The 46018-nt window shown below is 49.9% G+C and carries 36 protein-coding genes (1 of these 36 running past the window's edge); 18 read left to right on the top strand and 18 right to left on the bottom strand.

All coding sequences use genetic code 11. The features are described 5' to 3' along the window. A partial coding sequence (locus tag D1627_RS18540) for a hypothetical protein (protein ID WP_233555614.1) occupies positions 1–318 on the bottom strand: 318 nt, incomplete at its 3' end. A gap of 189 nt (positions 319–507) precedes the next feature. Further along, a complete protein-coding gene (locus tag D1627_RS12190) occupies positions 508–1749 on the bottom strand; it encodes an NAD(P)-dependent oxidoreductase (protein ID WP_119432501.1) in 1242 nt (413 codons plus the stop codon). Between the two features lie 245 nt (positions 1750–1994). Between D1627_RS12190 and gcvP the strand changes: the two genes are divergently transcribed. The 3 genes from gcvP to D1627_RS12175 all read left to right on the top strand — a co-directional run bounded on the left by gcvP (position 1995) and on the right by D1627_RS12175 (position 6214). After that, positions 1995–4913 carry an aminomethyl-transferring glycine dehydrogenase gene (gene gcvP / locus D1627_RS12185; RefSeq protein WP_119432500.1) on the top strand — a complete coding sequence of 973 codons (2919 nt, stop codon included), beginning with the start codon at positions 1995–1997 and terminating at the stop codon, positions 4911–4913. Positions 4914–5352: 439 nt separating this feature from the next. After that, positions 5353–5544, top strand: a complete 192-nt coding sequence (locus tag D1627_RS12180) for a hypothetical protein (protein ID WP_147383291.1) — start codon at positions 5353–5355, stop codon at positions 5542–5544. Between the two features lie 76 nt (positions 5545–5620). Continuing rightward, positions 5621–6214: a DUF4136 domain-containing protein gene (locus tag D1627_RS12175; protein WP_119432498.1), complete on the top strand. Its 594-nt coding sequence runs from the start codon at positions 5621–5623 to the stop codon at positions 6212–6214. Positions 6215–6216: 2 nt separating this feature from the next. On the opposite strand, the gene D1627_RS12170 is transcribed toward D1627_RS12175, so the two are convergent. The 6 genes from D1627_RS12170 to D1627_RS12145 form a co-directional block, all read right to left on the bottom strand. Beyond that, on the bottom strand, positions 6217–8499 hold the full coding sequence (locus D1627_RS12170; RefSeq protein ID WP_119432497.1) for a TonB-dependent receptor domain-containing protein: 2283 nt from the start codon (positions 8497–8499) through the stop codon (positions 6217–6219). Positions 8500–8778: 279 nt separating this feature from the next. Beyond that, the gene (locus D1627_RS12165; protein WP_119432496.1) at positions 8779–10764 is read right to left on the bottom strand and encodes an OmpA family protein; all 1986 of its coding nucleotides are present in this window, start codon (positions 10762–10764) and stop codon (positions 8779–8781) included. Positions 10765–10784: 20 nt separating this feature from the next. Further along, a complete protein-coding gene (locus D1627_RS12160; RefSeq protein WP_119432560.1) occupies positions 10785–11717 on the bottom strand; it encodes a PorP/SprF family type IX secretion system membrane protein in 933 nt (310 codons plus the stop codon). Positions 11718–11751: 34 nt separating this feature from the next. After that, complete coding sequence (locus tag D1627_RS12155) at positions 11752–14970, bottom strand: ice-binding family protein (protein WP_119432495.1); 3219 nt, start codon at positions 14968–14970, stop codon at positions 11752–11754. A 443-nt stretch (positions 14971–15413) separates the two neighbouring features. Beyond that, positions 15414–16316, bottom strand: coding sequence for a lipoyl synthase (gene lipA, locus D1627_RS12150; RefSeq protein ID WP_233555619.1), 903 nt, complete (start codon positions 16314–16316; stop codon positions 15414–15416). 122 nt (positions 16317–16438) lie between these two features. Beyond that, a complete protein-coding gene (locus D1627_RS12145; protein WP_119432494.1) occupies positions 16439–17170 on the bottom strand; it encodes a hypothetical protein in 732 nt (243 codons plus the stop codon). Between the two features lie 71 nt (positions 17171–17241). On the opposite strand from D1627_RS12145, the gene D1627_RS12140 reads away from it, so the two are divergent. Further along, the gene (locus D1627_RS12140; RefSeq protein WP_119432493.1) at positions 17242–17649 is read left to right on the top strand and encodes an OsmC family protein; all 408 of its coding nucleotides are present in this window, start codon (positions 17242–17244) and stop codon (positions 17647–17649) included. 22 nt (positions 17650–17671) lie between these two features. Here the strand turns inward: D1627_RS12140 and ytxJ are convergent, their stop codons facing one another. The 3 genes from ytxJ to D1627_RS12120 form a co-directional block, all read right to left on the bottom strand. After that, positions 17672–18019: a bacillithiol system redox-active protein YtxJ gene (ytxJ, locus tag D1627_RS12135; RefSeq protein ID WP_119432492.1), complete on the bottom strand. Its 348-nt coding sequence runs from the start codon at positions 18017–18019 to the stop codon at positions 17672–17674. 28 nt (positions 18020–18047) lie between these two features. After that, complete coding sequence (locus D1627_RS12130) at positions 18048–18413, bottom strand: hypothetical protein (RefSeq protein ID WP_119432491.1); 366 nt, start codon at positions 18411–18413, stop codon at positions 18048–18050. 356 nt (positions 18414–18769) lie between these two features. Next, positions 18770–20749 (bottom strand): alpha-ketoacid dehydrogenase subunit alpha/beta, encoded by a 1980-nt coding sequence (locus D1627_RS12120; RefSeq protein ID WP_119432489.1) that lies wholly within the window; start codon positions 20747–20749, stop codon positions 18770–18772. Positions 20750–21014: 265 nt separating this feature from the next. Between D1627_RS12120 and D1627_RS12115 the strand changes: the two genes are divergently transcribed. The 4 genes from D1627_RS12115 to D1627_RS12100 all read left to right on the top strand — a co-directional run bounded on the left by D1627_RS12115 (position 21015) and on the right by D1627_RS12100 (position 25001). Next, the gene (locus D1627_RS12115; RefSeq protein ID WP_119432488.1) at positions 21015–22280 is read left to right on the top strand and encodes a M16 family metallopeptidase; all 1266 of its coding nucleotides are present in this window, start codon (positions 21015–21017) and stop codon (positions 22278–22280) included. Positions 22281–22508: 228 nt separating this feature from the next. After that, a complete protein-coding gene (locus D1627_RS12110) occupies positions 22509–22958 on the top strand; it encodes a MarR family winged helix-turn-helix transcriptional regulator (protein ID WP_119432487.1) in 450 nt (149 codons plus the stop codon). A 45-nt stretch (positions 22959–23003) separates the two neighbouring features. Beyond that, positions 23004–23828, top strand: a complete 825-nt coding sequence (locus tag D1627_RS12105) for an aldo/keto reductase (RefSeq protein WP_119432486.1) — start codon at positions 23004–23006, stop codon at positions 23826–23828. Positions 23829–23903: 75 nt separating this feature from the next. Next, positions 23904–25001 carry an alkene reductase gene (locus D1627_RS12100; protein ID WP_119432558.1) on the top strand — a complete coding sequence of 366 codons (1098 nt, stop codon included), beginning with the start codon at positions 23904–23906 and terminating at the stop codon, positions 24999–25001. 85 nt (positions 25002–25086) lie between these two features. Here D1627_RS12100 and D1627_RS12095 read toward each other — a convergent pair whose 3' ends face one another. Further along, the gene (locus tag D1627_RS12095; RefSeq protein WP_158607182.1) at positions 25087–26496 is read right to left on the bottom strand and encodes a T9SS type A sorting domain-containing protein; all 1410 of its coding nucleotides are present in this window, start codon (positions 26494–26496) and stop codon (positions 25087–25089) included. Between the two features lie 309 nt (positions 26497–26805). On the opposite strand from D1627_RS12095, the gene ispF reads away from it, so the two are divergent. From ispF to D1627_RS12080, 3 genes are all read left to right on the top strand, one after another. After that, positions 26806–27291: a 2-C-methyl-D-erythritol 2,4-cyclodiphosphate synthase gene (ispF, locus tag D1627_RS12090; protein WP_119432484.1), complete on the top strand. Its 486-nt coding sequence runs from the start codon at positions 26806–26808 to the stop codon at positions 27289–27291. 58 nt (positions 27292–27349) lie between these two features. Continuing rightward, complete coding sequence (locus D1627_RS12085; protein WP_119432483.1) at positions 27350–28891, top strand: M28 family peptidase; 1542 nt, start codon at positions 27350–27352, stop codon at positions 28889–28891. Positions 28892–29151: 260 nt separating this feature from the next. Further along, a complete protein-coding gene (locus D1627_RS12080; RefSeq protein WP_119432482.1) occupies positions 29152–30525 on the top strand; it encodes a LutB/LldF family L-lactate oxidation iron-sulfur protein in 1374 nt (457 codons plus the stop codon). A 327-nt stretch (positions 30526–30852) separates the two neighbouring features. Here the strand turns inward: D1627_RS12080 and D1627_RS12075 are convergent, their stop codons facing one another. Next, a complete protein-coding gene (locus D1627_RS12075; protein ID WP_119432481.1) occupies positions 30853–32058 on the bottom strand; it encodes an NADH-quinone oxidoreductase subunit D in 1206 nt (401 codons plus the stop codon). Between the two features lie 221 nt (positions 32059–32279). On the opposite strand from D1627_RS12075, the gene D1627_RS12070 reads away from it, so the two are divergent. From D1627_RS12070 to D1627_RS12060, 3 genes are all read left to right on the top strand, one after another. Further along, the gene (locus D1627_RS12070; RefSeq protein ID WP_119432480.1) at positions 32280–33188 is read left to right on the top strand and encodes an MrcB family domain-containing protein; all 909 of its coding nucleotides are present in this window, start codon (positions 32280–32282) and stop codon (positions 33186–33188) included. 189 nt (positions 33189–33377) lie between these two features. Beyond that, positions 33378–33566 (top strand): hypothetical protein, encoded by a 189-nt coding sequence (locus D1627_RS12065; RefSeq protein WP_119432479.1) that lies wholly within the window; start codon positions 33378–33380, stop codon positions 33564–33566. Continuing rightward, positions 33567–34361, top strand: coding sequence for an SPFH domain-containing protein (locus D1627_RS12060; protein WP_119432478.1), 795 nt, complete (start codon positions 33567–33569; stop codon positions 34359–34361). A gap of 556 nt (positions 34362–34917) precedes the next feature. Here the strand turns inward: D1627_RS12060 and D1627_RS12055 are convergent. Genes D1627_RS12055 through D1627_RS12045 form a run of 3 tightly spaced genes read right to left on the bottom strand, consistent with a single transcriptional unit; the run spans position 34918 to position 36638 of the window. Then, the gene (locus tag D1627_RS12055; RefSeq protein WP_119432477.1) at positions 34918–35517 is read right to left on the bottom strand and encodes an NADH-quinone oxidoreductase subunit C; all 600 of its coding nucleotides are present in this window, start codon (positions 35515–35517) and stop codon (positions 34918–34920) included. Between the two features lie 33 nt (positions 35518–35550). Further along, positions 35551–36099, bottom strand: a complete 549-nt coding sequence (gene nuoB, locus D1627_RS12050; protein WP_119432476.1) for an NADH-quinone oxidoreductase subunit NuoB — start codon at positions 36097–36099, stop codon at positions 35551–35553. A gap of 35 nt (positions 36100–36134) precedes the next feature. Further along, positions 36135–36638 (bottom strand): NADH-quinone oxidoreductase subunit A, encoded by a 504-nt coding sequence (locus D1627_RS12045; protein ID WP_119432475.1) that lies wholly within the window; start codon positions 36636–36638, stop codon positions 36135–36137. A 557-nt stretch (positions 36639–37195) separates the two neighbouring features. Between D1627_RS12045 and D1627_RS12040 the strand changes: the two genes are divergently transcribed. Next, positions 37196–38626: a thioredoxin-like domain-containing protein gene (locus D1627_RS12040; RefSeq protein WP_119432474.1), complete on the top strand. Its 1431-nt coding sequence runs from the start codon at positions 37196–37198 to the stop codon at positions 38624–38626. Between the two features lie 50 nt (positions 38627–38676). Here the strand turns inward: D1627_RS12040 and D1627_RS12035 are convergent, their stop codons facing one another. Beyond that, positions 38677–38970, bottom strand: coding sequence for an acylphosphatase (locus tag D1627_RS12035; RefSeq protein ID WP_119432473.1), 294 nt, complete (start codon positions 38968–38970; stop codon positions 38677–38679). A 209-nt stretch (positions 38971–39179) separates the two neighbouring features. Between D1627_RS12035 and sdaAA the strand changes: the two genes are divergently transcribed. The 3 genes from sdaAA (at position 39180) to D1627_RS12015 (ending at position 45392) form a co-directional block, all read left to right on the top strand. Then, entirely contained in the window at positions 39180–40085 is a 906-nt protein-coding gene (gene sdaAA, locus D1627_RS12030; protein WP_119432472.1) for an L-serine ammonia-lyase, iron-sulfur-dependent, subunit alpha, read from the top strand. A 272-nt stretch (positions 40086–40357) separates the two neighbouring features. Further along, complete coding sequence (gene hemB / locus D1627_RS12025) at positions 40358–41329, top strand: porphobilinogen synthase (RefSeq protein WP_119432471.1); 972 nt, start codon at positions 40358–40360, stop codon at positions 41327–41329. Positions 41330–41624: 295 nt separating this feature from the next. Beyond that, positions 41625–45392, top strand: coding sequence for a S8 family serine peptidase (locus D1627_RS12015; RefSeq protein WP_119432469.1), 3768 nt, complete (start codon positions 41625–41627; stop codon positions 45390–45392). Positions 45393–45550: 158 nt separating this feature from the next. Here the strand turns inward: D1627_RS12015 and D1627_RS12010 are convergent, their stop codons facing one another. Beyond that, positions 45551–46018 carry the final stretch of a DUF5916 domain-containing protein gene (locus tag D1627_RS12010; RefSeq protein WP_119432468.1) on the bottom strand. The gene runs 2043 nt beyond the window's last position, so only the last 468 of its 2511 coding nucleotides appear in the window; the start codon falls outside the window, past its right edge; its stop codon occupies positions 45551–45553.

Genomic DNA, 46018 nt, shown 5'->3' with positions numbered 1-46018 from the left:
CGGCCGAGGCGCCCCTTCCGGAGCGGGCTGCAAAGGTAGGGAAAACTCCCCGAACTTCGCAACTCTTTTTTTCAGTATTTTTTTCCCCGGCCCTTCGCCGAGGCCCCCTTCCGAAGCGGGATGCAAAGGTAGGGAATTAAAACCGAACTCCGCAACACTGAAAAGAAGTTTTTTTAATCTTTTATTTGCTTCTGATTTCTCTTTTTGCGCTTGTCCCCTGCTGGAACGCGTTGCAAAGGTAGCTCTTTCCCCTTTTAAAGCAAGCACTGCAGGTAAAACTAATTTAACATTAGAGGTAATGACTTGATTTTGAAGCACAATATTTTCAAACGTTTCAGCATCCGTAACATCAGCTATGCTTCTCTCAGGTTTTCACGCCTACTTTCAGCCCTGTATTAATAGTATAGCTACTCTATAGTATCAAACCCATCCCTTAATTAAGGTGTCTTTTAACAGAGCAGTTACCTCTTCTTATATCATACCTTATATATAAGAAGAGGCTTACGTTTATACTGCCTCATGCTTTTTGTCATTCCTGGCGCTGTCGGCATACCCTTGCAAGTAGGCATAGCGCGGGGTTAGCTTACCGGCTCGTGCAATGGTTGCCCGCTCCAGCATGTGTTCGGCATCTCCATTAAAGAAGTGCGGTACCACATTATCTATTAGGTGGCGGCCAAAATCGCGGGAGGCGTTGCGGGGCAGCTCGCATGGCAGGTTGTCTACAGCCATCACAGTGATGTTTCGATCGCTTGTGTAGGCTGGTTCTAGTTCTGCCGTGTCCGGGTTATAATCGTAAGCTGGCTCAAGGATGGTTGACGACCGCTTTGTAGTAGGTATGGAGCCGTTTACATCGCAGGTAATGTCGGCAATGGTGTCTATCTTAAAGTCAGGCTCGCGGGTTTCTTCTTCGGTAAACAGCTTTGGGGCGCGTGGGTCCCAGTATGCGCAGGCCAGCAGCAGGTCGGTGACGCGTGTGAATTTCCGGAAGGTACTCTTATATAAGTGTGGGTTGGCATAGAAATCCGGGGAGTCCCATACTTCCACATCGGGGCGGGTATTATAATCGCCGGAATGCAGTTGGGCATACACCGGCTCTGTGAACTGCTTGTACAGGTAATCGAACACGCTGACCTTTCGGATGCCCATTTTATCCAGCACTTCCATGGCACCGCCTGCCACGCGCCCGCCTCCGGTTACGGCAATCTTTATAGGAGGCAGTTTTACCTTAAAGTATTCTTCCTGCATATCCTCCAGCTCATGGCACAGGTATGCTGGCTTCAGGTTGAAAAGCTTATGCTTTCGGCCGTAAGTAAGTATACCATTATAGGCTCCTACTATACCGGCATACCTGCCAAAGGCTACTACACGCTGCCCGTCTGCGGTTTTTAATGTTTCATAGTCAATCAGCGTGATGTTTTTGTCAAGTATGGCGCGCAGCAGTTTGGCGTTGTGAGGCTGCATCTTTATAGTATGCGAGAAGAAGAAGTATGTTTTGTTGGGGATAAGCTGCTCAACCGGCACCTCCTTCACCCCCATCAGCACATCGCAATCGCTTAAATCCTGCTGTAGCGGAATGCCGAGTTCTTCATACTCCTCATCGGAAAAGCTGCGGATATCGCTGGGCTGCACAACAATTTCCATATCCGGAAACTCCTGCAAAGCCTCCACGCATTTCTTAGGCGTAAGGGGCACACGTTTATCTACCGGTATTTTCCCTTCTTTAATGATGCCGATCTTTAGTTTGCTCATACGTATGCCTCCTGAATTGTTGCCGCTGTTTTAGTGTTAGTGTCATAAACAAATCTAGCTGATGCCACTTATACTTCAGGGATTTATGCTTTCCCGAAAGGCCTTTGGCTAGCTTCTAACTATTTTGCTTTGATGCTTCAATATAATAAACTATTACTACTTTTGTAAAAAGATCGGGAGCAGGTAAAGTGCCCGCGCCCTGAGGTGCCGAAAACCCAAAAATTCCAGACCAATATATCACCGTTATGATTTTTAAAACCAAACCTGCGGATGTGTTTAAGGAGCGCCACAACGGCCCCGACAAAGAGCAAATGCAGGACATGCTGCGCACCATTGGCGTAGACACACTGGATCAACTGATTGAGGAAACCGTACCAGCCGCGATCCGACTTAAGAAACCGCTTAACCTGCCAGCTGCACTTTCTGAGAGAGACTTCCTGAACAAGTTTTCGCAGATCGCCAAGCAGAACAAAGTATACAAGTCGTACATCGGCCTTGGCTACAACGACACCATTCTGCCGCCGGTTATACTTCGTAACATCATGGAGAACCCGGGCTGGTACACGGCCTATACGCCATACCAGGCTGAGATTGCGCAGGGCCGACTGGAGGCGCTGATCAATTACCAAACCATGGTGATGGACCTGACAGGTATGGAAATCGCGAATGCCTCGCTTCTGGATGAGGGAACCGCCGCCGCTGAGGCCATGGCCATGTTCTTCTCGCAGCGCAAAGGCTCCCGCAAGAGCGCTACCCGCTTTTTTGTATCAGAGCAGGTGCTGCCGCAAACCATCGATATCCTGAACCTGCGTGCCACACCACTGGGCATAGAACTGGTGATAGGCGACCACCGCGAGGCAAACTTGGAAGACGAGACACTGTTTGGCGCTATTGTGCAGTACCCTGCTGCCGACGGTGCCATTTTTGATTATACTGATTTTATTGCCAAAGCACACGAGCAGGGCATGATGGTAGCCGTAGCTGCCGACATTCTTTCGCTTACCTTATTAACTCCTCCGGGTGAGATGGGCGCTGATGCCGTAGTGGGCACTACCCAGCGTTTTGGCGTACCGATGGGATTTGGTGGCCCGCATGCCGGATACTTTGCTACCCGCGATACCTTTAAGCGTGTTATCCCTGGCCGTATAATTGGCCTTTCTGTGGATGCCGACGGCAACAAAGCGTACCGAATGGCATTGCAAACACGCGAGCAGCACATCCGCCGCGAAAAAGCAACCTCCAATATCTGTACCGCACAGGTGCTGCTGGCAGTTATAGCAGGTATGTATGCCGTGTATCATGGTCCACGCCGCCTGAAGTATATCGGCCTGAACACGCACGCGCTGGCACAGCAACTAGAAAGTGGCTTAAAGGCACTTGGCTTTACACAGCAGAACGAGCAGTACTTCGATACACTTAATACAGTAGCAGAGAGTGCGGACATGGCGCAGGCTATCCGCCAGGAGGCTGAGGCTGCCGGCATCAACTTCCGTTATTTCGGAGAGAAGAACATTGGCATCTCGCTGCACCAAAACACTGACCTGCAGGACATAAAAGCCATACTTGCTGTTTTTGCAAAAGTGTCCGGTAAGTCTGCGGATGTTTTAAGTATAAATGAGCTTCCGGAGGAAACTGAAATCACCTGGGCAGACGGACTGATTCGTAAGAGCGAGTACCTGACGCATGAGGTGTTTAACGAGCATCACTCTGAGCATGAGATCCTGCGCTACATGAAGCGCCTTGAAAACAAGGATATTTCATTGGTGCATTCCATGATCTCGCTTGGCTCTTGCACCATGAAACTGAACGCCACTGCCGAGATGATTCCGGTAACCTGGCCAGAGATTGGGCAACTGCATCCCTTCGCCCCTGCCAGCCAAACACAGGGCTACAAGCAGATCTTCACTGACCTAGAAGCCTGGCTGTGCGAGGTAACCGGTTTTGATGGCGTATCGCTGCAGCCAAACTCCGGTGCCCAAGGCGAGTATGCCGGCCTAATGGTTATCCGCGCGTACCACGAGTCCAGAGGCGAAGGCCACAGAAATATTTCCTTGATTCCTTCTTCTGCGCACGGCACTAACCCCGCTTCTGCGGTAATGGCCGGCATGAAAGTGGTTATCGTGAAATGTGATGAGAAAGGAAACATTGATGTAGCAGACCTGCGCGCGAAGGCCGAGCAGTATAAAAATGAACTGTCTTGCCTGATGGTGACCTACCCATCTACCCACGGCGTGTATGAGGAGAGCATCATCGAGATCTGCCAGATCATCCACGACAATGGCGGACGCGTGTACATGGACGGCGCGAACATGAACGCCCAGGTAGGGCTTACGTCTCCGGCAACTATCGGAGCGGATGTTTGCCACCTGAACCTGCACAAGACCTTCTGCATCCCTCATGGCGGCGGCGGACCAGGCGTTGGCCCTATCGGTGTGGTAGCAGATCTAGTACCTTTCTTGCCAGGCCACGCTGTGGTTGACTTAGGTCGCAAGGATGCCATACCTGCGGTTTCGGCGGCGCCTTGGGGTTCTGCCTCTATCCTGCCTATCTCTTATGCATACATTGCCATGATGGGCGGTGATGGATTAACAGAGGCCACAAAAATTGCAATCCTGAACGCAAACTATATTAAAGCCCGCCTCGAGAAGCACTACCCGGTACTGTATGTTGGCAAAAATGGCCGCTGCGCACACGAGATGATCCTGGATTGCCGTGAGTTCAAGAAAGCAGGTGTTGAGGTAGAAGACATTGCCAAGCGTCTGATGGATTATGGCTTCCATGCGCCGACGGTATCGTTCCCGGTTGCCGGCACCCTGATGGTAGAGCCAACGGAGTCGGAGGCACAGGAAGAGCTGGACAGATTCTGCGAAGTAATGATCTCTATCCGTGAGGAAATCCGCGAGATTGAGGCAGGCAAGGCTGACCAGAAGAACAACGTGCTGAAGAACGCGCCGCACACAGCCAAAGTGGTGATGGTAGAAAACTGGGACCGCCCGTACACCCGCGAGAAAGCCGTGTTCCCGATGCCATACTTGCGCGACATCAAAGTATGGCCAACTGTTAGCCGCATCGACAGCGCCTACGGCGACCGTAACCTGGTTTGCTCTTGCGCCCCGATTGAGGCATATAACGAAAATGATAATGAAATGGTAGCCATAGGATAAGCTGCTTAATTATTTACGCAACAAAAAGCCTGGCCACTTGGTCAGGCTTTTTGCTTTTATACTATTCCTGAAGCGCCATACTTTCTAGTAGCAACTCGCACTTTCTATCGTCCGCATTTTTCTTTAACAAGATGAGTTTTTTTCAGCTAACTAGAATCTAATAAACTCCTTCACGGAAAGCCTTAAAACTAATATACCATAAGCATAATCCTATTTTAGACATCTACAATAGAACTATATCAACAAAAATATAAACCGAAAATCATTATCTATACTATTGCATATCATATATATACATATATTTGCAGCATTATCACGCAGTTATAGCCATTTTTACATAATTAGTATGATTAAATCATTAAACATAGCATTTTTCTCTTTTGCCTTTGCCCTTGTAGCAAATTCTGCATCAGCGCAAGCATTTTCTGCGTCATTAGCTATGCATACTGATAACGGTACTAAGGTAACTGCCACCCCAGAGAGCACCCCTAAAAAAGTAGAGATAGAGAAGGCTCAGGCTGTTTCTATTTTTACGGAGAGTGTAAGCAGTAAGAGTATGAGCGATGAGCTGACTGTATGGGTACAGCATGAGTTGGCTCAGCCAAAGCAAAAAGCGAAGCGCCGCCGCTAATACCTGTCGGTGCCTCTTCGGCCTTGGCAATATATCATCCGTATAGCTCGTTAATTGCATTAATGGATATCCCGAGATGAAAGCAGGCCTTTTTTATACTTTTCTTTTCCTGATGTTTTTGATGGCTGCTTGCACCCGCATAGTAGCCAACACATCCTACACTTACAATCCCTCCACAGATTTCGGGCAGTTAAGCACCTTTGGCTGGTATAAGGCCGAGGTACCCAAACCCATAGCCGGCAGCGCAGGCTCGCAGTTTAACCTGCTGCTGGACCAGCGCATAAAAGAGGCTGTTGCCAGCGAACTGGTGAAAACCGGCATGCAGCCAGAAGCCGAAACTCCGGATTTTCTTGTTGCCTACGATATTGCCGTGGATACCAGCCAAATGGTAAACGACAGCTATACTTTCCCCAGCGGTTTTGGCTATAGTTACAGTTACTGGTATGGCTACCGCTACCGCTATACCACCGTTGGGCTACCAAACTACCGTCCTATCCAGTCGCTGCCTTCCGGCACGGTAGTAATAGATATTATCTCCCCGGAATCAAACCAGCTTTTATGGCGCGGTTACTCCCAGGCCAACTTAAACCCTACCTCTCTAGACGAAGAGCGCATTAACTTGATCGTGGCTGATATCATGGCGCAGTTCCCGCCACAACCCGTACGTTAGTTTTACAGCGTATACTTCAGGCTGATTCCTCCATAATAATTGCGATCCGGGGCTGGTTGGAAGAAGCGCCCACCAAAGGCGTTCAGGTCGTTGCCGAGGCTATACTTTTCATCTGTCAGGTTATCTACGCCGCCAAATACGTCTAAACCAAAGTGAGCGCCCAACTGTTTTCTCAGGCCTAATTTGGCAGCGGCAACCACATAGCTCGTGGCATATACGGTGTTCTCATCGTTCAAAGGAATTCTATCTGCGTAGTTACCGGTTAGGTTAAGGTAAAGGCCAACCCGCGTGTTAAAATCCAGGCCTGCAGTTACGGCATGCGGGGCAACCCCAGTTAGTTTTTTTCCTGATAAATCCGTCTCGCCTTTTTGATATTCCCGGAACCGGAAATGGCTGTATGTATAGCTCGCCCATACTTTAAGCAAGCTAAGGGTTTGCGTTGGTTGGTTTAGTAAAGTATAGGCCATACTTGTTTCGACGCCTTTTTGCCTGGTGCTTCCCACGTTCCGGAACACGGCCACGCTGGATACGTCCTGCTGGCTCACAATTGTCTCCTTTAGGTTGAAATAAAAGCCTACCACATCAAAATTAAAACGGCTATCAGCTAACGAGCCCCGAATGCCGGCCTCGTAGTTTGTGCCTTTTTCTGCCTCCAGGTCTTCGTTCAGCTGCCCGTCCGAGGTCAGGATCTCCTCCTCGGTGGGCGGTGAAAAGCCGGAGCTCACGCTGGCATGCGCCGTGATTTTATCGGTGAGTTGCTTAAGTATAGCTACTCGCGGCGACAGCACGCCATCAAAATCCTTTTCATACTTGTAGGCACCGCTGCCTAGCCGGGTTATTTCGTAACGGGCATCGTTCAGGCTCAGGGCTGCTGTGGCTATTATGCCGGCAGGAAGTTCCAGCTCGGCCTGTGCAAATACGAAACCAGCTTTGGCCACTACCTCGTCATCCGTTCGGAGGTTACCAGGCGTTCCGCCATTGTTGTCGTAGGTTCGTGCTGCCTCAAAGCCTCGCTGAAACTCACCGCCCAGCGTATAGGTGGCAAGTATACTTCCGAGTTGCTGGGTATAGGCAAAGCTGGTGCGCCCGCCAAACTCTTGGTTGGTGTTGCGCTCATAATCGGTATTAAATGGATTGTCCTTAAACTTGTGCAACCCATAAAGCGCAGTAGTATTCCGGAAGCTGTCGTTAAAATCATACTCTTGCTTTAACCCAATGTTTATACCTTCCAGGTCGAGGGAGGCTTGCTGCGCCACGCTCCCGAACTGCCCGCCCCGTGCCTGGCGTGGATCCTGGTTGTATTGCTCCTGCGTTAGCCCACCCGGCAGCTCATAGTATAAATTGGAATACATCAGGTTTGCCGCGAGCGTTTGCCTAGCAGATAGCTTAAACTCAGAGCTAAGCAGCAGCACATCGCGGTCCATAGCCGCCTGCTCCCGATAACCACCATACTTTTGCTTAGTGTACTGTACCAATATACTGCTGTTTTCTGTGGCAACACCCGCAGTAGCGGCATAACGTCGGAGGCCATAATCGCCGATAGTTGTGCCCACTTCTAACGTATGGCTGCCTGGCACAGGGCGCTGCGGCTCTAAAAGCACGGTGCCCCCAGTGCCTGCGCCATATAAACTGGCGGTAGGGCCTTTCAGAATTTCTATACTTCCTATGTTGCCGGCATCCAGCAGATTCAGGGCCGTGGTGCCGTTAGCTTCTGTAAAAGGGATGCCGTTAAAGTATATTTTCACGTTGCGGATGCCATAAGGCGAGCGAAGCGTGCTGCCCCGGATAGATAGCCTGTAACTGGCTGGTGCTCGCTCCTCCATCCGCACCCCGGGCACTGTGTTAACCGCCCGCGTTAAGGAGCTTTCATCAAACCGCGCAATCACTTCACGGTCTATCAGGCTTACAGCGCCGGCGGTTTGCAAAAGAGGCCTGCCGGTTTCATAGCCCGTTACAACCACTTCTTGCAGGCTGGCAGCTGTGGGCTGCAGAAGCACCTGTAGCTCCTGCCCTGTTCTTGGGTTAACTATATCCTGGGATTTGTAGCCTAGAAACGTAAAAGCAATGCGCTCTATCACAGCAGGCGTTTCGAGGGTAAAGCGGCCGTTCGGTTGGCTCATGCTTTTATGCCCTGAACTGGCCTGTATGGTGACCCCTCCCAGCGGTTGTTGTGTAGCCGCATCCTTTATATAGCCTGTATAGAGTTCCTGTGCCCATAAGCCTTGTGGCACAAGCAAGATCAACAAGCAAAACAGCAATCGGGTTTTAAGTATGTATCGATTCATATGCCAGGAAATATCAACAAGTCAAAACGGTGAAACAGGTTCAAGGTCTATGGTTCGGCAAAGCCAAGCATCAAACACTACAATGCTTTATAAGCTGTGAAGTATAATTACAAGCATTTTGAGCTTTTATGAGCTGGCTGGTACCTTGCCCGGCTTTTTGAACAGTTGCCTGTTGTCTTTGTTTTCAACCACAGCCACACTGATACTCCGGACTCATTAAAAAAGGCCCCACAGAGTCTGCAGAGCCTTTCTAAACTATGAAAGCTATTTAGAACTAAATCAGTTTTTCTTGATCGTGAACTCGGTGCGGCGGTTAAGTTGATGCTCAGCCTCCGAGCACTCTACGCCCGTGGCGCACTGGTTCACTAATCTTGTTTTTCCGTAGCCCTTAGCTGTCAAGCGGTTTTTATTAATACCTTTTGACACTAAGTAATCCACAGCGGCCTGAGCACGCCTTTCGGACAGCAACTGGTTATACTGCTGGCTTTCGCGGCTATCGGTATGCGAGCTTAGCTCCATCTCCACGCGCGGGTTGTTTTTAAGCAGCGTTACAATCTTGTCCAGCTCTTTGGCTGCATCCGGTCGAATATCCCACTTGTCCAGGTCGTAATAGATGTTTTCCAGCACAATGGCTTTTTCTATCTCGTTCTTGTCAAACACCAGCGCTACCTTCATCGTGTCCGGGGCATTAGCAGGCACTGTTACGTTTGATACCATCTTTAAGTAACCAAGCTTTGAGCCTGAGAAGGTATAAGCATTGCCTGTGCGGGCATCCATGTAAAACTTAGCATCCTTATCTGTAACAACTACCGTAGAGTCTGTTGAGCTTTGGCGTGCCACCATAATTCTGGTTTCCGGTAATGGCTCCTGCACGGTTTTTTTCTGGCTGTTCTGGAAACGCCCTACCGTGGTAATGGCTAGGATAACTGGTTTTTGCAGCACGGTAAAGGCGTATATATCCTCGGTGCCGTTCTGAGAGTCGCGGTTAGACGATAGCAGACCGCGTGCGCCAGGCTCCGTAAACATGATGCCGTAGTCGTTTTGCGGGGAGTTTATCGGGTAACCTAAATTACGCACATCGCGCCAGTTGCCTTGCTCGCCCTCGGCTGAGAAGATATCCATGCCGCCCATACCTAGGTGCCCGTCAGAAGCGAAGTATAATTTGCCATTGACATCCACATACGGGAAGCTCTCGCGGCCACTTGTGTTAATGGCTGGGCCAGCATTTACAGGTTCTGCCCAGGTTCCATCAGTATTGCGCTTGCTATAGAAGATATCGGTATCGCCCAGTGTGCCCGGCATATCTGAGGCAAAGTATAAGATCTGCCCGTCCGGTGAGATGGCCGGGTGCCCAATAGAGTACTCTTCCACCTTATTATAAGCAAACGGCTGCACGTTAGACCAGCTGCCGCCCTGCTTATCCGTTGAGTAAATCTCGAGGCGGTTGATGTAATTTGGTTTCTGTGGTTTCTCTACCCAACTGGTCGGGTCTGCATTGGTGTTATCCAAGGCAGACACCATTTTGGTTCGGGTGAAGTATAGCTTTTCGCCGGTTTTTGCTGCGGAAGCCGTTGCGTTGTGGTAGCCTTCGTTTACGACCTCCTGAAGCGCCGCTGGTTGGCTCCAGCTATCCTGGCCATTTTGCTGGGCCATAAACAGCTGCAAATATGGGCGGCCAGTCCAGCCGTAAACCTTTGCCTCCTTGCCTGCTTTGCTCACGCCTCTGTCTGAGGTAAAGATCAGGCTGTTATTGCCATACAATACCGGGCTAAAATCTGAGAAGCCGGATGCGTTAAGTGCTGGCAATGGTTTTACCTCAGCCACGGCAGGTTCGTTCATCCAGCGGGTAGCTTTATCGGTGGCCTGCATCAGCGCCTGCGCACGCTCTGCCTGCTCCGGCACTTCCTCGCCCCACTGCATGTACCGCTCTTTGGCTTCTTTGTACTTGCCGTTGCTTTGCAGCGCCTCCGCATAGTAGTATAGGTTCATCGGGTCGCGGCCTTCCATATTCACTACTTTGCTGTACCAGTTTTCCGCTTCCTTGCTTTGGCGGGTCATGCGGTAGGCAGCAGCAATGCGCTCCGTGGTTTCTAGGGTAGGTTTGTGTTTTTGTATGGCTTCCTGGTATTGCTGCAGTGCCAGGGCATACTCGTAATTTTCAAAAAGTTTATCTGCTTTGCGCAGCGATGACTGTGCCTGGGCCATTGGCGCAGTGCCAAGTATGGCGGCAGCTATAAGGCAAAAGGGTGTATATGTAAACTTCATAGATTTGTAAGCGCTTGAGGTTAAAAGTACTGCGGCGTAAGCATTTTTGTGTCCTTCTTGCGGAAGAAGTAGTACCCAACCGATACTTCGTGGGTGCTTTGGTCGCTGTATCCGTTCAGCATTTTATCGTAGGAATAACCGATGCGCAGCTGCTTCAGTACCTGCAGCTCCCCGATAAAGGCAACCGCAGTGCGCTTTTCAACTTCATCTGTTTCAGGGTCATTAAAGATATTCATGCTGGTACGGTACGAACTACCCAGCCACAGGCGATCGCCCAGAAGTATAAATCCGTTCAGGTCTACACTGGTAGGTGCGTTAAAATCCTCTTTCACCAACACGCTTGGCTTCAGCTTCACAAAAGGGCTCACATCAAACACATAGCCCGAGGTAAAGTAATAATGGCGCTCCGGCTCTATCTGATTCTCATCCTCAAACTTCAGCAGGTCCGTACCTGACAGGCCTGCATAGAAACGGCGTGAGTGGAAGTATGCCCCTAGCTTTATCTCCGGCTTAATGTCTGTTTGCTTTTCTTGCGGAATAGATGGGTCGTTTATAATGCCATACTTGCCACCATCCAGCGTATGCTGCACCAACCCTGGCGCTATGCCCAGGCTAAACACACCGTTCGCGCTTACCGGCAGCTTTACCGCAAAGTTGGCATAAGCGCTTAATGTGCTTTGCGCACCTATCTCATCGTGCATCAGGTTCAGGCCAAGGCCTAGCTTCTCATTGGCTACCAAACCATCCAGCGCCAGCGACTGTGTGGTTGGCGCGCCATCCACGCCCATCCACTGAGAACGATGGAACAGGTTTAGGTTCAGCACCTTTTTGCTACCGGTATACGCCGGGTTGATAGACATGCTGTTAAAAATGTACTGCGAGTACTGCGGGTTCTGCTGGGCGCTGGCTGCTGTGGTAATCAGCAGCGCCAGCAACAGGTAATATATTTTCATTTTCATCGGAATTTCAAATTTTAAGCCTTCCTGCCTAGCGGAACAGCGTTACGTATCCAGTGAACTCTTTCTCTACGCCATCGCAAATGGTTACCCTTACCTTGTAGAAGTAAGTGCCTTGCTCCAGGCCGTTGCCGGTCCAGTTGTTCTGGTAGCCTTTGGTTTTGTATACTTCTGAGCCCCAGCGGTTAAAGATAATTACCTCGTTTACCGGGAATTTTTCCAGGTTCTTAATCTCCCAGGTATCGTTAATGCGGTCGCCGTTCGGGCTAAAGGCTTTCGGGAAGTCCAGGTTGCCATCGGCCAGCGAGGCGTCTATCGGTGCTGAGGCCTCCACGCTGCTGCATGGGCCGTTTACGGTAGACACGCTTACTGTGCCAGTTTGCGTAGCATTATCTGCGGTAACAGTGATAGTAGTTGTGCCCTGGCCCGATAGGATTGTAAAGCCACCGGTTACCGTCCAGTTGTAGCTTACCGCACCCTGAACCGGATCAATGCTAAAGGTAAGACCATCGCATGCATTGCTGTTGTCGGTTATCTGCCCAGGGGTAACTGGCGGCGCGAATACTGTAATAGGAAACGGCTGACCCATTACTACATTGTTACAGGCGTTAGAAGCCTGCACCTGCACATTCCCTCCTGTGGTACCAGCAATTGCAGTTATACTTACGCCGGTGTTAATGCCATTCGCAAAGCTCCAACCTTGTGGCAGTGTCCAGGTATAAGTGGCCCCAGCCTCAGGATTAGTTACAGTATAAACTATCCCCTGCGTGTTTTCGCATACCTCCGCATCGCCGGAGATGATTGGGTTGGCAGGTGCTGATGTAGGAGCAACTACTAGCTCTGCTGTTGCGCTGGCGCCGCAGCCGTTTTCTACGTTCACGGTAACCTTGCCATCTCCTTCACCAACTCTAACTGTAATGCTGTTTGTGTCCTCGCCGCTAACTAGAGTCCAGGTAGCAGGCACCGTCCAGTTATACTTAATGGCATCATCCACTTTAGCTATCGAATAAGTTAGCTCTGTACCTTTGCAGGCGGTAGTCTCGCCAGAAATGGTTGGCAAGGCTGGCTTGTCGTTTACAGTTACCGCGATAGATGCAGACTGCTCGCTGATGCCGCACTCGTTGCTGCCAAACACTGCAATGGTTCCGCTGCTGTTGCCAATAACTACTGTAATTTCCCGCTCGTTGGTTGGTGTGCCAGGCACTACTGACCAGCCTGTAGGAAGATCCCAGAAGTAAGTGGCTCCCGTAACTGCGCTGGCAGCATAGGTTCGCTGCGAGCCAGCGCATACTACTGTTTCTCCGGTTATAGTTACAGGAGCCGCTGGCAGTGGCTTAATATTTACCAATTTAGTAGTTGCTGCAGGCGTGAAGCAAGTGTTGCTTACTGCTAGAGTTAGCGTGCCGCCTGTAGTGCCTGCACTAACCGTTACTGTTGCCGCATTGTCTGCAGAGGTAATGGTTAAGCCTCCTGTGGCCTGCCATTTATAAATAGTACCTTCCGGATAACCAGTTACTTCATAAGTGTTACCGGTGCTGTTCTGGCACACAGCATCCGGGCCATTGATCACTGCTACTGCCAGTGCTGGTGTTACGGTAATGTTCTGGCTGGCTGTGTACGTTTTGTTGCAAAGGTCCGTAGCCGTAACGCTAATTGTTCCGTTGCTAGCTCCTGCGGTTATCGTCACCTCGTTATCAGACTGAGATATAATTTGCACACCACCAGTAGCCGTGAAAGTATAAGTTGCCCCAGCAATTGGCTTGGCAGTATAAGTGATGTTTGATACGCCCTCGCATAACGTTGCTTGTCCGGTAAGAGCAAAGCCTGTTACCTCAGGGCAGGCCACTTCGATAACTGCAGTGGCTGAGTTGTTATTCATATCAAGGTCTGGCACCTCGTTGCTTCCGGCTACTGTTGCTGTGTTTACGATCGTGCCGTTCTTGTTTATCTGGGCTGTGATGGTAACTGTTTTACTTGTACCTGCTGCCATGTCACCCAAGTTAAATGTACCGTTGGCTTGCACATATCCTCCTGTTGCAGAAACAAACTCTAGCCCTGCAGGAAGTACATCCGTTACTATAACAGCCTTGGCATCGTAAGGCCCATTGTTTGTAACCGTTAAAGTATAGGTTACCTCTCCTCCGGCACTATATGGTGCCGTGGCGGCGGTCTTGGTTATACTTAGGTCAGCATTTGTTTCCGGGACTATAATCGTCCAAGAGCTAGAATTATCATCGTTTTGTGGATCAGGGTCTCTAGACGATACGACCGCCGTATTAGTGAGAGATCCTGCTTCAGTGATCTTGAATGTCAGCTTAATCTCGGCTGTCTCCGCAAACTCCAGGCTAGGGATAGTCCACTTCAAGGTTGCGGGATCAAAAGTGCCTTTGCCGAAAGCGGCAGAGCCTGTTACGTACTGCAGGCCGGAGGCAGGCAGTTTATCTTGCATCACAACATCATAGGCTGTACCTGGGCCGCTGTTGCTCACGGCTATCGTGTAGGTTACCTCGTCGCCAATTCTGTAGGTTTTCTCCGGCGCAGACTTTACAACTTTTACGTCTGTTCTCACAATGCCCGGCAAGTATAGGTTGTTGCGTTCCAGCGTTACTGTGCCTTCTAAAGAAATAGCTCGGCCATTAACGCCTACACCGTCCTGTAAGTATACATCGCCTTTGGCAATTATAGTACCTACGAAGTTTGTGATACCGCCTAAGTCTACCCGGCCGCTCACAATCCAATACACGTTTTTGCTTTGCGCATAGATTAGACGGATAGCTGCATTGGGAGCATTAGAAATCAAATCGCCGTTAATTTCGAAGATATACAGGCCATCCGGATTGCCCTCGGCGTTCAGGGTTAGCACACTCTCGAAGCTGGCTGTGCCTGTAAGCTTGTAGTGGCCAGGCCTGATGCCTGTCGCTCCGCTGTTCAGGTTAGTAATAGTTACAGCGCCAGCCTTCTCATCAAAGCGATTATACGCAGCTAAGGCGCTGGCCTGAGCACCAGTGGCGGAAGCCCCCGTTTGGATACTACCCTCTTGTATGCTTAGCAATTCCGGGTTCTCGATATTGCTGCGGTTCTCTATGCCCACGCTGCCCGTTACGCCAGAAATACTTTTTACAGCGATTTTTTTAGAGGCTAGCACGGCAAAATTAGTCGCCTGCCCCATTATTTCCTGCTCAGTTTGCGCCAGGCTTTGAGTGATACTACCTATCAGGAGCAGAAAGGTCAGCAGTAAAGGTCGGATCATATAATCTTAAGTATAAAAGAATATTTTTTAATAAAATATGAATAGATATATATACTTATCTACCTATTTATAGTATTTACTCCTTCGTTTCGAAATGGTTTTAGCAATTAATAAAGTTCATATATCTATATATGCCAATTATCGAATAAAGGCTGTTTTTATTCTATATTCCTTGCCGCAGAGCAGCCTGCTAATGGGCAAAGCAGAAATAAAACAGTGCAATAATCTAAAGAGAGGAAAAAGGTAAAAGTTGTTTACATAGTCGTAGTAGCTGATAATCAGCAGTAAAATTACGTTTCAGGACTTTATATCCAAAAAATTGCACAAAAAATATCAAAATTCTTTATTTTATCCTACCAATTATACACCTAGAAAATAGTACAAAAAAAAGCCCCTGTTGCACATGTTTGCAACAGGGGCTTCGGCTATCTAATGTTTTAACGCTAAACGTTTACATGGCGCTCTGCGTGATAAGAAGATCTTACTAAAGGCCCTGACTCGACGTACCTCAGGCCTCGCTTAAGCCCTTCCTCACGGTAGTGGTCGAACAGGTCCGGATGTATAAACTCGGCTACCTCTAAGTGCATTTTAGTAGGCTGCAAGTACTGCCCCAAGGTCAGGATATCGCAGCCGTTGGCTGCCAGATCGTCCATGGCTTGGTATACTTGCTCGCGCGTTTCGCCTAAACCCAGCATAATACCGGTTTTAGTGCGTTGGCCATACTCTTTGGTGCGGCGTATCTGCTCCAGCGAGCGATCATATTTTGCCTGCGGGCGCACGCGGCGATACAGCTCTTTCACTGTCTCCATGTTATGCGATACAACCTCCTGCCCTGGCGAGATCATCGTGATCAGGGCATCCCAGTTAGCCTTCACGTCCGGGATTAGCGTCTCGATGGTTGTGGTTGGCGACATGAGCTTTACCTGCTTTACGGTTTCGTGCCAGATGGCGGCTCCACGGTCTTTCAGCTCATCGCGGTTTACCGAGGTAAGCACGGCATGCTTCACACCCATAAGCTTGATGGCCTCCGCTACGCGGCGCGGCTCATCTTCGTCATACTCGTTCGGGCGGCCTGTAGCCACAGCGCAGAAAGAGCAACTGCGGGTACACACATTACCTAAGATCATGAACGTAGCTGTACCAGCGCCCCAGCACTCACCCATATTCGGGCAATTGCCGCTCTCGCAAATGGTGTGCAGCTTATATTCGTCTACAATGCTTCTTACTTTGGCGTACTCCTTCCCAACCGGCAGTTTTACACGCAGCCAGTTTGGCTTGCGCGGCTGGCCCAGTGCGTTAAGCCCCTCGGGCTTGGCATTAGGCTGAATAACCGGAAGTGTCATCATTTCATCCATGGTGCAAAGATAGGAAGTTATGGGTTAAGAGTTTAGCCATTGGGCAAAAATGTGCCTATGGCATGGTTTGCCTATCTAACAAAAACAAGCTCCCAAATGTTCGGGGTGGGGGATTACTTCCGGGTACCGTAGTATAAATTAAGGTACACGCCCGTAAAGATGTTCTTGTTATCTGCCAGCGGAATGATAACTGGCTTGCTTGGGAAATACTCAACAGACACGCCTACCTCTATACCAGCTATACTTTCGCGGTAACGGCCATACTCAAAGCTAAGGCCGGCCTTTGCGTGTACGCCGGGCTTGATCTTGGCTTCGCCCAAGCCACGGAATACGGTATCGCTTCCTAAAATATAATCTAGGTTGGAGTGCTCTCGCTCATCGTAAGGTACTGTCCGGATATCTGTGCCGTTGCCGTTATAGTTGTAATCGATATAATAAGGTACTTGCAAGCCAATAGAAGGGCCTATGGCACCAATGGCGTTAACCTGCACACCAGACTCTGCCGCCTTACGGAAAAGAACCAGCTCACGCCCATAGTGCGGCCTCACCACAAAAAGGTAATTCCTTTTACCATAGATAAACGAGTCGCCGGACACCGGGCTGTAATAGCGGTTCTCTTTCGGGTGCTTTATCTCTACAATCTCGATTCCGCCAAACTGGTACATGCGCTCGTTCATGAAATACGATGAGCGCATAAACACACCTCCGATCAAGCCGCCGTTAGAGTTAAAGTTGATGCCATAGCTTAGCTCGTTACGGAAGCTCTCGTCTTCCTGCGACTGGGCGACGGCAGGGGCAGCGCTCAACAGGGCTGCTACAAGTACATATGCGAAATATCTAATCACAGAACAGGGCGTTTCAGATTGTCTAAAAGTAATTAACTTTACGCGTATTTCAAATTCAGGATTTTATACGTATGGCAACAATACAAAGTGTTTATAAAGGTGATTTGCGTACTTCCGCCAAACACCTGGCCTCTGGCAACTGCGTCATCACCGATGCCCCCGTAGACAATAACGGGAAAGGCGAGGCATTCTCCCCTACCGATTTGGTTTGCGCCGCACTCGGCTCCTGCATGATGACAATTATGGGCATTGTGGCCAACCGCAGCAACATCGACATTGAAGGCATTGAGATTGAGATTACCAAAACCATGGCCGCAGAGCCGCGCCGCATTGCCGAAGTGGAGCTGTTATTTACAATGCCTGCGGGCAAATCATACTCCGATAAAGAGAAAGCGATGCTTGAGAATGCTGCCCGCACCTGCCCGGTGGCCCTCAGCCTGCACCCGGATGTAAAGCAAACGATTACCTTCCGGTACTAACAAAAAAACGGCGAGGCAGTTATTACTGCTTCGCCGTCACTTTTTTCTTCAGGGCATCTACACTTATGCTTAGGTGCGATGCATCATAGGAGCACATGCCGTCCTGCACAAGCAGAAGCTGCGGCGACTGGTGCGTTACGTGTAATGTTTCTGCCACCTCGTTAGATACCGGGCGGTAACTCAGCAAATCCAGGTAATAGGGCTTTACGTGGTCCAGGCCTGCGCCAGCCCATTGGCGCTCCAGGCGGCTTTTGGCCGTTGAGCTGATAGAACAAGAGGTACTGTGCTTAAAAATCACTACCGGTGTGTTCTTCGACTCTTCCAGAATTTCATCTAACTGCTCTACACTGGTTAGCGGGTGCCAATTCATATATGTATTTCCTTTCTATTCGTGTGGATTAATCTTTTTTCTTGCTCCGCTGTTTATACTTCCGTTTCTTTTTGAAGAGCTTTAACTTTTTAACCGGCTCACCGCTCGTGTTAAATTGGTACTTATCACGCCCATCTTTATAGACGCGCTTACGCCCTGCCGCTCCTTTTTTAAAAGTATAAATATTGGTGTTAAGGTGTGTTTCTTTATAAGCTGCATCTACTTTAGAGGCTTCTTTCAGAGAAAGCTTCACTTCCTGGTCATGCTGTGCCTGCGACTCATGGTTCACCTGGCCGTAACCAGACACTGTGCCTATCAGGAAGAACAGCAACAGGCTGAAGCCATACTTCAGAACCTTTTGAGAACAATATGCTGCAAGACGCACCTTCATCATCGTTGTATACTGATTCCTGTTAAAGTGGTTTCTAATGCAGGATTAATTGCGCCGCTTCTTTTTAACCCGGCCATTCTTATCCATAGGCACCTGTATCGCCTCCAGGCCCTGGGTATTTGGCCCCTGAATTTTGATGCCGCGTTTGCCAGTTGGTTTTGGGCAAGGTATAACACCTTTGCGCTGACAACTAGCACCAGCAAGCAAACTCAGGCAAAGCAATCCAAATAAATAAAGGCGAAGTACACGCATGGCGCAAATCTAAATATTAAAATAACATTATAACAACTTACATTTGAAAACTGATATATAACACACCCAAAACTGAATTATATACCAGAGTTTGCAAGCACAAACCGCTAGTAATTCAGCATCAGCTCGGCTTTCTGGCGCAGGCGCTGCCTTGGTAGGAACTCTTGCTCTAATGGCGGAGCAAACGGTACGGCAGTATCCAGGCTGGCTACACGCGCCACCGGGGCATCCAGCAACTCAAAGCAGTGCTCACTGATCCAGGCAGCTATTTCACCGCCTATACCTCCAGTTAGAGTATCCTCGTGCAGAATGATTACGCGGCCTGTCTTTTCGACGGCGGTACGCACGGCATCCTTATCCCATGGCAGCAGGGAGCGCAGGTCCAAAATCTCCAGGCTCGACTCACGTAACTCCTGCTGCAGCTGCTTGGCCCAGTGCACACCCATACCATAAGTGATAATAGTCAGGTCAGAGCCCTCGGCCACAGTCTTGGCTTTGCCAATTTCAACAGTATAATAATCATCCGGGATTTCCTGCGAAATGGAGCGGTACAGCATTTTGTGCTCGAAGTACATTACTGGATTCGGGTCCTCGATGGCGGCATTCAGCAGGCCTTTGGCATCATAGGGCGAGGATGGGTAAACGATCTTGAGGCCCGGCGTATGGAAGAACCAGGCCTCGTTGCTCTGCGAGTGGAACGGACCAGCCGCCGTGCCCGCACCTGTTGGCATGCGCACCACCACATCGGCATTCTGGCCCCAGCGGTAGTGGCTCTTGGCCAGGTTATTCACGATCTGGTTAAAGCCGCAGGTCACGAAATCGGCGAACTGCATCTCCACAATGCTTTTCTTGCCCCTCACCGACATGCCCATGCCAACGCCAAGTATGGCCGACTCGCACAGCGGGGTGTTGCGGATGCGGCCTTTTCCGAATTTCTCCACCATGCCTTCCGATACTTTAAATACGCCGCCGTACTCTGCCACATCCTGGCCCATTAGTACCAGGTCTGGGTAGCGCTCCATACTTTGGTTGAGCGCATCGGAGATGGCATCCACAAAACGACGCTCGGTTTTGGACTCGGAGGCTGGCTGCACCACTTCCTGCTCAAAGGGCTGGTACATATCAGCTATCTCCTGCTCACGGTTAACTTCCGGCATCGGTTCTGAAAAAGCCTTTTGCAAGCCTTCCTCAATCTCGTTACGCAGCTCCTCTTTTATACTTTCCATTACCTTCTGCGTTAGCACAAGCTCATCCAGCAGGTAACTTTCGAAATTCTCAACAGGGTCTTTCTTCGCCCATTTCTCAAACAGCTCCTTTGGCACATACTTGGTGCCGCTGGCCTCCTCGTGCCCGCGCATCCTGAAGGTAATTGCTTCTATCAGCATCGGGCGTGGGTTTTTACGGATGCTGGCCGCTGCCTGGCGCACGGTGTCGTATACTTCCAGCACGTTATTCCCGTCTATCTGCAGGGCATCTATGCCGTAAGCCGGGCCTTTATCTATAAAGTGCCTGAATTTAAACTGCTCGTTGTTTGGCGTGGACAGCCCGTAGCCGTTGTTCTCTATCATAAAGATTACCGGCAGGCCCCACACAGCCGCCACGTTCAGCGCCTCATGGAAATCTCCTTCCGATGCGCCGCCATCTCCGCTGAACACAAGCGTTACCTTCTCTTTCTGCTCCAACAGATCGGCCAGGGCAATGCCATCTGCCACAGCCAGTTGTGGCCCGAGGTGCGAGATCATGCCTACAATGTGATGCTCGTTGGTGCCGAAGTGGAAAGAGCGGTCGCGGCCCTTGGTAAACCCGTGCAGCTTGCCCTGGAACTGCGCAAACAGCCTATCCAGCGCCACGCCACGGCTCGTGAACACACCCAGGTTGCGGTGAAGCGGCAGAATATACTCGTCCTGCTCCAGCGCCATGGCCGAGCCAACCGAGATAGCCTCCTGCCCAATGCCGGAAAACCATTTGCTTACCTTCCCCTGTCGCAGCAGCACCAGCATGCGCTCCTCGATCATGCGCGGCTTCAGGATGGCGCGGTATAGTTGTATTAACTCTTCTTCTGTATACTCTTTGCGGTTATAGTTCATCTCTTTTAATGAAACTTCGTTATAGTTCGGCAAGTTAAACTAATGGCATTCTATCTGAAACTTATGCCACTAATTTATACATTTGCTTCGTTCAACTTTGGACACAAGTATCAAGGCACACGGCTCAAGACTCATCTTGACGTGCAAAAAGTACAGAAATACCGGAAAGGTTGCAAGTTTAGGCTTCAGCGGTAAAGGCTAAAGCATCTTGCGTTACTCAAAGTATGCATCTTGATACTTGTGGCCTGTGTCGCTCAAAAAAAATATGATAGACTTTAAAGAATTTACCCTGGATAACGGTTTGCGCGTGATTGTGCACGAGGACCATACATCGCCAATGGCGGTGCTGAACGTACTGTATGACGTAGGCTCCCGAGACGAGGAGGAAGCCCACACTGGGTTTGCCCACCTTTTTGAGCACCTGATGTTCAGTGGATCCATTAACATACACAGCTACGATGAGCCGCTGCAGCGCGTAGGCGGCGAGAATAATGCCTTCACCAGCCCCGACATCACCAATTACTACCTGTCAGTGCCTGCGCAGAACATAGAAACCGGATTCTGGCTGGAATCGGACCGCATGCTGGAACTGCTCTTTAACGAGAATGGCCTTGAAGTGCAGCGCAAAGTGGTGGTGGAGGAGTTTAAGCAGAATTACCTGAACCAACCTTATGGCGATGTATGGCTTAAGCTGCGCCCGCTGGCATACAAGGAGCACTCCTATAAATGGGCAACTATTGGTAAGGAGATCGCCCACATAGAGGAGGCCACCATGGACATTGTGAAAGCCTTTTTCAAGAAACACTACTCGCCGAGCAACGCCATCCTTGTGGTGGCTGGCAACGTAACTTTCGAGCATGCCAAGGAGCTTTCCGAGAAGTGGTTTGGACCGATACCAGCCGGCAACAAGTATGAGCGCCAGCTAAAGCAGGAGCCGCGCCAAACCGAGGCCCGCACGCTAGAGGTTACAGCCGATGTGCCGCTCAGCGCCATTTACAAAGCCTACCACATGCCCGGCCGTCAGCACCCGGATTACCATGCCGTAGACCTGATCAGCGATATACTTGGCCGTGGCAAATCCAGCCGATTGTATGAGCGCCTGGTAAAGGAGCAGAAACTGTTCAACTCCATCACGGCCTCCGTATCGGGCAACATCGAGCCGGGGCTTTTGATCATACAGGGCAAGCTGAACGAGGGCGTGGACATGCAACAGGCAAACGCCGCCATCGAGGCAATTGTGCAGGAGCTGATAGACCAGCGCGTGGATGAGGAAGAGCTGAACAAGGTTAAGAACCAGGCCGAAACAAGCATTGTGTTCTCAGAGATTGAGCTACTGAACCGCGCCATGAACCTGGCCTACAGCAAGCTGCTCGGCGATGCAAACTTAATTAATCAGGAGGGTGAAAAAGTGCAGGCTGTAACGCCCGACGATATCCAGCGTTGCGCCAAAGAAGTGCTGCGCCTGACGAACTGCTCTACCCTGCTTTACAAAGCCGAGAAAAAGGAAAAGCCGGTTGAGGCCGAAGTATAAAAGTAATCCGCGCAAAAGTTATAGGAAGGCTGCCATATGTGGTGGCCTTCCTTGTTAAAAGAGTTGCTGGTTGGCTTGTATGGCGCAAGCAAGCATCTAGCGTTTGCACTTAATGGATAGAATGAAAAAGGTACAGTTACCGCTTATATGCTCTCCAGCAAAACATTACACCAACAAATTTTGTATATACAAATATCTTCCTTAACTTTGTAATCAGAAAGGAAAACTATGCGCATAGAAGACGAAATACATCAGAAGGAGTTTAAAGATGACTACCGTCGTTTACTGGCCAACCTGTTGTTCACCAACAACTGGGTAAACCAGCAGCTGATGCCGTTTTTTAAAGAGCTTGGCCTTACGCTGCAGCAACACAACGTGTTGGCTATCTTGCGTGGGCAGCACCCTGAGCCTGTGTGCTTCGGCGATATACAGGGCCGCATGGTAGACCGCAACTCCAACGTGACACGCCTTATCGACAAATTGATTGAGAAAGGCTTCGTTACCCGCGACATCTGCCAGAGCAACCGCCGCATGATTGAGGTGCGCATTACCCCTAACGGTCTGAAAAAGCTCCAGGAGGTGGATGCTAAATTCCCGGTACTGTTTGAGAGTTTTCATAACCTCACCCGCGAAGAAGCCGTTCTGGTAAGTAACTTACTCGACAAATTACGCGGGTAAGTTTTTTTTGAACTTATACTTGTATAAACAAATGATGTACATACTATGAAAACAAAGGAAATAAACATAAAAGGGGCCACCATTCCGGCTCTTGGCTTCGGGACATTCCAACTGGAAAACGACACAGCCGAGACAATGGTAAAGGCCGCGCTTGATGCCGGTTACCGCCACATCGACACAGCACAGATATATAAAAACGAGGAAGGCGTTGGCCGTGCCATTGCCGCATCAGATGTTCCACGTGAAGAAATCTTCCTGACTACCAAAGTATGGTTTGAGAAGCTGGATAAAGGCCAGTTTTTGCCATCGGTGGAGGAAAGCCTTAAAAAGCTGCAAACTGATTATGTTGACCTGCTGCTGATACACTGGCCAAACCCGGATGTGCCAGTAGAAGAATACATCGGCGAGCTGATGAAGGCGCAGGAAAAAGGCTATGCCAAGCATATCGGGGTAAGCAACCATACTACTGCCCTGCTCGACAAGGTACTAGCAACCGGCGCCAAGATCATCACAAACCAGGTAGAATACCACCCTTTCATAAATCAGGATACTCTACACAGCTACCTTGCCCAAAACGACATTACGCTGACGGCTTACAGCCCAATTGCACAAGGCAAAGTAATGGGTAACGATACGCTTAAAAGCATTGGTGAGAAGTATGGCAAGAACGAGGCACAGGTAACACTACGCTGGATGATGCAGCAGGACGGTGTACTCGCCATCCCGAGAAGCTCCAAAGAAGAGCACATGAAGGCAAACCTCAATATTTTCGATTTTGAGTTAACAGCGGACGAAATGCGGCAGGTTACTGCCCTGAAGCAGGACGATGGCCGCATCATCAGACCGCCCTTTGCCCCAGACTGGGATTAATCTGAATGAGTGAGTATCAAGTATGAGCACTCAACTCTACTTAGCAATTTAAAAATCAATAAAACAGCTATTAACATGCAACCGCTTTTAAAACCTATAAAATTACATGACCTGGAACTGAAGAACCGGGTTGTTATGGCTCCCATGACGCGCAGCCGCGCAACAGATGCCGGAAACGTGCCTAACGATATTATGGCGACATACTATCGCCAGCGCGCCAGCGCTGGCCTTATCATTTCAGAAGGATCGCAGATCTCGGAGCAGGCCGTAGGTTATATAAACACACCAGGCATTTACAGCGCCGAGCAAGTAGAAGGCTGGAAGAAGACTACCAGAGCCGTGCACGAGGAAGGGGGCAAAATTTTTCTGCAGCTATGGCACGTAGGCCGCATGTCGCACCCCGACTTCCATAACGGAGAGTTGCCAGTGGCTCCATCAGCCATTAACCCGAACGACAAGTCGTTTACGCCGCAGGGCTTTAAGGAGACTGAAACACCACGCGAGCTTACTGTTCCGGAGATCAAGCAGATTGTGCAGGACTTCAAAAACGCTGCTAAAAATGCTATGGAAGCTGGTTTTGACGGCGTAGAAGTACATTCATCTAATGGCTACCTGCTGCACCAATTCTTTTCGTCGTCTTCTAACATCCGCACCGATGAGTACGGAGGCTCGATTGAGAACAGAGCACGCATACTTTTCGAAGTGTTGGATGCAATTAAGGAGGTAATGCCGCTCGAGAAAGTGGGCATACGCCTGAACCCAAGCCTGCATGGCATTTTCGGCATGACGCTGAATGAAGACACCATCCCAACTTTCGATTACATTGTTGAGAGCGTAAACAAGTATAACCTGGCATACCTGCACCTGTCAGAGCCATTTACTGATGTAAGTAACCTGCCGCATGCAGAGCCAAACATTGCGCAGCGCTACCGCCCAATGTATAAAGGCAACCTGATTATTAACGGTGGTTTTACCCAGGAGAGCGGCAATAAGGTTATTGAAGAAGGCCATGCCGACATGGTGGCCTATGGCGTGCCGTTTATTGCAAACCCTGACCTGCCAGAGCGTTTTGAGCAAAACGCGGCACTGCAGCAACCTGATAAAGATAAATTTTATACTCCTGGCACTGAGGGCTATATCGATTACCCTTCCCTTTCGGAAGTAGAGGCCTAAGCCTGAGGTGCCTTTACATATATATGCAAAGGGCCGGCTGCACATGCAGCCGGCCCTTATTTTTTTAAACCATGCCCTTTTGTAGCTACTGTATAACCAGCTTAGTGCTTTCTCGGCTTCCGTTAGCTTGGCATACTATTAGGTAGATGCCTTTAGGTAGGTTTTGCACCGGAAGTATAGTTCTAACAGTTCCGGGCTCAGCTTTAAGTGCTAGCATCTTTTCTCCTGCCAGGTTCCATACTTCAATGTTTCCGCCTGTAGCGGCATGTTGCAGTATTACTTCTGATGCCGACCCTGACACAGGGTTCGGGTAAACGAGGTTTTCCGCTGCCCGCTCCTGTAGCGTTACGGCTATTATCTTGCTATATTCAAAAGTATCATCTAGGTCTACTTGCTTTAACCTATAGTATGTTACTTCGCTAGTGGCTGGTGTATACTTAAAAGTATAGACAAGGCTAACGTTGGAGTTACCAGCCGCATTTACTTTGCCTATAGTTGCAAACTGCCTGCCATCCGTGCTGGCCATTATCTCAAAGTGGCTGCTATTTTTTTCAGAAGCGGTGCTCCAGCTTAACTGTACTTGCTCCTGCAGCTGCTTGGCAGTAAAACTTGTTAAGGTAACTGGCAGAGGCACGATATCGCCGTAAGGGCTTTGCTCGTAAAAAGCGTTGGCATTGTACGCCACAAATGCCAGATCACTATTACCATTCAAGTGGATCACAAAAGTGCGTACCTGAGAGATATTATCTTTTGTTAAGCCGAAGTCTGCAAAGTCAGCAGCCCATAAACGCAGGTCTCGCTCTGTTTTAGTGTAGCCTGCCCCTAAGGCCATAGGAGTTTTGCTTGCCTCATAAAAGTCGGCAGTCCATTTGCCCACAGTCGAAATATTCGTAAACGCAATATTTACGCGGCCCCCCACAAGATTACCATCTTTATCCAAAAATTCGTAAGAATCTACTGAGTTAGATGGGTCAGCAATTTGTGTAACCAAAATATCCGGCACATCATCCCCGATAGCTGCTGGAAGTATGTTTTTGGCGTCATATACCAAGTCTCCTTTAGGCATATTAGCTACGCCGGTGCCCAAGTCAAGGCCATTCAGGCCATCGCTTAAATATTTTGAAATCGAATTTGTTGGTGCAGGATTGCTTGCTCCATTTGCCACACCGTCATAGCTGGCTCCGAGTGCAATTTTAGTGTTACTAGTAGCAGTTACTGCTTCATTGCTAAAAAAGTAACCCACATAATACCCTTTTGTAAAAGCAACGCCATTTTTCGTCAGCTTATCATCGTTTGCACCAGTAGAGAACGTTTTGCCCTTATAGGTAAACGCCAACAGGTTATGGCTGTTATCTGGTTTTATACTATTTAAGCTACCTTTAGCGCTTTTCCAGAGTCCACCAAAGTCTGTTATAACTTCAGATACTTCTCTAGCAGACTGGGCTTGTGCCTGAAAACCGGTTAATACTAAGGCTACTATAGTAAACCGGCGCATTTTTGATAGAAAGGGTGCTGCAATCATCATTATTGCGTTAATCGTAATTTAAGTTTGTATATTTCCAATAAATCAGCTGAATTCATATAATTTTTCTTAGATTCAACTAGATCGGCAGCAAATTTATGTAAATGAATTATAATATATAGTTACATTAATATATATTTTTTATTCCTATACTCTGCCAAGAGACAATGATTATACTTTGCCAATGCGGCTTTGAATTAGCTATGCTGTGCAAATTTATGTTATGCATTAAGCGAAGTTTCTGATACATTTACTGTATCTTGAAGTATAACCATCGATTTAATGAAACTTAAAATCAGAACCGGCTTCGGCTACGATGTGCATCAGCTCCAGGAAGGGCTGGACTTTTGGCTGGGCGGCATAAAAGTACCGCATACCCATGGTGCACTGGGCCACTCCGATGCGGATGTGCTGATACACGTTATCTGCGATGCCCTGCTTGGCGCCGCAAACATGCGCGACATCGGCTATCACTTCTCCGACAAAGACCCAAAGTATAAAGGCATAGACTCTAAGATACTTCTGAAAGAAGTAGTGCACTTGCTTGCGCGCGAAGGCTACGAGATCGGCAACATCGACTCTACCATCTGCCTGCAGGAGCCAAAGGTTAACCCACACATACCTGCTATGAAGGCTTGCCTGGCGGAGGTGATGGGCATACCCGAAGAAGACTTATCTATTAAAGCTACCACAACTGAGCACCTTGGTTTTGTTGGCAAAAAAGAGGGCGTGGCCGCTTTTGCAACGGTCCTGATCCAAAAACAGTAAACATCCTGTCTGCATTTATCAAACTAAACTTAATTTAACTAACACCATTCCAAAAACTATGAGAAATAATCTCTATGCATGCTTGCTGCTAGCTGCCATTGGCTACGGTTGCGCCCAAGGCCCAAGCGCCAGCAAACCAACCACCGATGTAGCTAAGCTCAGCGAAGCAGCACCAAAGTATGCCGAAACCATTAAAGCGGCGGACCTCTCGAAGCACCTGCACATTATCGCTTCGGATGAGTATGAAGGCCGTAACACTGGCGACAAAGGCCAGAAAATGGCAGCTGAGTATATTGCGCGTGAGTTCCGTGAGGATGGACTGATGGGCCCTGTAAAGAGCAACAGCGCCAACCCATACTACCAAACCTTTGACCTACAGAAAAGCAGCTGGGGTGAAGGCCACATAACCATTGGCAAGGAGAAATACCTGATGATGCAGGACTTCTTCCCGTACGGTTCTTCTGCTTTCTCTACGGAGCAAGCCGTAGAAGCCGTTTATGTGTCTGATGCCGCCCAGGTACCCAGTGCCAAAGCACAGGGCAAACTGATTGTAACACTGCTGGCAACGCCTGCCGAAATGCAGACGAAGATGCGTGGATTCTCTGCCGCCGCCGAGGAAGCCAAAGCCAAAGGTGTAGTCTACGTTATGGGCGCGGAGCCTTTCCGTATGATGTCGGAGCGTTTTGCACACCGCCTGAAGCAACCGTCTGTTTCTCGCCAGGGAGAAAGCACGCGCGCTGTTAACCTGATTGCCTCCCCTACCGTTGGCGCTGCCCTGCTTGGCACTACTGCCGATAAACTGATGGCCAGCGCCCAGCCAGCATCTTATACACCTGCATCTAAAGTAAGTATACTAACCGAGCGCAGGTCGGAGCCACTTTCTACTGAAAACGTGTTAGGCTACATTGAAGGCACTGATAAGAAAGATGAAGTTGTAGTAATAACTGCACACTACGACCACGTAGGCATAGATGAGTCGCTGGAAGGAGACAAGATCTTTAACGGCGCCAACGATGATGGCTCGGGCACAGTGGCTGTGCTGGAAGTGGCCGAGGCTTTTGCCCAAGCTAAAAAAGATGGCTACGGCCCGCGCCGCAGTATGCTCTTTATGACGGTAACCGGCGAGGAAAAAGGCCTGCTGGGCTCTGAGTACTACTCCGAAAACCCGATCTTCCCGCTGGAGAACACCGTGGCAGACGTTAACATCGATATGATCGGCCGCATGGACTATACGTACGAGAAGACCAACGACAGCAACTACATTTACGTGATCGGGGCTGATAAGCTATCATCTGAGCTGCACAAGATCAACGAGGAGATGAACCAGAAGTATGTCAACCTCAAGCTGGATTATACTTACAACGACGAGAACGACCCGAACCGTTTCTACTACCGCTCAGACCACTACAACTTCGCTAAGAAAGGCATTCCGATCGTATTCTACTTTAACGGCGTGCACGATGATTACCACCAGCCAAGCGACGAGGTAGATAAAATCAACTTTGAGAGCGCTGAGAAAGTAACGCGCCTAGCGTTCCACGTGGCATGGGAGCTTGCTAACCGCGAAAACCGCATTGTGGTAGACAGCAATAAAAAGTAGTTAAAACGTTTAAAAGTTAAAACGTTAGAAAGTGACAAGTATGGCTTTGCAGCTCATAAGCCTGACGGGTTATATGATCAGAGGCATAGAGCAAAAAAGTATACTTTTAGCTTATGATCACTTACAGTTTTACTTTTAACCTTCTAACATTCTAACTTTTCAACTCTAAGAAAAACACCCTACCTTTAAGGGTGTTTTTCTTTTGTAGGGCTTGTGGTAATTGCAGCCTTTGTACCGGAAACACGTAGGGGAGAAACAGCATGAGTAAACTAAGACAGTTTCTGCAAGACGCGGAAACAAAAGCATTCGACCAGGGCCACCGCGCTACCATCAAGTTTAACATCGGCAAGTATAATGCCGCTGTGCAGCGTGGCCTTACCCAATACACCGACCATGAACTAGCCCGTGAGCGCGGCTCGTATATAAAGACCAATACCATCAATAACCTGGACAAGTACCTGATGGAGTTTGAGGCCAACTTTACCGCCCGCGGCGGCAAGGTGATCTGGGCCCGCGACGCACAGGAGGCTTTAAGGGAGATTGGTGAGATCATGAAGCGCAAGCGCGCCCGCTCCGTCGTGAAATCTAAATCCATGATCACGGAGGAGATTCACCTTAACGAGTTCCTGGAGAAAAACGGCATCGAAACCGTAGAAACCGACCTGGGCGAGTACATTGTGCAGCTGGCAGAGCAGCGGCCTTACCACATCGTAACACCGGCCATGCACATGTCTAAAAAAGACATTGCCGACCTGTTTGTGCGCAAGCTGGGCATTAAGCCAACCGATAATGCGGAGGAACTGGTAGGCGTGGCCCGCAAGCTGCTGCGCGAGAAGTATACTTCAGCAGAGGTGGGCATTACTGGCGGCAACTTCCTAATAGCGGATGTAGGAGGTGTGGCTGTAACCGAGAATGAGGGCAACGCCCGACTTTCCACTACTTTCCCGAAAACGCACATCGCTATTGTGGGCATCGAAAAGATGATTCCGTCTATTATGGACCTGGAATTATTTTGGCCACTTTTGAGCACCAGCGGTACCGGCCAGAACGTAACCGTTTATAACACGATTTTTACCGGCCCGCGCCAGCCAAAAGAAAAAGATGGCCCGGAAGAGATGTATGTGGTATTGCTGGATAACGGCCGTACCGACCTACTGGCCCTTCCCGAAAAGCGCGAGGCACTGAACTGCATCCGTTGCGGTGCCTGCCTTAACATTTGCCCGGTTTACAAAAACATCGGCGGCCATACCTACGAAACAACTTACAGCGGCCCTATTGGCTCAGTTATTTCGCCGCATTATAACGGCATGGCCGAGCATAAACACTTGAGCTTTGCCAGTTCGTTGTGTGGCGCTTGTACTTCGGTATGCCCGGTAAAGATCAACATACACAATCTGCTGCTGCTTAATCGTAAACAAAGTGTAGACCAAGGCATGGCCGACGGACAGGAAACTACTGCTTTTAAATTCTGGCTGAAAGCCATGAAGAGCCGCACGTTGCTAAATCTTGCCCCATCAGCTGCGAAAAACTTTGTGCTGAAGTATGTTTTAAAAGACACTTGGAGCAAACGCCGCGAGCCGCTGCACGTCCCTAAAAAATCGTTTAACCAGCTCTGGAAAGAGCAACGCGGATAAGTATAAAGCCTGCTGATGAAGCAGGCTTTTTTTATTGGGCAGGGTTTTCTTCAGCATACTTTGTTTATTCCTGGCGCGAGTCTCCAGGCTCGTACCATACAAATGATCTGAAGTCCCCGACTTCATTGAGGCCGGAGGCATGAGGCTAAGTTCTGGAAACAGTTAGCCGCGCCTTCCACAATAGATCAGATTAACGCTGAGAAGACGCATTTAACGTTTACTGTCATTCTGCATGAAGCTTTTATAAGTGAAGGCCAAGCCTATACTTAGCTGCAAAAAGATCCTTACAGGATGGCCAAGAAGGTGAGCAAACCCTATAACTGAGCCTTATCTATCCACCTCGCCTAACACAATATCAACAGAGCCTACAATGGCAATAAGATCAGCCACCATGCAGCCACGACTAATATCTGACAGCACAGAAAGATTTACAAAGCTTGGCGCACGGCCTTTTACACGGAAAGGCACATCGCTTTTATCGGTGGTGCGGAAATAATAGCCAAGTTCGCCGCGCGGAGTCTCGCCTCTAAAGTATAACTCCTGGCTGCCGGTCATGCGTATTTTCTTGGGGCAGGCTGCCTGCGGGTCGAAATCAGGAGTGCGTTTATGGTCGCCGGTAAGCTGGTCGAGGCATTGGCTGATAATCTTGACAGACTCACGGCACTCCAGGGCACGCACGTAGTTGCGGTCCCAGCAATCGCCGGTGGTGCCGGCAAGCCCCTTCCCTATTGGCACCTCAAAATCCAGCTCGGGGTAAACGCTGTAGCCGTCCACGCGGCGCAGATCATACTTTAGCCCAGAGCCACGCAGCATGGGGCCGGAGCAGCCATAGTTAATAGCCACATCCAGTGGCAGCACACCCACGTTGGCGGTTCTATCTATAAAGATCTTATTGCTCAGAAGTATGGTATCCAGTTCGTCGAGCTTGGGTTGCAGGTAGTCTATAAACTCGCGGCAGCGCTCCTCAAAACCAATGGGCAGATCATAGTATAAACCGCCCACCCAAATATAGTTATACAGCATGCGCGCGCCGCAGACCCATTCCAGCAGGCGCTGTATGTGCTCCCTATCGCGGAGCAGCCACAGAAAAGGCGTAAAGGCCCCAATGTCGATAGCATAGGTACCAATGGCCACAAAGTGCGAGGCGATGCGATTTAACTCTGTTACCAGCACGCGTATGTACTCCACGCGCTTCGGAATCTGGTCGGTAATACCCAGCAACTTCTCCACGCCCATTGCCCACACATGCTCCGAGTTCATGGCGGCCAGGTAGTCCATGCGGTCTACATAGGGGATGGTCTGGTTATAGGCCATACTCTCGGCATGCTTCTCGAAGCAGCGGTGCAGGTAGCCGATGTGCGGCACCACCTCCTGTATTATCTCGCCATCGGTGACCACCTCCAGGCGCAGTACGCCGTGCGTGCTCGGGTGCTGCGGCCCCATGTTCACAATCATCTCGCCGGCCTTCAGCGCATCCTGGCTAAACTTGTTCGGCTCCGACTGCAGCAGGTAGTTTTTGTAGATGGTAGACACGGGCAAGTTAGAGAGTTAAAGAGTTAGAAAGTTAGAGCGTTGGCTCTTCTGCAAAGTTCGGAAAAAAGGGGGATTTGTGCAGGGGTTTGTTGAAACAAGTAGTTAGAACAATTATATGTAATTACATAATAACATGAATATATATTATATTTACATACATGATACTATTTACGTTGAATGTAAATAACGATTGGTATATACCCCTAACCCGCTAAGACATAATGGAAAAATTACTAAGAGAGCCGATCGAAAATTATCTTAAACAAAAGCGCCTAAGCTTTGCAGGCAATCCACTAGCTGACCAACTCAGACATGAATTCCCACAACTTATAAGCCAAGTTTTGTCTGACCAAACTCGGTACAAAGTTGTAGGTTCTCCTGGCAAAGGTAACTGGACAGATTGCCCTTGGATTGCAATTTTTGACACCTTAGTAACTGATACTGCACAGTCAGGATATTACCCAGTATTTTTATTTAAGGCTGACATGTCAGGAGTGTACTTATCATTAAATCAAGGTGTAACGGAAGTAAAAGACAATTACAGAAGAGAAGCAAGAAATGTCTTGAAACTTAGAGCAGAAGACTATAGAGCAAAGCTAGATATTGATACTAATGACCTTCTTGAAATAAACCTCAGCTCAAAGAATTCGAACGCAAGGCTTTATGAAGCAGGAAATATAATTGCGCGGTATTACCCAGCTGATAACTTACCTAATGAGACTGAACTAATCGGAGATATCTTGCACTTCCTCCACCTATATGAAGAACTTAATTTTAATGATACACATATTAACGAGAATATAGGATTAACAGCTATAGAAAAGAAGCAGTATCGACTTCACTTTAGAATAGAACGCAATTCTAGAATATCAAAAAAAGTGAAAGAATGTAAGGGTTATATATGTGAGGCATGCGAGTTTGACTTCACATCTAAGTATGGGATCTTAGGCTGTAACTTCATAGAAGCACACCACTTGACTCCTATTTCCAATCTAGGCATTGGACAATACCAAATTAACATCAAAATAGATTTTGCTGTACTCTGTAGCAACTGCCACAGTATGATACATAGGCTTAATGATCCAAGCAATATTGCTCAACTTAGGCAAATCATTAAAGCAACAAAATAAGAGGTGTGCTTTAAGAGGTTGTGCTAGTGCGAGTTTGTAGCTCGTACTTCCTCTTTAGCTATATAACAACAGCACGAGCTGCAAGCTCGCGCCAGCCAGCGAAGACTCCACAAATTCAGTTAGGCAATTGCTACATACAGGCTCAAAATTCCACAGAATTCATTATATTGCCTTTATAATATACTTCCTATGAAATTCGGCTACATCCTTCTGCTCGGCCTGCTGCTGCTGATCGATATACTCACTTTTACAGAAATTGCCTCGCTGGTGCGCCAGCCTTCTGACCTGAAGGTGGCTATTGGCCTGGGCCTGCTGGTAGTGCTGGTCGTAGCCAACTTCTTCGTTATCCGCTATTCCATCAACAGACTTAAAGCCTAAATGAACAGACAGATCTTTACCTGGAGCATCAGCTTTATCCTGATACTCGTTTTCTCTATTACCGCCATGAAATCCTGCACACGTATTGATGCAGGCCACGAGGGCATACTTGTAAAACTCTACGGCACCGACAAGGGCGTGCAGGACGTGAGCCTGGTTACCGGCCGCGTGTGGTACAACCCGTTTACTGAGGAGGTGTTTCAGTTCCCGACCTTTGTGCAGACGATAGATTACCCGGCTTTTACCGTGAACGCCAAAGACGGCTCGGTGTTTACCGTAGACCCAACCATGTCGTTCAGGGTGATTCCCGGCGAGAGCCCGCGTATTTTTGCCAAGTACCGCAAGGATATTGAGCTGATAACCGAGACAACGCTGTTTAACTACACCCGCGATGCCTTCCGCATTCAGTTTAACAAGTATAGCACCGACAGCATCATCTCGAACCGACAGAGCTTTGAGGATAAAGTACAGCTGGCGCTGGACGAGGCCCTGCGCCGCGAAGGCTTTGAACTGGAGCAAATGACCAGCGGCCTGCAGTATCCGGATGAAATTGTACGTGCCGTAAACCTGAAAAATCGCGCCGTGCAGCAAGCCCTGCAGGTAGAGAACGAACTGAAAGTAGCAGAAGCCCAGGCCCGCAAGAAAATAGTAGAAGCCGAGGCAGAAGCCAAAGCCAACGAATTGCGCCAGCGCACGCTCACGCCCCTGCTCATTCAGCAGCAGTTCATCGAGAAATGGGATGGCCGCACCCCGCTCTATGGCAACTCGCCCACTTTCTTCAAGAACGTACAGTAACGCTATTGCCAAGGTTAAAACGAAAAAGCCGCCGGAAGTATAACCGGCGGCTTTTTCGTTTTAGCATTCTCCCCTAAAAGCAAGCAAGAGTTTTATAGCCCAAGGTATTACAAGGACAGGTCGCGACCTGTACCTACGATGCGGCTCCGGTTGCATGAGCGGCAGCCAACTGAATGTGCGGCGCTCGAAAGGCAGCCGTAGTAGAGCAGTTTCAGTTGCATGAACAACAGCTATCTGAATGATCCCAGTTTTTCCGTGAGGGGCCGGGGCCCTCTATTCGAGAGTTTCCGGTGACGAGCGCGAGCGAGGCAGCCCGAGGCACGAGGGCAGGAAAGGAAAGCAGCCCCGAGTGGGAAAACGAGCCCCCGCGGGCTAGAGCGCACCAAAGCAAGAAGAAAAACGATAGGTAATTAAGACTGAGGGGAAACAGTAGACAGAAAGTATAGCACAAGATAAATACGCGGATTAGGAAATTCGCAGCAGACACGCTCCGGACAAAGATGTCCAGGACTCCCAATATAAATTAGCTAGCAACGAGTGCCTTAAAGTATAAACCCTACTCCGGCTTCTCCCTCATATCCGGAAACTGCTCATTCTCTCTTTTAATGATCAATTGCGGCTCGCCTTTAAAACCGTTTAACTCATTATGCTGGTCGAAGGGGACTTTGATGCCGTGGTAATAATCCTGATGCACGTAATCTTTACGGAGCGGGTGGCCCTCCCAGTCAGCAGCGCAAAGGATGCGGCGCATATCCGGGTGGTCTTTAAAGTAGATGCCATACATATCGAACACCTCGCGCTCGTGCCAATCGGCGGAGCGCCAGATGTGGCTGACGGTAGGCACCTGCGGCATGGCTTGCTCAGGGGTGTTATTGCGCGGCACCTGCACTTTCAGCGTAAGGTGGTCGTCGTAAGGAATAGAGTATAAGGTATAAACTACCTCCATCGTGCCGGCATCCGGGCCGTTATCTATACCTGTTAGGCAAGATAGGAAATCGAAGTATGTTTGCGGGTTATCGTGCAGCTCCAGGCAGATGTCCGATAGGCGCTCGGGTTGCACCAGCAGATACGGCTGCAGGCCATCGGGTTTGGCCTCAAGTATAACTTCTGCGCCAAAGGTATTAAGTATAAACTGCTGTAGCTCCGCGAAAGTCATAGTTTTGAATGAGTGAATGAGCGATTGAGTGATTTAAGCACTTTCCTGATTTGCTGCTTCTGCTGCTGCCATACGTTTGGCCATGATCTGCTGCACGGCTCTTGGGGCGCGTATACTTTCTTTCCGGATAATTTCCTGCAACTGCAAAAAACCACCGATCAGCGCTTCAGGCCTTGGCGGGCAACCTGGCACATAAACATCCACAGGTATAATGCGGTCTACGCCTTTTACCACATGGTAACCGTGCTCCCAGTACGGGCCGCCGCAGTTCGAGCAACTCCCCATCGAGATCACGTAGCGCGGCTCGGGCATTTGCTCATACAGGCGGCGCACGCGGTCGGCCATTTTAAAGGTAACCGTACCTGCCACAATCATCACATCCGATTGCCTTGGCGAGGCGCGCGGTATCACGCCAAACCTATCCAGGTCGTAACCCGAGGCATACGCCCCCATCATCTCAATGGCACAGCAGGCCAGGCCAAAACCCATCGGGAACAACGAGGTCAGTCGCGCCCAGTTAAGCAGGTCGTCCAGTTTGGTGATCACTACACCGCCTTCTCCGGTTTTATCTAGGTTGTTCAATCAGAAATAAAAATTTAAGCTGATGCGCTGTTTAACTATAGTTCCTCAGGTTTTTGCGCTGATTTATACTTACGCTCGTTTACACGCTGGTAAACGTCCATGGGTATTTTAGAGCGGCTCTGCGGAAGTATAGGTTTCGGCTTGATCCAGTCGAGGTGGCCTTTGGCCCAGGCATAAGCCAGCCCCAGCACCAGCACCCCAATAAAGATGAACATCTCTACTAAAGAGAACCAGCCCCACACGCCGTCTGTGGCCTCCACCAGTTCGCGGCGCCCAAAAACTGTAGCCCACGGAAACAGAAAAGCCAACTCCACATCAAACACGATAAAGATAAGCGCCACCACGTAAAAGCGCGGGTTAAACTGCACCCAAGCATTGCCGATGGGCTCCTCACCACTCTCGTAAGTGGCCAGTTTTTCCGGGTTCGGGTTTTTAGGCCGCAACAGCCCGCTGGTAAACAAGCCTATTACCACAAAAATTGCCCCGCCTACCAGGAAAAGCAGTATCGTTCCGAAGTCTGAAGTATAAGTTTCTGCCATTGTATTGCAGCTGTTTAGGCAAATTTACGATAAATTACCATACTTGCCTTACCTGCAACCTAGCTAAACTGCGTCTATACTTTGACTTGAAACGAGCAATAACAACGCAAGCCGAACCGAACCCGAAACCTACAGCTTCATAAAGCACTTTGCGGATATAACATTAAATGAAGTATGGTTTTATAGCTGAAGACACAGCAAGGACAGGTCGCGACCTGTCCCTACAATGCGGCTCCAGTTTCATGGACAGGAGCTATCTGAAATGATCCCAGTTTTTCCGTGAGGCGCCTTGTAGATTTTCGGTGCCGCGTCAGCGGTAGCCGTAAGGCAGGAAATGTACACCGCGCCGAATGGGAAAACGAGCCCCCGCGGGCTAGAGCGCACCAAAGCAAGAATTAAAACGATAGGCAATTAAGACTGAGGATGAAAAATAGCCCGGAGGAATAATCCCAAAGTATAACTTACATCGGTTTGCAGATCCGCAACATCACCCAAGCACCAATTAAAACATTTATACTTACACACCGGTACAATAACCGCTACTAAACCCCACCACCATGCGTACAGGCCGTACCAACGCCCCGGAAATCAACACGCCCTTCGGCTGGCTCAACACCGACCAGAGCTGGTCTATCCAGGACTTCAGGAACAAAATCGTGTTGCTGGATTTCTGGACCCTGGGTTGCATAAACTGCCAGCACATCATACCTGACCTCAAGCGGCTGGAAGAGGAGTTTACCGATGTGCTGGTTGTGGTTGGTGTGCATTCCGCCAAATTCGATGCCGAACAGCAAAGCGAAACTATACAGCAGGCCATTCAGAAATTCGGGATCGGGCACCCGGTTGTAAACGATGCCGATACGCGCATCTGGTATCAGTATGGCATACGCGCCTGGCCTACCACCGTGCTCATAGACCCGAAAGGCCGCGTAGTGGGGCAGCATGCCGGCGAGGATGTATATAACACCGTAAAGCCATACATTGAGCAGTTGCAGGAAGAGTTTGCCGACCAGCTTAACCGCGAGCCTATCCGTTTCCACGTGGATCGGCAAACTCCGCCGCTTAGCCAGCTATACTTCCCGTCTAAGTTAATTGCTGATGCCAGTGGCGCTATTTACCTGGCCGATAGCGGACACAACCGCATCCTTAAACTAAACCAGCAGGGGCAGATGTTGGAGGTAATCGGTAGCGGCGAGCAGGGTTTTCTAAATGGGAACTATGATGAGGCAACTTTCTACGAGCCGCACGGCATGGCGTTGCACCACGATTTCCTGTATGTGGCCGATGCCAAAAACAACGCCATCCGGAAGGTAGACCTGAAAAGCAAAACTGTAAGCACCGCCGCCGGCACCGGGGAGCTGGGCTACTATTTTCTGCAGGATAAGCTAAACGTGCCCGTAAACCCAAACAGCCCCTGGGATTTGCTCATACTTGGCGATTACCTCTACATTGCCAGTGCCGGCAACCACCAGATCCTGCGCATGGATTTGGAAACAGAGAAAGTATACCGCTATGCCGGCTCCGGCCGCGAAGCCCTCGGCGACGGCCCCCTGCTCGAAGCCTGCTTCAACCAACCCAGCGGACTGGCCAACAAGGGCCCGGTACTTTATGTAGCCGATGCCGAGGCAAGCGCCATCCGGACGGTAAACACCGAAACAGACATGGTACTGACTCCGCTTGGCCGTGGCCTTTTTGATTTTGGTGACGTGGATGGGCACACCGACGAGGCGCTGCTGCAACATGCCGTCGGCTTGGAGGTAATCGACAACGACATCTACATTGCTGATACTTACAATGGCAAAATAAAAGTGCTGGACCTGCAGCGCAACCGCCTGCGCACGCTATGCAGCGGCCTGCACGAGCCCAACGATGTGCTTTTCCTGAATGGCCAACTCTGGATAAGCAGCACCAACAGCCACCAACTGTTTAAAGTAGACATGCACTCCGGCGAGAAGCAAGAAGTGAAGGTTAATTTTGATAAAGTATAGATCTTCTCTCTGCTGCTATGGAGTAAGCGTCCGCTAAAAAACCACTCCTTCTACCGCCGTTGCTCAAACCCATCAAACTTTCCTAAGCCTTCTTTCTCCTCCACTTCCACCTTCTCCACCTGTGCGCGGCTGGGCCCTTGGTGCACCCATTGCTCCAGTTGTTTTAGAGTAGCAGGCTCTCCTTCAGCTTCTAAGTACACGCTGCCGTCGGGCTCATTACGCACGAAACCCAAAAGGCTTAATTCTTGTGCCTTTTCCTGCGTACTCGCCCTAAAGAACACACCTTGCACTTTGCCGTACACGCGCATAGCTACCCGTCTTCTGTTTCCCTCCTGCTTGTTCATAAGTTATTTATCAAAGTATGATGCTGTAGATAAAGCTTTAAAACGTAATAGTAATAGAGGAGTTTATACTTATAAGTAGCTGCCTCCGAACAATTAGCAGGGTAGCTTTTGTTGAGAACAGGGCACTTGTAGTTGCTTCGCGAAATTGTAGCTATATTGGCGCCCCTTGATTAAAAAACGACTTACACACTGGAGAAAGGATTAAAACTATGTCATTACTATTCACTGATTTTAAAAGCTGGGAAAAGCACTGCGCCGATACCGGAGAGCCGCTTTACCAGCCTGTATTAGCATACGAGATCGATCAGAAAGGCCGCACCGAGGAATTTATCTGGGAGAATATCGGGAACGCGTTTGAGGTGATGAAAGACGCCGTTAAAACCGGCCTGACTGAAGACATGAAGTCGCGCTCAGGCATGGTAAACAACGGTGCCAAGAAAGTAGCTCGATCACCAGTAACAGTGCTCTCGCCTGAGTTCCAGATGCTGGTATCGCGGGCGCTGGGCGCCAAGGAGGTAAACTCATGCATGGGCCGCGTGGTAGCAGCACCAACTGCCGGCGCTTCGGGCATACTTCCCGGCACACTTACCACCTTGCAGGAGCTACACGGGCTGGATGACAGAAAAATACATGAAGGATTGTTGGTTGCCGCTGGCGTGGCTCTCATTATCGAGCAAAATGCCTCCCTGGCCGGTGCCGTGGGCGGTTGCCAGGCCGAAACAGGCAGCGCCGCCGCTATGGCCGCCGGGGCTATTGTGTATTGTCTGGGTGGCAACGTGCAAGAGGTATTTAATGCTGTAGCCATTACGATCCAATGTATGCTTGGCCTTGTTTGCGACCCTGTTGCCGGCCTGGTTGAGGTGCCTTGCATTGTGCGCAACGCCAGTGCCGCCGCCATCGCTTTCTCCTCGGCGCAGCTGGCCATTGCCGGCGTAGACCCGGTTATCCCTGTAGACCAGTGCGTAGCCGCCCTCGGTGAGGTAGGCGAAAGTATGGAGCGCAAGTATAAAGAGACTGCCGAAGGCGGCTTGGCCAACACGCCGCGCGCCCGCGAAATAGAGAACTTTGTGCTGGTGCAGGATGTAGAGATCCTGCCGGATGAAGACGAAGATTAACTGTTAAGCAAAGCATTCTAGAGTTAATATTGAGATTTCAACTACTAAAAAATGCTGCCACAGAACCGTGTCAGCATTTTTTATGGCCGCATACTTCTAGCCGCGTGCCGATTTATACTTTGCAGCCAACGCATTGCCGGCTTATACTTTCCGAACTCTCTCTGCCCGACAAACACCACGGTTGGCACCACAAACGATCAGCAATTCTGTAATTTAAGCCGTACCTTTGCAGCAACTTGAATCAGAATGTTTTTCTGTAAAACCATACATCTATGATCAGAAGACCGAGACGTAACCGCCAAACCGAGGTAATTCGCAACCTGGTGCAGGAAACTACACTTGGCGTAAACGATTTTATACAGCCCCTTTTCGTCATCGAAGGCCAAAACCAGCGCGTAGAGGTTGCCTCTATGCCAGGCATCAGCCGCTTTTCCATCGATACCTTGCAGGAGGAGATTGCCACCTGCGTGGACTTAGGCATCACAGCCTTCGCCCCTTTCCCGAGCATTCCGGAGCAGCTTAAGGATAAGTATGCTACCGAAAGCTATAATGCAAACGGCCTTTACACCAAAGCCATCTGCGAGATTAAGAAGAACTTCCCGCAGGTAGCGCTTTTCACTGATGTAGCCATGGACCCTTACAGCTCCGACGGCCACGATGGTATAGTGGAGAACGGTGAGATACTGAACGATGAAACGCTGGAAGTGCTGGGCAAAATGGCGCTGGCGCAAGCCGAGGCCGGTGCCGACGTGATCGCCCCTTCCGACATGATGGATGGCCGCGTGGCGCATATCCGCCACGTGCTGGATGAAAATGGCTTCCAGAAGGTTGGTATTATGAGCTACACGGCAAAGTATGCCAGCGCATTTTACGGCCCGTTCCGCGACGCCCTTTCATCAGCTCCCAAAAAAGGCGATAAGAAAACCTACCAGATGAACCCGGCCAACAGCCGCGAAGCCCTGCTGGAAGCTGAGCTGGACATTTTGGAAGGAGCTGATTACCTGATGGTGAAACCTGCGCTGGCTTACCTGGATATTATTAAGCTGCTGCGCGAGCACTCGCAGTTGCCTATTGCCGCCTACAACGTAAGCGGGGAGTATGCCATGGTGAAGGCCGCCGCCGAGCGTGGCTGGCTGGATGGCGAGAAAGCCATGCTGGAAAGCCTAATGAGCATCAAGCGCGCCGGTGCCGACATCATACTTTCATACTTTGCCAAGGACTTTGCCAAGTACCTGAAAAGGTAATTTGTACTTGAAATCCATACTTTACTGAAGCGCTCCGGTTAAAGCCGGAGCGCTTTTTTTATGATCACTCGTAATTTACCGGTACCAAAAGACACCGTCGCTAGGCAGCCAACTTTAAGTAAACTTCCCCAGGCAGGTAGTATAGTCGGCTGCATACTTTGGCATTCTACCTCCAACTGATCCCACAAAAAGGCATATAACAGTGCAATTTTATCCTTCATAAAGGAACATCTTTGGCTTTATCGTGCTTTAATAGTATCTTAAGAGATAGAAAAAACTCTACCCAACTATTTTTATGAGAAGATTGAGCCTTTGGCTTGTTGCGCTAAGTCTTGCAACGGGCACTACGGCACTTGCACAGCGCGGCTCCACCCCTATGCGGGCCAATACCAAAGCTTTGCAACGTATTGCCACCTCTGCTGAAAAGGATTATAAAACCAACCGTGCCAAGGCACTGGAACTGGCACGTGCGCGTGGTTGGGTAATTGAGCGATCATATAAAGACGGTACGCATGTCTCGTTGCAAGGCCTCGACGCCACTGGGCTCCCCATCTACTATATCACTTATAACAACTCTAACTCGGCGGCAACCACTAAAACGGACCAGCTTTGGGCTGGCGGCTCGTTGGGCCTTAGCCTGAACGGCAGCAGCAGCAGCGTGGCCAACAAACTGGCCATCTGGGACGGTGGCCGCGTGCGCGCCACGCACCAGGAGCTAAAAGGGCGTGTTACCCAGAAAGACAACACCCGCACCGATAACGACCATGCCACACACGTGGCAGGCACCATGATGGCCAGCGGCCTGAACCCACTGGCTAAAGGAATGGCCTTTGGGTATAAATCGTTGCAGGCCTATGATTTTAACGGCGACGAGGCCGAGATGGCCGCCGCTGCCAAAGACCTGCTGGTATCGAACCACTCGTATGGCAGCATTAGCGGCTGGCGCTATAACTCGGATCGTAAAGGCACCGCCGAAGACCCTTACTGGGAGTGGTGGGGCAATACCGATGTAAGCCCGAACGAAGATTACAAGTTCGGCTATTACGATGATGGCGCGGCCGCCTGGGATGAGATTGCCTATAACGCCCCTTACTACCTGATTGTGAAGTCTTCTGGCAACAACCGTAGCGAAACCGGCCCTGCTGTGGGGCAGCCATACTATCAGCGTAACAGCACCGGCTCCTTCAAACTCATCGAATCGCGGCCGGCTTCCCTTAGCCCTAACAACAGTTATGATATTATCTCTACCACTGGCACGGCTAAAAACATACTTACCGTTGGTGCCATAGCTCCTATCTCTGATGGGTATAACCAGGCTTCTGATGCCAAGATATCCTCCTTCAGTTCGTGGGGGCCTACGGATGATGGCCGCATTAAACCGGATGTGGTAGGAAGCGGCGTAACCGTGCTATCGACGGTAGCCACTAACGACAGAAGCTACCAGGTTTTGAGCGGTACGTCTATGTCATCGCCGAACGTGGCTGGCACCATGCTACTGCTGCAGGAGCATTATGCCAACCTCAACAACGGCAGTTTTATGCGCGCGGCCACGCTTAAGGGTCTTGCCATCCATACTACGGATGAGGCGGGTACGCAACCTGGCCCAGACTATATGTATGGCTGGGGCGTAGTAAACGCAGAGCTTGCCGCACAGGTTATCAGCAACACCCGCAACAACCACCTGCTGCAGGAGCGCACATTGGTGCAAGGCCAGACGCAGACGTTAGAAGTAACCGCTTCGGGTGCAGGACCGCTAAAGGTGACCATTTCCTGGACCGATCCGCAGGCAGTCGTTACGGCTATAGGCTCTAACGTGCTGAACAACCGTGCCCCTAAACTGATTAATGACCTGGATGTACGCGTAAGCGGGAACAGCAAAAACTACACTCCCTGGACGCTGGACCCCGCCGCACCTGCCAACCCAGCCGTACCCGGCGATAATGTGTTGGATAATGTGGAGCAAGTGCTCGTAGCCGATGCCGTTCCGGGGAAAACCTACACCATCACTATCCGCCACAAAGGCACGTTGCAACAAGGGCCGCAGGCCTACGCGCTGCTAGTGAGCGGCGTGGGAGGCACAGCAGTATGCGCCAGTGCTCCGGCCACCAACCAGGGCGCTAAGATCACGAAGGTTACTTTAGGAAGTGAGTCGTTGGATATATCCGGTAACTGCACTACCTACCGCGACCTGACCAATACCGTTTTCAGTTTTGAGCCAAGCCAGACCAAGCAGCTGCAGGTGCAGCTAGGCTCCTGCGGGGCCGATGCCGCCAAAATAACCAAGGTGTTTATAGACTGGAACGGCAACGGCAGCTTTGCCGATGCCAGCGAGGAGGCCGCAACATCCGAGATTATTAACGGTGACGGCACATTTACGGCCAGCATCACGGCGCCGGGCTCGGTGCGCCAAGGCGAGAAAGTGCGTATGCGTGTGGTGGCCCAAAATGCCAGCAACGCCAGCGCAGTTAGCGCCTGCGGCAGCGGCAACCTCGGCGAAACGCAGGACTACTTAGTTCAATTTGTACAGCCAGCTAAGGATGTGGCTATTACCAGTATCTTGCCAACAGGCGTTACCTCGCTCTGTGCCTCTGCTTCGCAAAAGGTATTGGTAACCCTCCGAAATGCAGGAGCAAGTTCGCAATCGAATATCCCGGTAAGTATAGAAGTACGCAAAAACGGCACTACACTAAAAACGCTTACCGGCACATTTAAGGGCACGCTTCCACCTTATGGCCGGGCAGAACTGCTTTTAGAAGACAGTTTCAGTACAGAAGCTGGCGCTACGTATGAACTTTTAGCGACAGCCACACTACAAGCCGATGCCGTGGAAAGCAACAACCAGCGAGGCTACACCTTTACAGTAGCCGCCAATTCCGAAGCACCGATAGACCCTTCTGCCTTCCGTTGCGGCTCCGACCCGCAGTATACTTTATCTGCAGAAGGCAGTGGCACCCCTTATTGGTATACTTCACTAACTAGCACTACGCCTGTGGCTGCTGGCAACCAGGTACAAGCTCCAGTATCTACTATAGGGACTACCCTGTTTGCCGCCTTCGATGACTTTGCTGGTACCGTGGGTGTGGCTAACAAGAGCACATTTGCAGGAGGAAACTATAACCAGTTTAGCCCGGATGTTTTGGTGCAAGCTAAAGCACCGTTGCTGCTGGAGCAGGCCCGCCTCTACATTGGCAACAGCGGCAAAATCACCTTTACGGTATACGATAGCAATGGTGCACCGGTATCGGCCCGCACGCTCAGCGTAACTGCCACTTCGTCCACGCCAGCCGCAGGAGTCAGCAACAACGACCCTGCCGACCAGGGCCAGGTATACTACCTGGGGCTGGAGCTACCAAAGGCCGGAGAGTATAGCATCGCGATCTCTTATGAGGATGGGGCCACCATTTTCAGGAACAATAGCGGGGTATCCGGGTATCCGTTTCAGGTGAGCAATGTATTTGCCATTACGGGCAACACGGCCACCACCACGCCAGAGGCCTACTACTACTATTTTTACGACCTAAAAGTACGCTCGCTGGGTTGCCCGAGTCCGCGCACCGCTGTTACCATCAAAACCGGCACCCCACTTAGCCAGCCAAGCGTAGCGCGCAGCGGCCAGGAATTGGTATCTAGCGCGGCAGAAGGCAACCAATGGTATTTAGATGGCGAGGCAGTGAAAAATGCTACCGGCAAAAACTTTAGCCCAACTGAAAGCGGCAAGTATAGCGTGATGGTCTTTAAAGACGGCTGCGTTTCCGAGATGTCGTTGGCATACAGCTATGAGTTGGAGAGCGCCGAGAACAATGCTGGCCCCGAGCTAATTGTGTTCCCGAACCCGAGCAACGATGGGTACTTTAACTACTCCGTGGAAACCGGTGCGCCTGAAAACCTAACACTTACTGTAACCGACATGCTGGGCAAGCAACTCTATGCTGCCTCAGTAAAAAGCATAAACGGCCAGTACAGAGGCTCTTTCGATATTTCGGAAGGTGCTAACGGGCTTTACATCGTGCGCCTGCAACACGGGGATAAGGTATATACCCGTAAAGTAATGATTAGCAGATAAAATAATAACTCTTACCTTTTTACTACCCTAACAGTCAAATAGCCGGCGCTGCCTCAGCGCCGGCTATTTTTATACTTGCCCTTCCAAAGTATACTTTACACTTCGAGAAGTATGCTCCTGAGCCTGCTGCTGAAAACTAAATCAGCCTAAGTATAACCCTAAGAATTGGCAAGCTTGCGCTTCAGGGTGAGGTAATCCAAATAGTAAAGTACTTTTATGGAGAAGGTGCTGCTTTGCGGGGAGCTTAGCGTGTGCGAGAAGTTATCCAGATAGTATGGGTCCACGATGTTCCGGTTCTCCTCGAAAGCGTTTTTCCAGACAATGCTGATCTCGCTGCCGGGTGCAAACCACCACGAGTAAACCATGTCCAGGTTAAAGGAGTTGTAGTTTACGTTTGGCGAGTCGTCGGGGCCATAAGTATAGGCGTATGGCTCCAGGGCGCCGCTTTTCTCCAACAAGTAGAAATCGTTATAAATAACCTTGCTCCAGTTGTGCCAGGCGCGCAACCGCAACGACATCCGGTTGTTGAAAATATAGCTTCCCGAGAGACTATTATAAACAGAATTTACTTCACGCCGGCCAAACACCACATCTGCATCGCGTAGCTCGTTGCCTTCCTCGTCCTC

It is taken from the genome of Pontibacter oryzae, from assembly GCF_003576375.1.
Lineage (GTDB): Bacteria > Bacteroidota > Bacteroidia > Cytophagales > Hymenobacteraceae > Pontibacter > Pontibacter oryzae.
Note: the sequence above shows the minus strand (reverse complement) of the source record. Positions and strands in the feature narration are given on the sequence as shown.

Excerpts from the sequence above, each read along its gene's own strand:
- D1627_RS12155 (WP_119432495.1), bottom strand. The coding sequence starts at position 14,970 with ATGATCCGACCTTTACTGCTGACCTTTCTGCTCCTGATAGGTAGTATC.
- D1627_RS12055 (WP_119432477.1), bottom strand. The coding sequence starts at position 35,517 with ATGACTTTCGCGGAGCTACAGCAGTTTATACTTAATACCTTTGGCGCA.
- sdaAA (WP_119432472.1), top strand. The coding sequence starts at position 39,180 with ATGTCATTACTATTCACTGATTTTAAAAGCTGGGAAAAGCACTGCGCC.
- D1627_RS12085 (WP_119432483.1), top strand. The coding sequence starts at position 27,350 with ATGAGAAATAATCTCTATGCATGCTTGCTGCTAGCTGCCATTGGCTAC.
- D1627_RS12170 (WP_119432497.1), bottom strand. The coding sequence starts at position 8,499 with ATGAATCGATACATACTTAAAACCCGATTGCTGTTTTGCTTGTTGATC.
- D1627_RS12080 (WP_119432482.1), top strand. The coding sequence starts at position 29,152 with ATGAGTAAACTAAGACAGTTTCTGCAAGACGCGGAAACAAAAGCATTC.
- D1627_RS12140 (WP_119432493.1), top strand. The coding sequence starts at position 17,242 with ATGGCAACAATACAAAGTGTTTATAAAGGTGATTTGCGTACTTCCGCC.
- D1627_RS12100 (WP_119432558.1), top strand. The coding sequence starts at position 23,904 with ATGCAACCGCTTTTAAAACCTATAAAATTACATGACCTGGAACTGAAG.
- D1627_RS12095 (WP_158607182.1), bottom strand. The coding sequence starts at position 26,496 with ATGCGCCGGTTTACTATAGTAGCCTTAGTATTAACCGGTTTTCAGGCA.
- ispF (WP_119432484.1), top strand. The coding sequence starts at position 26,806 with ATGAAACTTAAAATCAGAACCGGCTTCGGCTACGATGTGCATCAGCTC.
- D1627_RS12165 (WP_119432496.1), bottom strand. The coding sequence starts at position 10,764 with ATGAAGTTTACATATACACCCTTTTGCCTTATAGCTGCCGCCATACTT.
- D1627_RS12065 (WP_119432479.1), top strand. The coding sequence starts at position 33,378 with ATGAAATTCGGCTACATCCTTCTGCTCGGCCTGCTGCTGCTGATCGAT.
- gcvP (WP_119432500.1), top strand. The coding sequence starts at position 1,995 with ATGATTTTTAAAACCAAACCTGCGGATGTGTTTAAGGAGCGCCACAAC.
- D1627_RS12115 (WP_119432488.1), top strand. The coding sequence starts at position 21,015 with ATGATAGACTTTAAAGAATTTACCCTGGATAACGGTTTGCGCGTGATT.
- D1627_RS12160 (WP_119432560.1), bottom strand. The coding sequence starts at position 11,717 with ATGAAAATATATTACCTGTTGCTGGCGCTGCTGATTACCACAGCAGCC.
- D1627_RS12110 (WP_119432487.1), top strand. The coding sequence starts at position 22,509 with ATGCGCATAGAAGACGAAATACATCAGAAGGAGTTTAAAGATGACTAC.
- hemB (WP_119432471.1), top strand. The coding sequence starts at position 40,358 with ATGATCAGAAGACCGAGACGTAACCGCCAAACCGAGGTAATTCGCAAC.
- D1627_RS12015 (WP_119432469.1), top strand. The coding sequence starts at position 41,625 with ATGAGAAGATTGAGCCTTTGGCTTGTTGCGCTAAGTCTTGCAACGGGC.
- D1627_RS12035 (WP_119432473.1), bottom strand. The coding sequence starts at position 38,970 with ATGAACAAGCAGGAGGGAAACAGAAGACGGGTAGCTATGCGCGTGTAC.
- D1627_RS12130 (WP_119432491.1), bottom strand. The coding sequence starts at position 18,413 with ATGATGAAGGTGCGTCTTGCAGCATATTGTTCTCAAAAGGTTCTGAAG.
- D1627_RS12105 (WP_119432486.1), top strand. The coding sequence starts at position 23,004 with ATGAAAACAAAGGAAATAAACATAAAAGGGGCCACCATTCCGGCTCTT.
- D1627_RS12040 (WP_119432474.1), top strand. The coding sequence starts at position 37,196 with ATGCGTACAGGCCGTACCAACGCCCCGGAAATCAACACGCCCTTCGGC.
- D1627_RS12175 (WP_119432498.1), top strand. The coding sequence starts at position 5,621 with ATGAAAGCAGGCCTTTTTTATACTTTTCTTTTCCTGATGTTTTTGATG.
- lipA (WP_233555619.1), bottom strand. The coding sequence starts at position 16,316 with ATGATGACACTTCCGGTTATTCAGCCTAATGCCAAGCCCGAGGGGCTT.
- D1627_RS12070 (WP_119432480.1), top strand. The coding sequence starts at position 32,280 with ATGGAAAAATTACTAAGAGAGCCGATCGAAAATTATCTTAAACAAAAG.
- D1627_RS12060 (WP_119432478.1), top strand. The coding sequence starts at position 33,567 with ATGAACAGACAGATCTTTACCTGGAGCATCAGCTTTATCCTGATACTC.
- D1627_RS12120 (WP_119432489.1), bottom strand. The coding sequence starts at position 20,749 with ATGAACTATAACCGCAAAGAGTATACAGAAGAAGAGTTAATACAACTA.
- ytxJ (WP_119432492.1), bottom strand. The coding sequence starts at position 18,019 with ATGAATTGGCACCCGCTAACCAGTGTAGAGCAGTTAGATGAAATTCTG.
- D1627_RS12045 (WP_119432475.1), bottom strand. The coding sequence starts at position 36,638 with ATGGCAGAAACTTATACTTCAGACTTCGGAACGATACTGCTTTTCCTG.
- D1627_RS12190 (WP_119432501.1), bottom strand. The coding sequence starts at position 1,749 with ATGAGCAAACTAAAGATCGGCATCATTAAAGAAGGGAAAATACCGGTA.
- D1627_RS12180 (WP_147383291.1), top strand. The coding sequence starts at position 5,353 with ATGCATACTGATAACGGTACTAAGGTAACTGCCACCCCAGAGAGCACC.